This is a genomic window from Synechococcus sp. CS-1326, assembly GCF_025128115.1.
In the GTDB taxonomy this organism is placed as follows: domain Bacteria; phylum Cyanobacteriota; class Cyanobacteriia; order PCC-6307; family Cyanobiaceae; genus Regnicoccus.
Genome location: NZ_JAHLYV010000024.1, coordinates 1 through 41324, shown reverse-complemented (window position 1 = coordinate 41324; position 41324 = coordinate 1). Strand labels below are relative to the sequence as shown.

53 protein-coding genes and 2 pseudogenes are annotated in these 41324 nt (G+C 64.8%); 28 read left to right on the top strand and 27 right to left on the bottom strand.

Going from position 1 to position 41324, the window contains the following annotated elements; genetic code table 11:
* The 6 genes and pseudogenes from KQ307_RS09245 to KQ307_RS09220 all read right to left on the bottom strand — a co-directional run.
* Positions 1-396, bottom strand: a pseudogene (locus KQ307_RS09245) (SAM-dependent DNA methyltransferase); the annotation flags it as partial.
* A 22-nt stretch (positions 397-418) separates the two neighbouring features.
* On the bottom strand, positions 419-3907 hold the full coding sequence (gene brxC / locus KQ307_RS09240) for a BREX system P-loop protein BrxC (protein ID WP_259727792.1): 3489 nt from the start codon (positions 3905-3907) through the stop codon (positions 419-421).
* Positions 3904-4461, bottom strand: coding sequence for a DUF1788 domain-containing protein (locus KQ307_RS09235; RefSeq protein ID WP_259727791.1), 558 nt, complete (start codon positions 4459-4461; stop codon positions 3904-3906). The genes brxC and KQ307_RS09235 overlap by 4 nt, the downstream gene beginning before the upstream one ends.
* Entirely contained in the window at positions 4458-5336 is an 879-nt protein-coding gene (locus KQ307_RS09230) for a hypothetical protein (protein ID WP_259727790.1), read from the bottom strand. The genes KQ307_RS09235 and KQ307_RS09230 overlap by 4 nt, the downstream gene beginning before the upstream one ends.
* 143 nt (positions 5337-5479) lie before the next feature.
* Positions 5480-6613 (bottom strand): tetratricopeptide repeat protein, encoded by a 1134-nt coding sequence (locus KQ307_RS09225; protein WP_259727789.1) that lies wholly within the window; start codon positions 6611-6613, stop codon positions 5480-5482.
* Between the two features lie 6 nt (positions 6614-6619).
* The gene (locus tag KQ307_RS09220) at positions 6620-7375 is read right to left on the bottom strand and encodes a hypothetical protein (RefSeq protein ID WP_259727788.1); all 756 of its coding nucleotides are present in this window, start codon (positions 7373-7375) and stop codon (positions 6620-6622) included.
* Here KQ307_RS09220 and KQ307_RS09215 point away from each other — a divergent pair.
* On the top strand, positions 7365-7652 hold the full coding sequence (locus KQ307_RS09215; protein ID WP_259727787.1) for a hypothetical protein: 288 nt from the start codon (positions 7365-7367) through the stop codon (positions 7650-7652). The two genes, KQ307_RS09220 and KQ307_RS09215, sit on opposite strands and share 11 nt — an antisense overlap.
* On the opposite strand, the gene KQ307_RS09210 is transcribed toward KQ307_RS09215, so the two are convergent.
* From KQ307_RS09210 to KQ307_RS09200, 3 genes are all read right to left on the bottom strand, one after another.
* Positions 7645-8016, bottom strand: coding sequence for a hypothetical protein (locus tag KQ307_RS09210; protein ID WP_259727786.1), 372 nt, complete (start codon positions 8014-8016; stop codon positions 7645-7647). The two genes, KQ307_RS09215 and KQ307_RS09210, sit on opposite strands and share 8 nt — an antisense overlap.
* Positions 8017-8024: 8 nt before the next feature.
* Positions 8025-8213, bottom strand: coding sequence for a hypothetical protein (locus tag KQ307_RS09205; RefSeq protein WP_259727785.1), 189 nt, complete (start codon positions 8211-8213; stop codon positions 8025-8027).
* An 83-nt stretch (positions 8214-8296) separates the two neighbouring features.
* Positions 8297-8953, bottom strand: a complete 657-nt coding sequence (locus KQ307_RS09200) for an alpha/beta family hydrolase (RefSeq protein ID WP_259727784.1) — start codon at positions 8951-8953, stop codon at positions 8297-8299.
* 97 nt (positions 8954-9050) lie between these two features.
* Between KQ307_RS09200 and KQ307_RS09195 the strand changes: the two genes are divergently transcribed.
* A complete protein-coding gene (locus tag KQ307_RS09195; protein ID WP_399254047.1) occupies positions 9051-9920 on the top strand; it encodes a GNAT family N-acetyltransferase in 870 nt (289 codons plus the stop codon).
* A 140-nt stretch (positions 9921-10060) separates the two neighbouring features.
* Entirely contained in the window at positions 10061-10327 is a 267-nt protein-coding gene (locus KQ307_RS09190; RefSeq protein WP_259727782.1) for a hypothetical protein, read from the top strand.
* Positions 10328-10331: 4 nt separating this feature from the next.
* Here KQ307_RS09190 and KQ307_RS09185 read toward each other — a convergent pair whose 3' ends face one another.
* Positions 10332-10580 (bottom strand): hypothetical protein, encoded by a 249-nt coding sequence (locus tag KQ307_RS09185; RefSeq protein ID WP_259727781.1) that lies wholly within the window; start codon positions 10578-10580, stop codon positions 10332-10334.
* A gap of 119 nt (positions 10581-10699) precedes the next feature.
* On the opposite strand from KQ307_RS09185, the gene KQ307_RS09180 reads away from it, so the two are divergent.
* The 4 genes from KQ307_RS09180 to KQ307_RS09165 all read left to right on the top strand — a co-directional run bounded on the left by KQ307_RS09180 (position 10700) and on the right by KQ307_RS09165 (position 13406).
* Positions 10700-11245: a hypothetical protein gene (locus tag KQ307_RS09180; protein ID WP_259727780.1), complete on the top strand. Its 546-nt coding sequence runs from the start codon at positions 10700-10702 to the stop codon at positions 11243-11245.
* Complete coding sequence (locus KQ307_RS09175; protein WP_259727779.1) at positions 11242-11952, top strand: hypothetical protein; 711 nt, start codon at positions 11242-11244, stop codon at positions 11950-11952. The genes KQ307_RS09180 and KQ307_RS09175 overlap by 4 nt, the downstream gene beginning before the upstream one ends.
* Positions 11953-12786: 834 nt before the next feature.
* Complete coding sequence (locus KQ307_RS09170) at positions 12787-13017, top strand: hypothetical protein (protein WP_259727778.1); 231 nt, start codon at positions 12787-12789, stop codon at positions 13015-13017.
* An 8-nt stretch (positions 13018-13025) separates the two neighbouring features.
* Positions 13026-13406 (top strand): type II toxin-antitoxin system PemK/MazF family toxin, encoded by a 381-nt coding sequence (locus KQ307_RS09165; protein ID WP_259727777.1) that lies wholly within the window; start codon positions 13026-13028, stop codon positions 13404-13406.
* Between the two features lie 32 nt (positions 13407-13438).
* Here the strand turns inward: KQ307_RS09165 and KQ307_RS09160 are convergent, their stop codons facing one another.
* Positions 13439-13807, bottom strand: a complete 369-nt coding sequence (locus KQ307_RS09160) for an AbrB family transcriptional regulator (protein WP_259727794.1) — start codon at positions 13805-13807, stop codon at positions 13439-13441.
* A gap of 76 nt (positions 13808-13883) precedes the next feature.
* Positions 13884-14363: a MerR family transcriptional regulator gene (locus tag KQ307_RS09155; RefSeq protein ID WP_311133744.1), complete on the bottom strand. Its 480-nt coding sequence runs from the start codon at positions 14361-14363 to the stop codon at positions 13884-13886.
* 83 nt (positions 14364-14446) lie between these two features.
* Between KQ307_RS09155 and KQ307_RS09150 the strand changes: the two genes are divergently transcribed.
* From KQ307_RS09150 to KQ307_RS09125, 6 genes are all read left to right on the top strand, one after another.
* Positions 14447-15178 carry a DUF305 domain-containing protein gene (locus tag KQ307_RS09150; protein WP_259727776.1) on the top strand — a complete coding sequence of 244 codons (732 nt, stop codon included), beginning with the start codon at positions 14447-14449 and terminating at the stop codon, positions 15176-15178.
* A gap of 102 nt (positions 15179-15280) precedes the next feature.
* Positions 15281-15505 carry a DUF3721 domain-containing protein gene (locus KQ307_RS09145; RefSeq protein WP_259727775.1) on the top strand — a complete coding sequence of 75 codons (225 nt, stop codon included), beginning with the start codon at positions 15281-15283 and terminating at the stop codon, positions 15503-15505.
* Between the two features lie 145 nt (positions 15506-15650).
* Positions 15651-15815 carry a DUF3721 domain-containing protein gene (locus KQ307_RS09140; protein ID WP_259727774.1) on the top strand — a complete coding sequence of 55 codons (165 nt, stop codon included), beginning with the start codon at positions 15651-15653 and terminating at the stop codon, positions 15813-15815.
* Positions 15815-16114 (top strand): hypothetical protein, encoded by a 300-nt coding sequence (locus KQ307_RS09135; protein ID WP_259727773.1) that lies wholly within the window; start codon positions 15815-15817, stop codon positions 16112-16114. The genes KQ307_RS09140 and KQ307_RS09135 overlap by 1 nt, the downstream gene beginning before the upstream one ends.
* A gap of 107 nt (positions 16115-16221) precedes the next feature.
* Complete coding sequence (locus tag KQ307_RS09130; protein WP_259727772.1) at positions 16222-18324, top strand: copper-translocating P-type ATPase; 2103 nt, start codon at positions 16222-16224, stop codon at positions 18322-18324.
* Positions 18324-18776: a cupredoxin domain-containing protein gene (locus KQ307_RS09125; protein ID WP_259727771.1), complete on the top strand. Its 453-nt coding sequence runs from the start codon at positions 18324-18326 to the stop codon at positions 18774-18776. The genes KQ307_RS09130 and KQ307_RS09125 overlap by 1 nt, the downstream gene beginning before the upstream one ends.
* Here the strand turns inward: KQ307_RS09125 and KQ307_RS09120 are convergent.
* Both KQ307_RS09120 and KQ307_RS09115 read right to left on the bottom strand, forming a co-directional pair.
* Positions 18773-20272 carry a multicopper oxidase family protein gene (locus KQ307_RS09120; protein ID WP_259727770.1) on the bottom strand — a complete coding sequence of 500 codons (1500 nt, stop codon included), beginning with the start codon at positions 20270-20272 and terminating at the stop codon, positions 18773-18775. The two genes, KQ307_RS09125 and KQ307_RS09120, sit on opposite strands and share 4 nt — an antisense overlap.
* A gap of 8 nt (positions 20273-20280) precedes the next feature.
* Entirely contained in the window at positions 20281-20571 is a 291-nt protein-coding gene (locus tag KQ307_RS09115; protein ID WP_259727769.1) for a DUF411 domain-containing protein, read from the bottom strand.
* A 725-nt stretch (positions 20572-21296) separates the two neighbouring features.
* On the opposite strand from KQ307_RS09115, the gene KQ307_RS09110 reads away from it, so the two are divergent.
* The 5 genes from KQ307_RS09110 to KQ307_RS09090 all read left to right on the top strand — a co-directional run bounded on the left by KQ307_RS09110 (position 21297) and on the right by KQ307_RS09090 (position 25216).
* The gene (locus KQ307_RS09110; RefSeq protein WP_259727768.1) at positions 21297-21761 is read left to right on the top strand and encodes a bacterioferritin; all 465 of its coding nucleotides are present in this window, start codon (positions 21297-21299) and stop codon (positions 21759-21761) included.
* A 270-nt stretch (positions 21762-22031) separates the two neighbouring features.
* Positions 22032-22142 carry a multicopper oxidase domain-containing protein gene (locus tag KQ307_RS09105; RefSeq protein WP_311133729.1) on the top strand — a complete coding sequence of 37 codons (111 nt, stop codon included), beginning with the start codon at positions 22032-22034 and terminating at the stop codon, positions 22140-22142.
* A gap of 70 nt (positions 22143-22212) precedes the next feature.
* A complete protein-coding gene (locus KQ307_RS09100; RefSeq protein WP_259727767.1) occupies positions 22213-22623 on the top strand; it encodes a hypothetical protein in 411 nt (136 codons plus the stop codon).
* Between the two features lie 87 nt (positions 22624-22710).
* A complete protein-coding gene (locus tag KQ307_RS09095) occupies positions 22711-24945 on the top strand; it encodes a cation-translocating P-type ATPase (protein ID WP_259727766.1) in 2235 nt (744 codons plus the stop codon).
* Positions 24946-24976: 31 nt separating this feature from the next.
* Positions 24977-25216: a hypothetical protein gene (locus KQ307_RS09090; protein ID WP_259727765.1), complete on the top strand. Its 240-nt coding sequence runs from the start codon at positions 24977-24979 to the stop codon at positions 25214-25216.
* Between the two features lie 52 nt (positions 25217-25268).
* Here KQ307_RS09090 and cadR read toward each other — a convergent pair whose 3' ends face one another.
* Positions 25269-25685 carry a Cd(II)/Pb(II)-responsive transcriptional regulator gene (gene cadR, locus KQ307_RS09085; RefSeq protein ID WP_259727764.1) on the bottom strand — a complete coding sequence of 139 codons (417 nt, stop codon included), beginning with the start codon at positions 25683-25685 and terminating at the stop codon, positions 25269-25271.
* 110 nt (positions 25686-25795) lie between these two features.
* Between cadR and KQ307_RS09080 the strand changes: the two genes are divergently transcribed.
* Genes KQ307_RS09080 through KQ307_RS09065 form a run of 4 tightly spaced genes read left to right on the top strand, consistent with a single transcriptional unit; the run spans position 25796 to position 29162 of the window.
* The gene (locus KQ307_RS09080; RefSeq protein ID WP_259727763.1) at positions 25796-26716 is read left to right on the top strand and encodes a vitamin K epoxide reductase family protein; all 921 of its coding nucleotides are present in this window, start codon (positions 25796-25798) and stop codon (positions 26714-26716) included.
* A 41-nt stretch (positions 26717-26757) separates the two neighbouring features.
* Positions 26758-28128, top strand: coding sequence for an Nramp family divalent metal transporter (locus tag KQ307_RS09075; RefSeq protein WP_259727762.1), 1371 nt, complete (start codon positions 26758-26760; stop codon positions 28126-28128).
* A 29-nt stretch (positions 28129-28157) separates the two neighbouring features.
* Positions 28158-28781 carry a class I SAM-dependent methyltransferase gene (locus KQ307_RS09070; RefSeq protein ID WP_259727761.1) on the top strand — a complete coding sequence of 208 codons (624 nt, stop codon included), beginning with the start codon at positions 28158-28160 and terminating at the stop codon, positions 28779-28781.
* Between the two features lie 39 nt (positions 28782-28820).
* Positions 28821-29162 carry a hypothetical protein gene (locus KQ307_RS09065; RefSeq protein ID WP_259727760.1) on the top strand — a complete coding sequence of 114 codons (342 nt, stop codon included), beginning with the start codon at positions 28821-28823 and terminating at the stop codon, positions 29160-29162.
* A 58-nt stretch (positions 29163-29220) separates the two neighbouring features.
* On the opposite strand, the gene KQ307_RS09060 is transcribed toward KQ307_RS09065, so the two are convergent.
* From KQ307_RS09060 to KQ307_RS09050, 3 genes are read right to left on the bottom strand one after another with little or no spacing between them, the layout of a single operon-like run.
* Complete coding sequence (locus KQ307_RS09060) at positions 29221-29466, bottom strand: hypothetical protein (protein ID WP_259727759.1); 246 nt, start codon at positions 29464-29466, stop codon at positions 29221-29223.
* A 53-nt stretch (positions 29467-29519) separates the two neighbouring features.
* Positions 29520-29771, bottom strand: a complete 252-nt coding sequence (locus KQ307_RS09055; protein ID WP_259727758.1) for a DUF1651 domain-containing protein — start codon at positions 29769-29771, stop codon at positions 29520-29522.
* 6 nt (positions 29772-29777) lie between these two features.
* On the bottom strand, positions 29778-29945 hold the full coding sequence (locus tag KQ307_RS09050) for a galactose oxidase (RefSeq protein ID WP_259727757.1): 168 nt from the start codon (positions 29943-29945) through the stop codon (positions 29778-29780).
* 197 nt (positions 29946-30142) lie between these two features.
* On the opposite strand from KQ307_RS09050, the gene KQ307_RS09045 reads away from it, so the two are divergent.
* Together KQ307_RS09045 and KQ307_RS09040 are read left to right on the top strand one after the other, a co-directional pair.
* Positions 30143-30706, top strand: a complete 564-nt coding sequence (locus KQ307_RS09045) for an HPP family protein (protein WP_259727756.1) — start codon at positions 30143-30145, stop codon at positions 30704-30706.
* A 99-nt stretch (positions 30707-30805) separates the two neighbouring features.
* A complete protein-coding gene (locus KQ307_RS09040) occupies positions 30806-32344 on the top strand; it encodes a SulP family inorganic anion transporter (protein ID WP_259727755.1) in 1539 nt (512 codons plus the stop codon).
* Here KQ307_RS09040 and KQ307_RS09035 read toward each other — a convergent pair.
* From KQ307_RS09035 to KQ307_RS09025, 3 genes are all read right to left on the bottom strand, one after another.
* Positions 32341-32721 carry a cupin domain-containing protein gene (locus tag KQ307_RS09035; protein WP_311133841.1) on the bottom strand — a complete coding sequence of 127 codons (381 nt, stop codon included), beginning with the start codon at positions 32719-32721 and terminating at the stop codon, positions 32341-32343. The two genes, KQ307_RS09040 and KQ307_RS09035, sit on opposite strands and share 4 nt — an antisense overlap.
* Before the next feature lie 147 nt (positions 32722-32868).
* Positions 32869-33030: a hypothetical protein gene (locus KQ307_RS09030; RefSeq protein WP_259727754.1), complete on the bottom strand. Its 162-nt coding sequence runs from the start codon at positions 33028-33030 to the stop codon at positions 32869-32871.
* A gap of 6 nt (positions 33031-33036) precedes the next feature.
* Positions 33037-33336, bottom strand: coding sequence for a galactose oxidase (locus KQ307_RS09025; RefSeq protein WP_259727753.1), 300 nt, complete (start codon positions 33334-33336; stop codon positions 33037-33039).
* 117 nt (positions 33337-33453) lie between these two features.
* Between KQ307_RS09025 and KQ307_RS09020 the strand changes: the two genes are divergently transcribed.
* Positions 33454-33696 carry a hypothetical protein gene (locus tag KQ307_RS09020; RefSeq protein WP_259727752.1) on the top strand — a complete coding sequence of 81 codons (243 nt, stop codon included), beginning with the start codon at positions 33454-33456 and terminating at the stop codon, positions 33694-33696.
* 65 nt (positions 33697-33761) lie between these two features.
* Positions 33762-34172 (top strand): hypothetical protein, encoded by a 411-nt coding sequence (locus tag KQ307_RS09015; protein WP_259727751.1) that lies wholly within the window; start codon positions 33762-33764, stop codon positions 34170-34172.
* Positions 34173-34274: 102 nt separating this feature from the next.
* Here KQ307_RS09015 and KQ307_RS09010 read toward each other — a convergent pair whose 3' ends face one another.
* The 3 genes and pseudogenes from KQ307_RS09010 to KQ307_RS09000 form a co-directional block, all read right to left on the bottom strand.
* On the bottom strand, positions 34275-35336 hold the full coding sequence (locus tag KQ307_RS09010) for a helix-turn-helix domain-containing protein (protein WP_259727750.1): 1062 nt from the start codon (positions 35334-35336) through the stop codon (positions 34275-34277).
* Between the two features lie 126 nt (positions 35337-35462).
* Positions 35463-37868: a DUF1254 domain-containing protein gene (locus KQ307_RS09005; protein ID WP_259727749.1), complete on the bottom strand. Its 2406-nt coding sequence runs from the start codon at positions 37866-37868 to the stop codon at positions 35463-35465.
* A gap of 155 nt (positions 37869-38023) precedes the next feature.
* Positions 38024-38206: pseudogene (locus tag KQ307_RS09000) on the bottom strand (thiamine biosynthesis protein ThiC); the annotation flags it as partial.
* Positions 38207-38328: 122 nt separating this feature from the next.
* Here KQ307_RS09000 and KQ307_RS08995 point away from each other — a divergent pair.
* A complete protein-coding gene (locus KQ307_RS08995) occupies positions 38329-38739 on the top strand; it encodes a hypothetical protein (RefSeq protein ID WP_259727748.1) in 411 nt (136 codons plus the stop codon).
* A gap of 60 nt (positions 38740-38799) precedes the next feature.
* Here the strand turns inward: KQ307_RS08995 and KQ307_RS08990 are convergent, their stop codons facing one another.
* Both KQ307_RS08990 and KQ307_RS08985 read right to left on the bottom strand, forming a co-directional pair.
* Positions 38800-39876 carry a hypothetical protein gene (locus KQ307_RS08990; protein ID WP_259727747.1) on the bottom strand — a complete coding sequence of 359 codons (1077 nt, stop codon included), beginning with the start codon at positions 39874-39876 and terminating at the stop codon, positions 38800-38802.
* Between the two features lie 6 nt (positions 39877-39882).
* Complete coding sequence (locus KQ307_RS08985) at positions 39883-40329, bottom strand: hypothetical protein (protein ID WP_259727746.1); 447 nt, start codon at positions 40327-40329, stop codon at positions 39883-39885.
* A gap of 177 nt (positions 40330-40506) precedes the next feature.
* Here KQ307_RS08985 and KQ307_RS08980 point away from each other — a divergent pair, with 177 nt between their 5' ends.
* Positions 40507-40692, top strand: coding sequence for a hypothetical protein (locus KQ307_RS08980; RefSeq protein WP_259727745.1), 186 nt, complete (start codon positions 40507-40509; stop codon positions 40690-40692).
* A 383-nt stretch (positions 40693-41075) separates the two neighbouring features.
* Here KQ307_RS08980 and KQ307_RS08975 read toward each other — a convergent pair.
* On the bottom strand, positions 41076-41324 hold a 249-nt coding region (locus KQ307_RS08975; RefSeq protein ID WP_259727744.1), incomplete at its 5' end, for a helix-turn-helix domain-containing protein.

The window sequence follows — 41324 nt, the reverse complement described above, 5'->3', positions numbered from 1 at the left end:
TGCCAGCTCCCAGAGATCTGTGCTTTCCTCAGCAGCTAGTTCTTCGCATTCATCAAGGCTGATTGATACTCCGGAGCTGGGTTCGATCAGCAGCTGGTTTTCCGCCAAAAACCGAGCAAACAGCATCCGGTGCCAATGCTCATAGGCCATCTCGCGCACCAGGCGCTCGATCGCTTGGGTGCCCTTCTGGGCATCGCGTTGATCCCCCAGCTGACGGCCATGGGCACGTAGGCGATTCCGGAGCTTGCGCTCTACGTCGCTCATGGATGAAAAGGGTTCCTTGGCCTCTACCGCCAGGCCGGTGAGGGCTTCACGGGCACCGCGCTCGGCCAGGTCGCGGGCCTTCACCACGGTCTTGTCCAGCGACTGGCGCAGGGTTGAGGCGAGGGCTGGCATGGGGGCTGAGTAGCAGGGCTGGCTAGTTGATCTGGATCGGGCCTTGGGGCAGCTTCAAGAGCAGTTCGGCGCGTTTGGCGGCCCACCAAGCATCGAGGGCAGCCTCGTCTTTGAGCACCCCGCTGCTGAGCTTCACCGCCTGGGTGTTGGGCTCCAGGGCTTGGGCCGCGGCCGTGCGGGCGTTGGCAAAACGGGCCGCCAAACAGTCGGCCAGTTCGGCCCGACTGGTCAGGGAGCGCTGCTGCAGCGCATCCACAAGCTGATTGCGCTCCAACGGCTCGGCCTCAATGGTTTCCGCGGGGAGCTGGGCCGTCTGGGCAATGGTGGTGCGCTGCTCATCCGTCAGCGCCTTCCATTCGGCCGTGTCTTCCAAATCTTTCAGCTCGGCGGCAAGCACTTGAACCAGGTTCTTTTGGGCTTGATCCATCGCCGCGCTGAGGGCGTTCTCCACCTCTTGGAGCAGCGGTGCCACGTAGTCGGTGGTGGGATCCAGCAGGGAGCGCTGCTTAAGAATGGCAGCCACCTGTGGCTCTAGCTCCTGATGAACTGGAAGACCCTCGGCCTCGGATAGAAGAGTCACCAGGCGCTCCCACTGAGGTAGGCGCTTGTCCTTGCGATCCGCCAGGGTGCTGGCGTCATCCCACAGCGCCTGCAACTGGGCCTTGGCCTCAAGGATCGCCTTGAGCTGTTCGGGGCCGCTTTGCCCACGCAGTTCTGTGAGCAAAGGCGCAGCCATGGGTGCCGGCAGGGGAGCGGCACCACCGGATTGGGCAACCTTGTTCTCCATTTCATCGAGAAACTCGCTCGCCTTGGCTTCTTCCTCCCCCGGTTTGACACCCACCCCGGGGATGCCAAACACCCCGCGCACCCCCACTTTCTCGATGGCCGTCAGGCGCACTTGCTGCGGCACGAACTTGGCTTTCGCCAGGCTCTGCTGATCCAGCTGGCCCGGTGTGATCGTGTTGTTGCTGCCGTCCTTGGCACTGAGCGTGCCGTCGCGATGCAACGCCAGCAGCACCGCATCGATCGCATCCTGGGGCCAGCCATAGGGCGCGATCAGCAGCTCAGCCCGGATCGTGCTGCCTTCCTTGGCCGCTCCGATGGTGCTCAGCACCTGGCGAGCCACCGGGTGGGTTTCGGTGGCGCCCTTATGGCCCACCGCCTCCAGTGGGCTGTCGCTGCCTTGCCTCGCCCGCTTCACGGCCAGGCCCCAGCCGGCGGAGTCTGCCTTGGTGAACTCTGGGAACAGCCGCGCCAGGGAGGCCTCGGTCGCCGCGCTTTGCACCTTGGCAGCAAGCTTCGTTCCGTATTCCTCAGCCCCGCCGCCCTTGAACACCAGGGCATTGGTGATCACATCCCCAATCAACTCACCAATTCCTTCCTCCGCCCGGTTCTGGCGGCTTTGCATCGAGGAGCGGGCCTCTCGGCCCTCGTTCGTGGAGGGGGTGCCGTGATGATCAATCACCCGCTTGGCTGCGCTGGCTTCGATGATCCGGGCGTTCAGGTCGTCGGCCCCTCGACGCGGCAGAAACACATGCAGCACCGGATCATCAGCGCCGGCCTCGCGGGCTGCGTCCCGTACCTCCTTCTCACTGCAGCCCCAGCCGTCACGCACCCACACCACCACCCCTTCCTTGGAAGGAGCCGGCGGCTCACCGCTGATCCACAGCGCCAGTTTGCGCGCCATCTTGGCGTCACCTTGCGAGAGCTTCACGGCCTTGAGCTCCTCCTGGATGGCGTGGCCCAGCAGCTGCTCCCGTTTGCTACTCAGTTCGCTGGCGTCATTGCGCACCGCCTGCTTCTTTTCCTCGAACTGGCCCTGCCATTGCGCGCCTTCGGTGGTCTGCAGCCGGTATTCCTCCAGCCCGGGCTGATCGACCACCTTCATCAAGGTGCCGTCTTCCGCCATGGCCTCCAGCAACTTGGCTACGTCCTGGCGCAATTGGCCGCTGTCAGAGCGCAGATCCGCCACCATCAGATCCGCCAAGGAGCGAGCTGTTGCTCTGACCCCAAGATCGGCTCCCTGCTCCCGTGGGAGCCGACTGATCAGGAAGGCCAGCCCGCAGAGGCTCTGCTTCAGCTTGCCCTCAACGCTGTCGTCATCCAGTGCCGCGATTCGGTTGTTCAGCTCATTGAGCAACACCCCGGAGTTCACCAGATCTCCAGCCATCGCTTGGAACAACACATCACCGGTGATCACCTGGCCCACATCTGCAGCAGCGATGTCCTTCACCGCATCGAAGATGATCCGCAGCTGGGAGCGCAGTTGGCTGTTGGTGCCTTCAGCATCGACACTGCGGAAACAGGCTTCCCAAAAGCGGCGGCGGGTGGGCAACAGCGGATAGTCGGCCACCGCCACCTGGCGATCTTCCGAGCGTTCCTTGATGCCGCTGTCCTGGAGTTGTTTGGAGATCTCACCGGCATTGCCATCCAACACCTGTTCAACGGCAGCCTGAGCATCAGGCCGCTTCTGCAGGATCACCTTGCGGATCACCGTTTCCACGTCGGTGTCCGAGAGCTGCACGTTGATGCGGAAGCGGTCTTTGAGCTTCTGCAGTTGAGGTGTCTCTGATGACAACGCCGACTGGCCGGAGGCCACCAGCAACACCCGGCTGTCCAGTTCGGTTTGCAGGGCTTCGGCAAGCTCCACGAAATCGGTGGCGCGATCGTTGGAGTCGCTGATGTACTGCTGAACCTCATCGAGCACCAGCATCGTGTGGGGGAGCTCGCCACCATCGGGAGCGAGGGCCTTGCGCGCCAACTGCACAAAGTCCTTGGTAGTGATGTCGCCCTCCCGATCGGGGAACTGCCGGCCGATCAGATCAATGGCCTCCGTGATGCCAGCGGCCAAGTCTGGAATTCGCTCCAACACCGCACTGGCGATCACTGGGCTCACGTACAGGTCATCGAGTTCCTCAAACCAGCTGCAACCCTCTGCTTCCACCGCTGCACGCACCGCATCGAGATGCCCACCTTTCTGCAGCCAGAAACAGAACCGTGCCTGGGGCACCGTCTCTGGGAACCCTTGCGCCTTGAGCAGGATCGCCAGCACCGTGGCGCGCACGGCGTCTTTGGCGCCGGATGGCATGGCACCACTGGCCGCCACCAATGGCTTGCTGCTGCGCAGGGCCAGGGTGTCGAGCTCCTTGAACTGGGCTCGCACCGCATCCGGCAGCTCCAGCACCAGATCTCGGGCCCGTCTGCCGCCACCAAGATCGGTGTTGGCCCAGAGATGCCCGAGCATCTTCTGCAAGTGGGACTTGCCACAGCCGTAGAAACCTGCAATCCAGGCAGCGTTCTGGCGCGCCTGGCCCTGCTGGCTGAGGTAGCTCTGCAGGATCACTTCCATCGCCCGGCCGTACTGGCCGTCGCACACGAAGGTGTGAAGCTCAGCCTCCAGCTCCTTACGGGCGTTGTCGTCGTCGAGGGTGGTGATACGTGCCTGGCCGTTGTTGGCCAGCGGGCTGGTGCGCGGGTCGCGCTGCAGGGTCTCGAAGATCTTCTTGGTCATGCCACCGCTCCTGTGGGGTGGCGGGTGATGCCCACCGCCATGTAGTTCCAACCGTCGCGGGCGTCGAGCAGCCGGTAGTTGTTGCCGTCCTTCTGGCCGGGGAAGAACACCACCAGCCGGCCCTGGATGTCGCGCTCGATGTCCTTGATCACATCGGAGAGCCGAAGGAAGCCAAACAGGCTTCCCGCCCCCAGCACAGCCACGACGTCGTTGTCCCCGCCCTGTTCCAGCTGAGCCTTGGTCAGATCGCTCACATGCTGAAGAAAGGCCTTGTCGAGCTTCAGACGAATCTTCTCTGGACCGTTGAAATAGGAGTCCCGGTACTTCATGACGGCCATCCAGTCGGCAAAGGCAGTGGTGAGGTCAACCAGCTGCCAGCCGTGGCCGGCAGCCTTGGTGCGCTGCTCAAATTCGCCAAGCTTGCCGCGCAGCTGCCGCTCAAGCTCCTTCTCGTACACCAGCATCACCACCCGGTTGGCAGCGGGAAGGCCCTGCTGCCACGGAGCACCGATGTGGTCGCCGTAGCGGTGGGCCAGTTCATCGATCCGGCTCATGAACGTGCTCTCTCTTGGAGCGGATCGAGCCCAGTGGGGTCAATCGCCAGAACACCACCACCGTGACTCGCCTCCAGCAAGCCCAGACGTTTGGCCTGTAACGCCAGCTCGATCAATGCCGAGGGGGAGCAATCGAGCACGGACGTCCAGAGCGTATTCAGCAGCCCCTTGCCGCGTCGGCCTTCTGAATAGCCAAGCCAGAGCGAATAGGCCACAACGGTGGGGCTTGGCGTGACGGACTGGCGAACCTTACGCACCTTTCCCTGCAGATGGCCCGTCTGGGTCCAGCTACTAGCTGTGTTTTGGGCCACCGCTGTCAGCACCCTGGGGCTCAGCCGCTCCAACGTGAACGCCCGAATCGCTTCAATCAGGTCGCTGCGGCTGAGCACAGTCCCAGGGGCCATGCCCATCACCAGAGGAGCCGAGGAACGCAGTAAGGGGTCCCTGGCTAGGCCAGTGAGCAGCGCCAGCAGTGGCCGGGCCTGGGAGTCGATGTCCCAGAGGCGCCGCATCACTCGGAACATGGGCTTGGAGGGATCCAGCCCATGCAGGGCCTTCAGGCGGCTGGCAGTTTCCTTCCGGGTCGTCGCGGTCCGTTTACCCAGCACATTCTCCTCCACGATCGCGATGCGGTAGGCCTTCGTCGGTGCATCAGCCGGTACGGCCTCAAACAGGGCGACCAGCTCCTGGAGCATCAGGGTCTTGCTGGTGTGGGGCCCGCTGCTGGCGATGCGGAAGCCGAGGGCCGCTAGGTCTGGCGAGGAAGCTGCTGCTTTCGGGAGCTTGGGGCTGGAGCGGCGGGCGGGCATGCGGCGGAGGGAGCTGGCAGCCCTGGGAAGGCACTGATGGGGGCCGCACCAAGGTTGTCTGCGCATGCAGGCCGGCAGCGTTCTTGCGGCAGTCTGCCGCTTGGCAACGGCAGGTGCCGCCGAGCTTCTGGGGTCGTCACAGGCTTCGCTTCATTGATGCGTTGGGTGCATAGGTTTCGGCGCACGCTGCCCTTCATTCAGTGGCAGGCCTACACCATTGGTCTGCCCAGACTTTGATGCGCTCCTTCACCACCATGCAGCCGAAGCGCTTCCACGTATTCCGTCTCGATCCCCAGACCTGAGTCCTCATCCGGCGTCAGCCGCTTCATGCCCACATGGATCAGGCAGGCCAGCGCCAGGTCGCTCCAGCTGCCTGGCAGGGTCTTCAGGGTGCGGTTGGTGCCTGGCTCATTGATCTGCAGCCCGCTCTGACCAACGGCCGCCACCTCGCTGATCACCGCCATGAACTCGGCCTGGTCCATCGCCTGGAAGCGGCGCAGGGCATCGAGGCAGTAGGTCACCGCGTCCTGCCTCAAACCATTGCTGCTGGCCTGGCGTAGATCGCGTGCGGCCACCTGCCCCCGCAGCGCCTTGGCCTGCTCACCCAGCTCCCCAAACGGTTGCTGCTCGATCACCCGTAGCAACAGCGCATCGGCCTCGTCGCGGTGCTCGCCTGGATCCAACTCCAGCAGCGCCTGGGCCAGGCTCAGGCTGGCCACAGCATCGTTTGGTGCCACCGCCAGGGTCTGCCGGAACCGTTCTGCCCCTGCCGCCAGGGCGCCCGCCGCGGTGAGCAGGCTGCCGAGGGTGCGCAGCGCATAGGGGTTGCCAGGCTCTAGCTCAATCGCGCGCTCAAGCGACTGGCGTGCTTCTGCCTGGTCCTGGTCCCGCAGCGCTGCCACACCCAGGGCCACCTGGGCATTGGCAAACGAAGGATCCACCGCAACCGCCCGCCGCAGCAGCTCGCGGGCCTCCTTCAGCTGACCCTCATCGCTGGCCAGCATGCCCAGGTTGTAGAGCGCATCACGGTTCTCCGGTTCGGCTTCCAGCAGGGCCACAAGCAACGGCCGGGCCTCGCCGTAGCGGCGCTGCTTCAGCAGCGGGGTGATGGCCGCCATCGCCTCGGCGGTAGGAGCTGCACTCTCAGTGGCTGGGCTCCAGTTCACTTCGATGCGCCCATTGGCGAACACCACATCCACCCGCCCGTCCATAGCGCCATAGGCCTGCTGGAAGTAGTCGGTCACTGCCCGGTGGAAGGCCGCACTGCCCGGCTTGCGGCTGTCCTCAGGCAGCAGCGTCCGATCGAAGGTTGTCTCCTCGATCGTGAACGAGGTGGCCTGCATGCCCATTCAGCAAACCCCAGCGGGATAGGCAGGCTGCCAGTTGTACCAGCGCGCAATCCCGAGCTTTGCGGCCCAGGCGTCGATCATCTCCCGATCCGGGTCCGCCGTCGTGGCCTGCTCTCGGGTGCTGGCGATCAGCTCCCGCGCCAGCGCCTCAAACCCTGCCGCCTGGTACGGCACCGCCAGCGGCGGCAGGCCCACCAATTCAGCGGCCTGGAAGGCATAGGCCGCGTTCATCCCCCGGCTCGCCTTCACGACCGCGGCAGGGGCCAGGCGGTCGATGTCGGCATTGAGGCTGGGCACGTTCTGCTGCACCTGCTCCTGCAGCACCGCCGCCTGCAAGCCCCGCAGCTCCGGTGCCTCCTCAAACAACCACCGGTCAGCGCACAGCCCCGGTCCGATCGAGCGCAGCTGCACCATCAGGCCGTTGTAGAAGCCAAGCCCCAGCTCCCGCGCCCGGGCCAACGGCAGCTTGCCCTTGTGCAGCTTCTCCACCTGCGCCACCACCTGCTCGCGCGCCTCCCGCTTCTCCGTGAGGTTCACCCGCAGCTCCTGGGGTACCTCCACCAGCCGCAGCAGCAGCGCCGCCTCAAAGGCCACGTGATAACTGCAGGCCTCGTCGTCCTGCCTGAACAGGATCAGGTGCGCCTGCCGTTCCTTGTTGGCGGGCTTGAGGGTTGCAAGGGTGCTGAGTCCGGGCTCTTGAGCCACGGCCACCGGCAGTCCGCTGACCGCTTCCACCCGCTGGAGGATGCGGGTCACTGCCGGTAGGAGCGCATGCTCAACCATCGCCAAGGGGCTGCTGCGGCAGGAGTGTCCCCACGGTATCGGCCACTCCTCGCAACCCCAGCGAGGATGGGAGGCCTCCACCTGCGTGGGGCCGTTTGCCAGGGGCACCGTGACGGCGATGGCGCCGATCAGCCCTGGCAGCTCCCTTGTGCTGGCCACCGTCGCCTGGGCTGATGGCGAGAGCAGTCAGGTGAACGTGGTCAACCTGGAGCTTCAACCGGGCAACCCGCCGCTCAGCGACCTCAGCTGAAGCCCCTCGCCGGTGGCCGCCGACCAGGCGGCAGCAGCGGCACCTCGATCGTGCAGCCCTCCTCCATTGGATATCCCTCCATCTCCAGATGCAGGTCGCCGCAGAACACCGACAGGGGCGGATCCAGATCGATCGCCTCCAGCAGGGCCAGCACGATCTCCCCGGCGCTGTCGCTCGGATGCCGCTTCAGGGTCATGCGGAAGCGGATGGAAGTGAAGCGTTTGAGATCGGGCCGTGCCGAGAGCACATTGGTGCGCAGGAACCGGCCGATTCCGTACTCGGTCTGGTTGACGAACATCACATAGGGACGATCGTCACCGGGTCCTGGCAGTTCGTCCTGAGTGGTGATCGTGAGGTCGGCCATGGTGGTGCTCAGGCCTCGTTGCAGCTTGTGTTCCCGCTCTGAGCGTCGAACAGCGGCCCCAGCGGCACCACCCCCAACTGGCCCTGTTCCACCACCTGGAGTCCGGATGGATTGGGCTGATCTGGCCCAAACAGCTCCACCGGCGGAGCATCAGGACCGAGTGGCAGTGGGTTCTGCCGGTAGCGCTGGCGCGGCATGAAGGGAACTCATCGAGGCGGCCTCCAGCATTGAACATCCGATCGGTCTCGCTGGTGCAGATCTCCTTCCGGGAGATGAGAGCTCAGTGCATCAGACGCTCCCGCAGGAACTGATCGCTCAAGGCCACCGCCGTGGCCCAGTTCTCCGCCTCGCTGAGGCCGGAGCTGCGGGTGGGCTTGAAGCTGTGGTCACCGCTGGGGATCCAGCGCAGCTGCACCTGCGGCGAGAGGACGTAGGTCTCCACCTCCTCGCGGCGACCGAACGTATCCCGCTCCCCCTGCAGGATCAGGGTGGACGCCTCCAAGGCGCTCAGGTGCTCGGTGCGCAGCTGCAGCGGTTTGCCGGGCGGGTGAAAGGGATAGCCCAGACAGAGGCAGCCGCGCACCCGATCGCTGGCGGCCAACTCATCGACCAGCAGGCTTGCCACTCGGCCGCCCATCGACTTGCCGCCGATAAACAGCGGCCGGTCCGGCTCCTCCATCTGCTCGAGCCGCGCCTGCTGGCGGAACGCCTCCTGCAGCACTGGCATCCGGTCGGGTCCCTGACGCCTGCCCAGGATTCGCTGCCGGGCCATGTACGGGAATTCAAAGCGCACTACCCGCCAGCCCTGCAGCACCAGGCCGCTGGCGATCGCCGCCATGAACGGGCTGTCCATCGGTGCGCCGGCCCCATGGGCCAGCAGCACGGAGGCCGGCGCGGCGTCGGGTCCATCGATCAAGGGAAACGCCTCGGCTTCCATAATTAGGCACCAAAGCAACGGTTGCAGCCGCAACATCTGGAGCCTGCTCCAGCAACCTTCCCAAACCTCGCCCATGTCCGGTTATTCGATCCGGCCCATGCGGCCTGCAGATCTGCCCCAGGTGACCGAGTGGGCGCGGCGGGAAGGCTTCTGCCCTGGCCCATGCGATGTCGACGACTATCGCGACACCGATTCTGACGGCCTATGGGTGGGCTGCCTTAACGGCGAGCCTGTGGGGTGTATCGCCGGCGTCCGCTACGACGACCAATACGGCTTTATCGGCCTGTTCCTGGTCCGCCCTGAGCACCGCGGCCATGGTTACGGCGTGGCCCTCTGGGAGCAGGCCCTGGCCCACCTCGAGGGGGTGGCCTGCGTGGGACTGGAGGCGGCCGATGCGCGATTGGTGGACTACACCGGCTGGGGGTTCACCGCCGCAGGCGCAACCCTGCGCTGGCGGCGGGACACAGGTGGCCGGGGGGATCGCGACGCCGCTGCGCCCGAACCAGAGGGGATCACCCTGCTGCCGGCAGCCGCCGTGCCCAAGGATGTGGTGCAGGACTATGACGCCCGCCACGAGGCCACTCCCCGGCCGCTCTTCCTGGGCCGCTGGCTGGGGGAGCCGGACTCCGGCGCTGTTCTGGTGGCGCTCGACGCCGAGGACTGCTGTCGCGGCTACGGCCGCATCCGGCCCTGCCTGCTGGATGGGCTGGAGCGGGCAGGGGGCTGGCGGCTAGGGCCGCTGATTGCTGACAGCAGCCCCATTGCGCAGGCCCTGATCGATCAGCTGACCGCCCACCGCCATGGCCCGGTGTTGATCGATGCGCCGGAAGCCAACCCCCGCTCTGGACCGCTGCTGCAGTCGGCGGGCTTCTCGGTAGTGAGCCATACGGTGCGCATGTACCGCGGTGGGCCACCCCAGCTACCGCTGCAAGACCTCTACGGCTTGGCCTGCCTTGAGCTGGGCTGAAATGGTTAGGAACAGGAAGGATTTGGTGTCAGCCGAGTGGCCGGCGCGCAGCGATCCCCGCTGGCCCCGCAGAAGGCCTGCCCAACAGTCGCCGCCTCAAGCCCGGTCAGCTGGACGCGCTCAAGGCGAGCTGCCTGAATGTGCTGCACCAGCAGCTGTTCCAACCCGGCGGCACTGGAGCGCAACTCTGGGAGCTGAGCCTGGTGAGCCGTCTGTTGAACGATCCCGCCATCGGTGATCGCACCAGTGGGCTGCTGGCGGTGATCGAAACCCCGGAAGCGATGGAGGCCTACTTGCTGCGGTCCCAGGGCCAGGACGACTTGAAGCGCAGGGCCAAGCGCTGCGTCGAGGCGGTCCAGGAAGCAGGCCGGCTGGCCTGTGCCCGGGGCTGGCTGAGTCAGGAATAAACCCCTATTGCCCCTGCCGGTAGGCCGATCGTTCACGTATCAGTTTCGGAGGCCCAACGATGGATGACACCCCCCGGCTGCAGTAGCTCACCGCGTCCTGCCGTAGCTCCTGGGGCTGCTCCTGCCGCAGATCCCGGGCGGCGATCGCGCTGCGCGCCTTCTTGACTTTGGCGGCCAGCTCCCCGAAGGGTTGGGCCTCGTTCGACTGGAGCAGCTGGTGATGCTGATCGCCCAGCAGGTGGGTGTGCCCCATGAGGTGATCGAGCGGCGGCTGTTTTCCGCCCCACCCTCCCCATGAGGCAGAAGGGTGGCCAAGACAGCTTCAGCGCTCTATATTCGCTATTCGCGAATGGCGAATGAATGCCTCCGACGTTGGCCCGATCCCCCTCCAACCCTCAGCTCGTCCTGCGCCCGCAGGATCTGGTGGTGCTGCTGCGCCTGGCTCTCGATCATGGCCCGGCGCCCACCTATGCGGCCCTTGGCGCCGAGCTGGGCATGACGGCCTCTGAGGCCCATGCGGCGGTGGAGCGTGCCGTGGCTGCCAAGCTGGCGACCAAGGGTGTCGATGGCAAGCCCTCGGTGGTACGTGCCGCCCTGAGATCCTTTGTGCAGCACGGCGCCCGCTACTGCTTCCCGGCCAGCCAGGGCGGCCTGACCCGCGGAGTGCCCACCGGTTACGCCGCCTCGCCTCTCAAGGAGCAGATCCGGCCAGGCAACGATCCGCCGCCGGTTTGGCCGTGGAAGAAGGGCACGGCCCGTGGCATCGCCTTCTACCCGCTCTACCCGAGTGTCCCTGAGGCGGCGGCGCGCAATCCGGCACTGGGCGAACTGCTGGCCCTGTTCGACGCGGTCCGTGGCGGCAGCGCCCGTGAACAGGCCCTGGCCGTAGCCCTGTTGGAGGAGCGGCTGCAGCCATGAACCCCAACGATCCCAACGTCTCCCTGCTCGAACGGGCGGCTGAGCATTTGGGAGATCCCCTGCTCGATCAACTGGTGTTTGTCGGCGGAGTGGTGGCCGGTGTGCTGATCACAGATCCCGCCATGCCGGACATCCGGCCCACCCAGGACGTGGATGTGATCTGCCGAGTCATCGCCAGGTCCGACTACTACCAGCTGGGGATGCAGCTGAAGAGACGGGGCTTCCAGGAAGACACACGGCCCGGCGCACCACTCTGCCGCTGGTGCATCGAGGAGATCATCCTCGACCTGATGCCAACCCAGGGCGAGATTCTGGGCTTTTCCAATCGCTGGTATCCCCTGGCCATGGATACCGCCCAGCTTCAGGCGTTGCCGAGCGGTCGCTCGATTCGGATGGTGAGCGCACCGGTTTTCCTGGCCACCAAGCTGGAGGCCTTCCACGGGCGTGGCCAGGGAGAGTTTCTTTTCAGCCACGATCTGGAGGACCTGATGGCCGTGGTCGACGGTCGTGAGTCGCTGCTGGAGGAGTGTCGGCTGAGCCTGCCTGAGCTGCGGAACGATCTCGCGGCACAGTTCAAGGACCTCTTGGCGACGCCCGCTTTCGTCGAGGCACTTCCTGCGTTCCTCCCACCTGATCAGGCCAACCAGCAACGACTGCCGGACTTGCTTGAGACGCTTCGTGCGATCACAGCTCTGGCGGAGCCTTGACCATCTGATCCCCCCAAGCGGTTGCCACCACCTGAGCAGGAGCCTGAGGATTGACGTAATAGCTCGGCGCAGCCGGTCGCTGGATCCAGCTCCCGCCGGAACCGCCACTCCGGCAGCAGCCCCCAGCACTACGTCAGCGATGTGCAGGCGGCATCGCCCAGCCTCTCGGCGCTGACGATCCGCACCACCTCGCTGCCATGGCAAGGGTGGGGGGCTCCTACCCGCCTCCGTAATTGACGCGACCCGCCAAGACGACCTCTAGCCGAAGGCTTCTGCGCAGCAGTGGCGGCGTGCCAAGCGCTGCGTTGAGGCGGTCCCGGAAGCGGTCCGGCTGGCCCGTGCTCGGGGCTGGCTGACTCAGGCATAAACCCCTATTGCCCCCATCAGCTGGCCGGCCGATTGTGAACTCATCGACAACCGGGAGGCTCCAGACCATGGAAGACACCCCACCTGAGCATCCTTTAGGAGTGCGCTGACGATCCGGTCCCTGCTCCAACACTCTCGACGGATCACTCACTTCCCTGGCGTGTCGCGGCTGTTTGATTGGCTGCAACGCCGTCCATTGCACCGTTAACGGCCTCGCCTCAGGTGCCCCGGACCCAACGGGAGGTCCCACTTGTCAACTGGCCCCAGGTGCCAGCGTCAGCAGCTCCGCCCCCACCAACCAAACTGCTTCAGAGCCCGGTGGCCTCGTCACCGGGCTTTGTCGTGCAGGCCCCTTGACCCATGGAGAACCTGGCCTAGCCAGGTGGTGCCGTCAGCATCGGGCCGAGACCGGAATGACGTCTAACGTTGAAGCCTCAGCCCATGAGGTTGGCGAAAGCCGCTGCCGTCATGACCCCAGCCGATCAAGCCAGCCAAAACCTCGAAGCTCCCTTCTCCGTCCGCCGCCGGCAACGTGGGGGGAGAAGCGTCATGCAGGTGAGCAGTTCGGTGAGCGCCATGGAGGCTCTGCGGGCACGGATTCGGGCCCAGAGCAAAACCGTGGCCGAACACATCGCGGCTGATCCGGACGCCAACTCTTTCATCGGCGACTGGGCCACACCTGAGCTCCTCGGCCACTGAGCGCAAGCGTGGAGCTGAAGGCAGGGCAAATTGTCACGGTCGACTGGCGCAAAGATCCAGATGACCCCGATCAAGACCCTCACCCCCCGGAGCCCAACAAGCTCAGACCGGCTGTGGTCGTGCAAGATTGCGAACTGTTTGACCTTGCTTATCCCACAGTCCTGGTGGCGCCGATGACGAGCGACCCCGAACTGGCCATTCCCGACCTGACTGTGGTGCTGCAACCCAGCTCGGCCAACGGCTGCAAGAAGGTGAGCTATCTGCTCCCTCAGAATCTCACTTGTGTGGCCAAGACACGCATCACCACAGCCACTGACTCCTGCGTCACCCCCGCCGAGCTGCAGCAACTGCGCCAGCTGGTGGTGCTGGCCATCGGAGGGCTCACCTGAAGGATGAGGCGGCCATCGCCAGTTTCAGCAGATCACTCCTCGTCGTCAGCCCCGCCGGCGGGCACCAGGCGGATCTGCTTGCGTCCCAGCTTGATCTCGAACTCATCGCCGGGCTGCAGATCCAGAAATGCGGTGTAGGCCTTTCCGATCAGCAGATTGCCGTTGCCTTGCACGGTGGCCACGTAGCTCAGCTTGCGGCCGCCCTTGCCCACAGCGGCCGAGCTTGAGCCCAAGCTGACGCCTTTGGCCTCTAAAAGAGCCTCGTAAAAGGCGGTGAAGTTCAGCCGCTCGCTGCCGTCCTTCTTGGTGCTGACGTAGCCAGCGGCCCTGACCAGATCGGACTTGCTGGCATCACCTAGTTCCTTCACTTTGGCCAGTAGATCTGCACCAGTTAGTGCCATGGGTGGATTCCTTGAATTTCCCCACAACGTACCGGTTGGTCGACAGCGAACCAGTACCCAATGCAATCGCTAGTCGTTACGGCCGGGCCTGACGCTTGCTGCCACCGCAGTCTTCCCAGGATTTCAACAGGATGTTCAGCTCGCTGCGCAGGGCCTTGAGTCCCAAGATCCGCTGCTGAATCTCCTCGGCCTTGGCGGCAATGGTGGTCTTGAGCTCGTCGCAGGTGCAGACCCCCGCCCGCCGGGCATCGAGAATCTGGCGCACGTCGCTCAGTGGGATTTCCATAGCCCGCAAGGCCCGGATCAGTTCCAGGTCCTGATCGATGTTCCTGTCGAACAAGCGGTAACCACCTTGGGAGCGCCCGATCGGCCAGATCAACCCTTCATCGCTGTAGAAGCGAATGGTTTTGACGGGCAGGCCCGAACGCTCGGCCACCTCGCCAATTTTCATGGCTCCCTCCGCCTCGGCCCCGGTGCTGGGGAGCACCGCACTCTTGATCCTTGCCGCCGGGACGGCCATGCGCTTGCCGATGGTTGGATGGTTGCTCGATGGCATGTTGGTAGAAGCTGCGGAGACCACTTGACTCTCCATCTGATGGAGACTGCATCCTAGGGTTAGTCCCATGGATCGTCGAGCGAATGCGCCTCAAGCCTGCTTTGTTCCTTGCCTCACTGGCGCTGCTGCCGCTGGCCCCCCTGGCAGGAGCCCGTGCGCAGATGCCGATGAACCACGACATGCACACGATGCCCCAGGGTGGCCAGGCACCGGCCCAGCCTGATTCGATGAACCCCGCATCTGGCGCCCATGCTGGTCATGCGCACGAGGTGGGCCCAGCGGGCTCCACTTACGACCTGCGCTTCATCGACGGCATGGTGCAGCACCACACCGGTGCGCTGCGCATGAGCGAGTTCGTCTTCGACATCGGCCAACCCGGTGTCGGGGCCCTGGGCAAGACGATCTGGCGCGATCAGGCGGGCGAGATTCGCGCCATGGGCCTCTGGCGCAAGGCCTGGTACCCCCAGGCGCCGGTCTATCCCGTGGCGCTGACGACCGGCGGTGATCCCAACAGCCTCTCGGGCCTCAGCCGCATGAGCCAGGCCCAGATCGACGGCATGCGGATGATGGTCGACAGCCCCACCAAGGAGAACCGGGTGGTGTGGTTCCTTGAGGGAATGCTCGATCACCACGGCGGAGCACTGATCATGGCCCACGACGCCTTAGCCAAAAGCACCAATCCGACGATCCGTCGCTTCGCTGTGGGCGTGATCGTGGCGCAACGGGCGGAGATCATGCAGCTGCGCAAGATGTTGGCCGTGGAGGGATTACGCAAGCCGGAGTACCACAAGTACGACGCCCTTTTCACTCTCTGACCAGCCGCTGGCCTGGCCGACGACCGCTTCTTTTCATTCATGTGATTCGGCCGGATGATCCGGTCAAGACCTACGAATCCATTCACACCCGCAGAGCGAATCATGACCTTCTCTCGCTTGTTCCCGATCGCCGCCTTGGCGATGCTCTCCCAGTTGCTCATGCCAACGCTGGTTCACTCCCAGGCGAACGACATGTTCCCTACCAAGTCCGCTGCTGAAAAGCGCGCCAAGGAGCTCAAGTGCACTGGCTCGCTTGCCATGGGAAGCGAGTGGATGCCCTGCGCCAGCTTCGAGACATACCAGAAGGCCGTGTCGAAAGAAAAGTGAGCCGTTGGCTCGCCTAATGCCCCTCGATCAGAACTCTTCGGCTCACCTTGCTTTCTTTGTGACCATGAAGACTCATTCTTCTTGAACCGACCTTGGTAGTCGTGCTGCCCTGATCCTGGTGCTCACTGGCGCCTTGGCTGTCTTGATGCCGCCTGGCGCAGAGGCCCATATGCAGGGCATGTTCAAGACCAAAGCCGATGCGGAGAAACGGGCCGCTGAGCTCAAGTGCAAGGGCGCTTTCGCGATGGGTTCGGTGTGGATGCCCTGCGCCAACGAGCGGGCTCTCCATGAGGCCCTGCAGAAGAACTGATGACCGGCCCAAGCAGTACCTTGCGCAAGCGACACCTTCGGCGGCGCCTTCATCGCGCCCTGGTTCCGATCGCCGCAGTGCCGCTGATCATCACCGCCCTTTCCGGCTCGATCTACGGCCTGCTGCTGGCGAACAACGTCGAGGCCTTCTGGCTCATGAAGATCCATACCGGCAATTTCGGAATCATCAATCTTCAGCCCTACTACTCGGTGATCATCGGAATCCTTTCACTGCTCATCGCGATCTCTGGAGTCGCTCTGTTCGTTGGCGGGCGCCGTAAGAACACCTCAACGGCCTAGAAGAGCGCCACACTGATTCTGTATCGAACGGCCACGGAGGCTTGACTCTCCAGCATGCTGGAGAGATTAGTTTGCACCAGTAGGCCGTCGAAAGGGGAGACAACCCGATGACATCCACGACGACAAAGCCGTCCTGTTGCCAGGACGACGGCAGCGGCACGTCGACCCCAGATATGGAGCGGGAGCTGGCCCATGAGCTCACGCTCCTGCGCCGCAAGGTCTCCGTGGCGGCGGTGCTCACCGGCCTGGTGGTCCTCTCAAGCCTGCCTCACATGCTCGGCGGGATGCATCTCCCCTTCCTGCCGGACTGGTTCACCAGTCCCTGGATCCAGCTGATCCTCACCACGCCGGTGCTGTTCTGGTGTGGGCGGGAGTTCTTCACAGGCGCTGCCTCGGCCTTTCGCCAACACAGCGCCGACATGAACACCCTGGTGGCGGCCGGCACCGGCATCGCCTGGCTCGCATCCCTCGTCGCCACCTTCGCTCCCCAGCTGCTCACCGCGGAGGGGTTGCCAGCAGACGTCTACTACGAGACCGCTGCGGTGATCATCAGCCTGATTTTGCTGGGCCGCCTGCTGGAGGCCCGAGCCCGGGGCCAGACATCAGAAGCAATCCGTCGGCTGCTCCAGTTGCAGCCGCCCACCGCCCGTGTGCTTCGCGACGGTGTGCGGCAGGAAATCCCGGTGGCGCTGGTGGTACTTGGTGATCTGGTCCAGATGCGGCCCGGCGAGAAGCTGCCCGTGGATGGGGTGGTGGTGGAGGGCAGTTCTTGGGTGGAGGAATCGATGCTTACCGGTGAACCCACCCCTGTTGAAAAGGCTCCCGGTGACAGCGTGATCGGCGCCTCGATGAACCGCAGCGGCAGCTTCAGCTTCCGTGTCAGCCGCGTGGGAGCCGACACCGTGCTCGCCCAGATCGTGGAACTCGTGCGTCAGGCCCAGAGCTCCCGCACCCGGGTGCAGAAGCTGGCCGATCAGGTGGTGGGCTGGTTCGTGCCGGTGGTGATCGCCATCGCCATCGCGGCCTTTGTGGTCTGGTTCCTCGTCAGCGGCAATCCGGTGCTGGCGATGCTGTTCCTGGTGAGCGTGCTCGTGATTGCCTGCCCCTGTGCTCTGGGCCTGGCCACGCCGACCTCGATCATGGTGGCCTCCGGCAAAGGGGCCGAGAGCGGGCTGATCTTTCGCAGCGCCGAAGCCCTGGAAACGGCCGGCGGTCTGCGCACGATCGTGCTCGACAAGACCGGCACTCTCACCCTTGGCCACCCGGAAGTGACCGATTTCGAGCGACTGCCCGCTGGCCAGCTGCCGGTCCAGACCCTGCTGGCCGCCGTCGCAGCCCTGGAGGAGCGCTCGGAGCATCCGCTGGCTGAGGCGATCGTGGGCTACATCCGCCCCCAGCTCCAGGATCCGCAGCTGCCGGCTGTGGAGGGCTTCGAGGCGGTGGCGGGCCTCGGGGTGCAGGGCACGGTGGCCGGGCTGAGGGTGCTGGTGGGCACACCCCGCTGGTTGAGCGAACTCGGCCTCGACATCACGGGCCTCACACCCCTGGTGGCACGGATGGAAGCATCGGCCTGCAGTGTCGCGGCGGTGGTGGTGGACAACCGAATCGAGGCCTGCTTCGGCATCGCCGATCCGCTCAAGCCCAGCGCTGCCGCCGCCGTGGCCGCCCTGCGGCGCCTGGGCCTGCAGGTGGTGCTGCTCAGCGGCGACGCCCGCCGTACCGCCGAGGTGGTGGCCGCCCAGGTGGGGATTGAGCGGGTGATCGCCGAGGTGCGTCCCGCCGACAAGGCCGCGGTGATCCGCCGGTTGCAGGAGAAGGGGGAAGGCCCGGTGGCGATGGTGGGCGATGGCATCAATGACGCCCCCGCCCTGGCCCAGGCCGACGTTGGCATCGCCATGGGCACCGGCACCGATGTGGCGATCGCCGCCAGCGACATCACCTTGATCTCCGGCAACCTGGCCGGGGTGCCGGCGGCGATCGAACTCAGCCGCCACACGATGGCCAACATTCGCCAGAACCTGGTCTTCGCGTTCGCCTACAACGTTGCCGGCATCCCCGTCGCCGCCGGTCTGCTGTTTCCCTTCACCGGCTGGCTGCTGAGCCCGATGATCGCCGGCGGCGCCATGGCGTTCAGTTCGGTTTCGGTGGTGACCAATGCGTTGCGGTTGCGCCGTTTCAGGCCCACTCCACTCCCCGTTGCGGCACCTTGATGTTGCTTCCTTTTCTGATGGCGGGGAGTGCAGCCCGCGGTGCGGCTGAGCCCCTCTGGCGCTCGATCGAGCAGCCCTCGGGCCTGAATGTGCTGGTGTTCATGGTGGGTCTGGCCCTGATCGCCTGGGAGCTTTGGTGGTTCCTGGGGCGCCATGGATCGGGCGTGGCGGCCCGGGTAGGAGAGCAAGGAATCCAGGAAATCACCATCACGGTGGATGGCGGCTATGCCCCCGCCCGGATCAAGGCGATGGCCGGCCGCCCGCTGCGGCTGTCCTTTCACCGCATCGATCCCAGCGGCTGTGTGGCCCAGGTGATCTTCCCTGACTTCCACAAAACCCTCGATCTGCCCCTGAACGCCACCACCAAGTTGGAGTTGCCGGCCACTGAGCCGGGGGTTTATCCCTTCCACTGCGGCATGAACATGGTGCGCGGTGTGCTTGAGGTGAGCTAAGCAGCAATCTCCAGAGTGCCCATCATCCCCAGCTCCTCGTGATCAAAAATGTGGCAGTGGTACACGCTGCGGCCGGTGAAGTCTTCAAAGCGGGTGCGGACCCGCACAGTCTCCCCCGCTCGGACCACCACCACATCTTTCCAGGCCCGGTAAGGCTCGGGGGTGCCATTGCGACTGATCACCTGGAACCGGTTGACATGCACGTGAAAGGGGTGATCCATAATCCCGTCGTCGTTCACCAGTTCCCACTCTTCCGTGTCACCGAGTCGCACGCGGGTGTCAATCCTGCCGTGTTCATAAGCGCGGCCGTTGATCGTGAACACCATGCCCAGGCCAGGGACCATGCCGTGGTTGAGAAGAAAGCGGCGGGTGCGCACCGGCTCCGGCAGAGGGGTCACCGGCAGCAGGCGCTCGGGTAACGGCAGGGTCGCCACAGATCCCTCGTACTCCAAGGTGGCGACCGGCAGCGGCCCCTCCTGAGCAGTGCCTTGGCCTTGGTTTCGGGCCATTCCCATTCCCATCCCTCGGCCCATTCCTCTGCTTCGGCCCATGCCGCCCATCATTCCGCCAGAGCCACGGGCATAGGGAAGGTTCAGGAGCCGGTAGCGGCCGCCCTGCCGTTCGCCCCGCACCAGCACCTCGGCCCGCTCGCCTGGGGCCAGCAGCAGCTCAGGTAGCTGAACCGGAGTCTCGAGGGCACCGGCATCGGTGGCGATCAGGTGGAAGGGATGGTCCTCCAGGGACAGCCGCCAGAAGCGGGCATTGGATCCGTTCACGATCCGCAGCCGCAGCAGGCCGCCAGCGGGGATCGTGAGCGCAGGATTCACCTGGCCGTTGACGGTGAGCACCGCTCCCTCCCGCCCCAGCATCCTCCCCATGCCCATCGGGCCGAAATCCCCATCTACGGGGAGATCCTTGAGGAAGAGCACCTGCTCCTGGGCCGCTTGCACCTCGGGGATGCGATCAAGGTCACCCCGCACGATCAGCACACCGCCCAGGCCTCCGAACACCTGATCGGCCACGGTGCCGTGATGGTGAGGGTGGTAGTAGCAGGTGCCGGCAGGGTGGTCGGCGGGCAGGCTGAACTCGTAGGTCTGGCTGGCCCCCGGGGCCACGCTCAAAAAGACGTTGTCAGCGTTACCGCTGGGCGGAATGTGGAGACCGTGATAGTGGAGATTGGTGGGGCGATTCAGGCGGTTATGCAGCCGAATCCGCACGGCGTCTCCTGGTTCGACCTCCAGCAGTGGACCAGGCAGCAGCCCGTTGTAAGTGAGCGCCGTTCTCGGGCCATTGGGAATCGTCACGGCCGTCTCCTGCGCCACCAGATCCACGTCCAGCCGCCCGCCGCTGGAGCGGAAACGTGATGGGTTCGGTGCTTGGGAGACGTCGCCTGAGCGCAGGGGAGCGGAGCGTCCCATCAGGGCCGTACCCGCGACAGAGGCGGAGGCCCCTGCCGCGAGGGCGAGGAAGGAGCGGCGGCCGAAAGAGGAGGCCATCGACATCCTCAGGCGTCCACCTTGAGGAACGGTTTGATTGATCCATCACGAGCGAAAGAGAAGACCGTGTAGGACTCCTTCCGCAAAGCGGACTCCATGCCCGGCGAACCGAGGGGCATCCCCGGCACAGCAATGCCCGCCACCGCCGGTCGCTGGCGCAACAACCGGCGGATGGCCTCGGCAGGAACATGACCCTCGATCAAGTACCCCGCCACCGTGGCGGTGTGGCAAGACGCCAAATCCCTGGGGACGCCAAGGCTGACCTTGATCTCATCGAGATTTTTCACCACGTGATCCACAACGCTGAAGCCCTCAGCGCGGAGGTGTTTGAGCCACCCTTTGCAGCAGCTGCAGCCAGCGGAGCGGTAGGCCATCACTTGCAGGCTCCTTGCCTTAGAAGCGCTCGGCATGCCTCCCTCAGCCAGCGCTGGCCGAGAGCTGGACAGCCAGAGCAGGGTGCCAAGACCGGCAGCACTCAGCCCAACCAGCATCGTGGCGAGCAGTGGTCCGCGGCGCTGCACCCCAGACCAGTGGTGGTGAAGGGGGCGATTGGGATTGATTTTTCGGCTGGCCATCACACCGACAAACTCAGAACCTCAACCATAAGGGCTCCAGTAAAGGGGAGAGTCAAGCATGGGTGAGATCGACCGTCACGCTTTTGAAAGCACTGGACGTTGTGCCATTGATCGGCACAGCACGGTTCTCTGGTCATCTCCGTTCGGGCCACATCATGACCACCTGAAACTCCACTGACTGAGAGCGGCCTTCCTTCCAATTCGGGTGAGGCGGGCATCCACAACTGAATGAAAATGCCTCCAGTGTCGGGCGCCCGACTGCTGCGCAGAAACCAAGGGCTTGGGCTGGTTGCAGGGCTAGTGCTCGCGCCGCCCTGGTCGAGGCCTCTAATTCATTAACGCTGCATGGCTGTGGCGAGCTTGCGCGCTATGAAGAGCACACTGGGACGGCCCTGGGTGCCACGTAAAGTGATCGAATCATGGAATCAGACCCAGGGGAGGAACCAACCATGCAGACGATCGAAGCCACGGCGAAGGAGGCGATGATCAAAGCGCTCAATCGCATCCTGGAGCTAGAGCTGGCAGGAGTAGTTAAATACACCCATTACGCGCTGATGGTGTACGGCTACAACCGCATTCCGATCGTGAGCTGGCTCAAGAGCAACGCGGAGGAGGGCCTGGTTCATGCCCACAAGGCCGGTGAGATGGTGACGCTGCTGGGAGGGCATCCCTCGCTTCAGATCGGTTCACTGCTGGAGACCCAGAAACACGACATCGGCGACATCCTGAGAGAGAGCCTGGAGCATGAAAAAGAAGCGCTCAAGGCTTATTACGAACTTCTCTCCCTTTCAGAAGCACATTCCGTATTGATGGAGGAGTACGCAAGGGAGATGATCGTTATGGAGGAACTGCATCTCGACGAGGTGGACAAGATGTTACGCCGACCGGGCGATCTTGAGTCCTACCACGGCTGATCGCACCATCCACTTTTACTGTTCCAGGTGACGCTGCCTGTGAGGTGATTCATCGGGTGGGCACATGTGCGGGTGCTCCCACCAATGAGGAGGGCGCCCCGTGTCGGGCGCCCTTGGGCCGGTTGCAGGGAACTGGTTTGAACCGCCCTGGTCGAGGCCTCTGATTCATTAATAGATCCGTTTGGCCGTGGTGTCAGTACGGCAAACCTCACTCCTGGGCCACACCCCATCACCACTGGGGCTCGCAGGGCCTCAAAAACGGGCGAGGAGGTGCGCCTGCGCGTGAGCTTCCGGGATTTTCCGGGGCGCACTGTCTACCACTGCAACAACCTCGACCACGAGGATCTGGGGCTGATGGGGGTGCTGCAGATCGATGAGTGAATGGTCTGACTCTTCTCAAGCTGATCACGCCCATCGTCGCCAAAGACACAGGACTCGAATTGATCCGCGCATGCGCCACGTCCTGACCCTGTTCATGACCTGTTGCTGGCTGGCAGCCCCGGTGATGGCGGCTGAATTGGAGCCGTGTCAGAGACTGCTGGATCAACGCAATGCCCTGGCCGAGCAGGCCATGAAGGCCGAAATCGCCCTGGTCTGTACCACCCGTGAACGGATCTGCCCGGTGCTCAGCCAGCAGGCCGATGGGGCCAACGCCAACGACCGCAACGGGCTGACCATCGACTACCAGGCCCTGCTCGACTGCCGCCACAAGGCGGAAGAACAGTTGGTACGCAACCAGCGGGTTCTCTACGTCAACCGCCAGTGGTTCAGGTTTTACACGGCGGCTGGAGCAAAGCTGGCCCGGCAAGCCGATCGGCTGATGGAGCCGTTGCGGGATCAGGAGTGCCCCCAGCTGCGTTGATCAACAACCTGTGGCCACGCGGTGACGCCCAGACCCTTGACCCTGAAGCGACGACAGGCTGTTTGCTGGGGTCTGGATGACAACACCATGGCAGATCATTGCTGCAGCAGCGGAACCAGCGGGCAGACGGCCGGAGCCCTCCCAGCGCCGCAGCCGGCCGCCGGTACCGAAAGGTTGTTTCGGATCAGCGCCATGGATTGCGCCACCGAAGAAACCGAAATTCGCCATGCCCTCTCAGGGCTCGACGGCATCCGAGGTCTGAGGTTCCTGCTGGCCGAGCGAGTTCTGGCGATCGATGCCGAAACAGCTGCGCTCAACTCCGCGCTCGCCGCGATCCGCAGGCTGGGGTTCAACCCGGAGCCGATCAGCCCCGATCACCGGCCGTCCGCCGCCCAGACCCGCGCCGAACAGCGCCGTGAACGGCTCCGCCTGGCGGGCTCCCTGGCGCTGGCGATCACGGCGGAGCTGCTGCATTTGGTCGTTCCCGCCTACCCGGGCCATGAACTGCTGGAGATCGGGATCGCCATCGCCGCGATCGCCCTGGCGGGCTTCTCCGTGTTTCGCAAGGGCCTCGCGGCCTTGCGTCAGGGGCGGCTCAACATCAATGCGCTGATGAGCGTGGCAGTCACGGGTGCCTTCCTGATCGGCCGCTTCCCGGAAGCCGCCATGGTGATGGCGCTCTATGCCGTCGCCGAGGCGATCGAAGCGCGGGCGGTAGAGCGGGCGCGTCAGGCGATCACCAGCCTGATGGCCCTGGCCCCCGATCAGGCCGAGATCCGCCGGAGCGATGGCCGCTGGCAACGCGTGTCAGCCACTGCTGTGGCCATCGGAGCTGTGGTGCGTGTCCGCCCGGGCGAACGGCTGCCGCTCGATGGCACGGTGCTCAGCGGCGAGAGTGCGATCAACCAGGCCCCGATCACCGGCGAAAGCCTGCCGGTCGACAAAGGCCCAGGGGATGAGGTGTTTGCGGGCACGATCAACCAGGGCTGCGCCCTCGAGATCCAGGTGACGGCGCCGGCTTCCCGCAGCACGCTGGCGCAGATCATCCAGGCCGTTGAGGAAGCCCAGGCCTCCCGTGCCCCGATCCAACGCTTCGTCGATCGCTTTGCGGCCCGCTACACCCCGGCCGTGTTCGTCATGGCCCTGGCTGTTGCCCTGCTGGCGCCGCCCTTGCTGGGGTTCACCCCACTCCAGGCGATCTACAAGGCCCTGGTGCTGCTGGTGATCGCCTGCCCCTGCGCGCTGGTAATCGCCACCCCGGTCACGGTGGTGAGCGGCCTGGCCACCGCCGCCCGCGGCGGCATCATCATCAAAGGCGGCCTTTACATCGAGGAGGCCCGCAAGATCAAGGTGCTGGCCCTCGATAAGACCGGCACGATCACCCTGGGGCAGCCCAAGCTCGTGGCCTTCTCCCCTCGGCAAGAAGGGGCGGACGCTGGCGCTCTGAAACAGCTGGCCAGCAGCCTGGCGGAGCGCTCAGACCATCCCGTGTCGCGGGCGGTGGCCGCAGGCCTCGATGGCGAGCGGCTGGCCGTGGAGGCCTTCGAGGCCCTGCCGGGGCGGGGGGTGCGCGGCCTGATCGCGGGGCGGCCGCTGATGCTGGCCAACCACCGCTGGATCGAGGAGCTGGGGCTCTGCTCCAGCGACCTGGAAGCCTCGATGCAGGTTCACGAGCGCCAGGGCCATTCGCTCAGCCTGCTGGCGGATGAAAGCGGCGTGCTCGCCCTGATCGCCGTCGCCGACACCGTTCGGCCCAGCTCCGCGGCAGCCATGGAGGCCCTGCGGAGCCTGGGTGTCACTCCGGTGATGCTCACGGGCGACAACGCAGCCACCGCGACTGCGATCGCGGCCCTTTCAGGAATTGAGGAGGTGAGGAGCAACCTGCTGCCCCAAGACAAGCTCGAGGCGGTGGCCGCCCTCCAGGCCAGCTACGGATTCACGGCCATGGCCGGTGATGGGATCAACGATGCGCCGGCTTTGGCCCAGGCGGACATCGGCTTTGCAATGGGGGCAGCGGGCACCCACATCGCCATCGAAGCCGCCGACGTGGTGATCATGAACGACGAACTGATGCGCGTACCGGAAACGATCGCCCTCTCTCGCCGCACCTTCCGAATCCTGCGTCAGAACATTGCGCTGGCGCTGGGAATCAAGGCCCTTTTCCTCGTGCTCACCGTGGCGGGCAATGCCACGATGTGGATGGCGGTCTTTGCTGACATGGGCACCAGCCTGATCGTGATCGCCAATGGCCTGCGTCTGCTCCGCAGCCCCAATCTCCTGACCCAATCGCCGCTAAGCAGCCCTGGATCTCCCCAGGCTTGACTCTCCCCTTAAGTGGAGGCTATATGGTGAGTTGTCTTTTAATGACTGTGTGATGAAAATCACCCCGCTGGCTACTTTGCTGTTTGCAGGCCTTGCCATTGGCTTCATGGCTGCGCCAGCTCAGGCAAGCACTCAACACAAACCAACTGGTAATGAGCAGATTCGGGTATCCAGCGCCGATCTGGCGGCAATCCCACAACAACCGGCTGACAGCACACCTTCCCAAGGTGGATGTTGCTGCTGCAAGCAACCTATGAAGAATATGAACTGACATCGCCAGGCTTGTAAGTTCTGCCAGTCTTCTGATCATCCACTGCGAGTTTTCAGGCGACTGGCTTTTTGTTTTCAGTGCAGCGATTCAGCTCGGCGAGAATACCGCAGGTCTCCCCCCGATCCGGCTGCCGGCAGAACCCTCTGAGCTGCCGCAGCTGATCCTGGAGTTGATGCAATTCATCCACGCGGGCATCGACCTCGGCGATCTTCTCGTCCAGCAGGGCATTCACCGTCAGACAGCTTCCGGTCGGTGTGTCGAGCGCCCCGATGAGGACGCGGACCTCCTCCAGGCTCATGTCAAGGCCGCGGCAGTAGCGGATGAAACGCAACTGCTCCACATGCCGCGGCGAATAGAGGCGGTAGTTGCCATCCGTGCGCTGTGGCACCGGCAGCAAGTGCTCCCGTTCGTAATAGCGGATGGTTTCGATCTTCACCCCGGTGGAGCGTGCCAACTCGCCGATCTGCATCGATGCTCCCTCCCCGGTAGGTGGCAACCCCTTGTTGGGCACATTAGGCCCTTGACCCTGGAGCCACTTCAGGCTTTTCAATGGCGCCATCTCCAACCTTCTCTCAGCCTGTGAGCAGCGCTACGCGAACCAAACCTCTCTCCCGCCGGGCCGGCCAGGAGCCAGGCCGGCCCTGGGTGCGGCTCACCATGGCCGTGCTCGCCACGATCGGCATGATCGACACCGGCTCGATCACCGCCAAGCGCTGGGGTTGGATCGGCAGCCTGTCCTGTCCGGGCGGCAGTGATGGCTGCGACAAGGTGCTCGGCAGCGCCTGGGGCACGCTGCTGGGCCAACCGCTTTCTCTGTTTGGCTTTCTTGCCTACGCCACGGTGCTCCTGCTGGCCCTGATGCCGTTGCTGCGAGGAGGTCTGCGGGCCCCTGGATCGGAGGGCAATCGGTGGGCTCTGTTCCTCACCTGCAGCGGCATGGCCGTCTTCAGCTTGGTGCTGATGGGGCTCCTGGTGTTCGAGATCAAGGCCTTCTGCACCTTCTGTGTGGTGTCAGCCGCCCTTAGCCTCGCGCTGTTCCTGTTGAGCCTTGTTGGAGGTCTCTGGATCGACCGCAGCCAAATGATCTTTCGCGGATTGATGACGGCCTTTCTTGTCGCTCTGCTGGGGCTGGGCTGGGCGGCCTCGGCGGACCAGCCTGTCGCTCAAAGCGGACGGGTGGCTCCAGCTGTCGTCAGCGCCAGCTCGCAAGCCAAGATTGCGCTGGCGGAGCATCTGAGCAGCAGTGGTGCCCGGGTGTTCACGGCGTACTGGTGCCCCCACTGCCATGACCAGAAGGAGGCCTTCGGCAAGGAAGCCGCCGCCAAGCTCCAGGTGATCGAATGTGCCGAAGACGGCGTCAACAGCCAGGCCGCGCTCTGCAAGCAGCAGGGGGTTCAGGGCTATCCCAGCTGGCAGATCAAGGGCGTTCTGGATTCGGGCGTTAAGCCGCTGAATACTCTCGCTGATCTCAGTGGCTACACCGGTTCTCGCGACTTCTGAGCTGGCGGTGATCCCTTCTTCAGGGCGGGGTCAGGCCAGCGATGCCCCAGCAGGATCGCAGCCTCCCTCGCCTTACCCTCCAGCTCCGCTGGCATCACTTCATGCCTGATGCACCGCTCGGCACCGCCGCCCGCATCGACGCGCAGACCGTGGAGGTGCCCGCCGGCCTGGGCACCCTGCGCACCTTCCTGCGGGTGCTCGGCCCCGGGTACCTGGTGGCCGTGGGCTACATGGATCCAGGCAACTGGGCCACGGATCTGGCGGCCGGCTCCCAGTTCGGCTACCGCCTGCTGTGGGTGATCGGGCTCTCCAGCCTGATGGCGATGGTGCTCCAGTCGCTCTGCTGCCGGCTGGGCATCGCCACGCGGCTGGATCTGGCCCAGGCCTGCAGCCAGCTGCTGCCGCGGTTCTGGCGGATTCCCCTGTGGCTGCTGGCCGAGGTGGGCATCATTGCCTGCGACCTGGCCGAGCTGGTGGGCAGCGCCATTGCCCTGCAGCTGCTCTTCGGTCTCCCCTTGCTCTGGGGGGTGGGGCTCACGGCTGCCGACACCCTGTTGCTGCTGGCCTTGCAGCGCTTCGGGATCCGCCGATTGGAGGCCCTGGTGATCGCCCTGGTGGCTCTGGTGGGCGGTTGTTTCGCCGTCGAGATGCTGCTGCTCCAACCCGATTGGAGCCAGGTGGGCCTGGGCTTTCTTCCCCAGGCCGCCAGCCTCAGGGACGGCCAGCAGCTGTTTCTGGCCGCCGGCATTCTCGGGGCCACGGTGATGCCCCACAACCTCTATCTGCATTCCTCGCTGGTGCAATCCCGCCTCTGGGTCGGCGGCCAGGGAACGCAGCGCAGGGCCCTGGCTTTCAGCACCTGGGACACCCTGATCGCCCTCAGCCTGGCCTTTCTGATCAATGTCTCGATCCTGGTGCTGGCCGCCGGCAGCTTCTACGGACGGCTGCCGCTGCCGGTCACGGACCTGAGCGAGGCCTACCGGCTGCTGACGCCGATGCTGGGCACCTCGCTGGCCAGCGTGCTCTTCGGGGTGGCCCTTCTGGCGGCGGGCCAGAGCTCAACGCTCACCGCCACCATGGCTGGCCAGATCGTGATGGAGGGGTTTCTGCAGATCCGTCTTCCCGACTGGAAGCGGCGGCTGCTCACCCGCGGCCTGGCCCTGATTCCGGCGATGGCCACCGTGATCCTGTTCGGGGAACGGGCCACCACCAACCTGCTGGTGCTGAGCCAGGTGGTGCTGTCGCTGCAGTTGCCGTTCGCGGTGATCCCGCTCGTGTGGTTCTGCGGGCGGCGCGGTCTGATGGGCGAGCTCAGAGCGCCGCTCGCTCTGCAGGCCGCGGGCTGGCTGTGCGCCAGTGTGATTGTGATGATCAACGTCTCCTTGCTCAGCGCGGTGCTGCGGGGCGGCTGAACTGTTAACAGCAGCCTCTGCGTGGGCCCATGACGAGCAAAAAGCACTGGGAGACGATCTACGCCACCAAGGCCCCTGAGTCGTTGAGTTGGTATCAAGCCCATGCCGATGACTCACTCCGGCTGCTTCAGGCTGCCGGCCTACCACTGGATGCGGCAATCATTGATGTGGGTGGCGGTGCCTCCACGCTTGTGGATGACCTCCTGAACCTTGGCTATCAACGGATCACGGTTCTGGACCTTTCCGGCACGGCACTGGCCGTGACCAAAGAGCGGCTTGGCGCACGCGCCGCTGCGGTGCAGTTGCTGGAGGCCGACATCCTCACGGCCACCCTGCCCGATCAGGCCTATGACGTCTGGCATGACCGGGCGGTGTTTCATTTCCTCACCAGCCCCGCCGATCAGCAGGCCTATGTCCAGGCCGTGCTGCAGGCGCTCAAGCCTGGTGGCACTCTTCTCCTGGAAACCTTTGCAGAAGATGGCCCCACCACTTGCAGTGGCTTGCCTGTGGTGCGGTACAGCCCTGTGAGGCTTCAGGAAACCCTGGGGAATGCATTTTCGTTGCTCAGCCATGAGCGGTTCAGCCATCGCACACCAGGCGGCGCGGAGCAACACTTTCTGTCCTGTCGGTTCCAACGGACTACTTCCCCATAGTTTTGCAATGGAGCCCGTCCGGTTGCTGTGGTGATCCTGATGACCTCCCAGACGCGAGAACAGCGCCGCGGCTGGCTGTCGGGCCTGCTGGCCGCCGCGCTGTTCGGCTCCAGCGCTCCGCTGATCGGCAGCGTCAGCCACGGGCCTTCTCCCGTGCTCGTGGCGGGTCTGCTGTACGCCGGTGCAGCGTTGGTGTTGCTGCCCCTGGCCATGGCCGAGGCCCCGACGATCTCGGCGGCATGGCCCACCACCGTCACCAGGTCGCGGTGGCCACGGGCCTTGATCCTCAGCAAGCAGAAGCCGTTCTCAGCGTTGTGGAAGGTGACGCGCTCGATCGATCCCGACAGCACATCACTGGGTTGCGCGCTGGCCTGGGCCTGATCGGTCGGAGACGAGCGTGCCAGGGCGGAGGTGGCTTGTGGCCTCACCTTTGCAGGGTTCAGCCTTGCGGGTGGCGAAGGGTGCGCCAGCAGCCGCTCTCGGTGCTTACCTCCAATCCAAGGCCAACCTGCGTCGCCGTTACGCCAGCGGGTTGCTGCTGCTGCCACCAGTGGGTAGCGAAGCCCCAGGCCTCCTCAACCGAATCGAAGTGCTCATCAAGCTCAAGGTGGGGTAACCCGTGCTGATCCACCAAGCGATAACGCCGTGGCTGGTGGCTGCTGCTCATCGGCAAGGAGGTGGCCATCGGTTCTGAGCTCAGCTTGGTGGAGTTGCGATCGGTTTGGGTGGTGATGGTGATCACCACTGAGGCTCGCAGGGGCTCCAGCCCTCCTGGCGCTTGCATGCCCACAGCTTGAGGGCGTCATCCCGGCTGATCTCCCGGCGGTTCTTGAGCAGCGGCACCGGTTCGCCGGGGAGTAACTCTCCCTTGGTGATTTCCAGCCGCTGGTAGGTGCGCTCCCAGCGCGTGGGGCGAAAGCGCATCACCTGGCGGCCGTCGCTGAGCCACCCGTCTTTGGGCGTCAGGGGTGGCCCCTTGCTGATGGCCATGCCTGCTCAGGCCACCTCCGGACACCAGCCCCGCTGGCGCATCATGTCGTCGGTCCAACCCTGGCAGCGGTGCGTGAGGTGCTCCCCCTGGGCCAGCAGGCCCTGGTGCAGCTTGCAGGTGAGCAGGGGGATGCAGTTCACCCCGGCGTAGTGGCGGAACCAATGGCAAGTCATGCAGACCTTGTGGCTACCGCTGGGGAGCAGCACGGCCTGATCGAGAAACGGCCACTCCTACAAGGTCTCGGCGGCAGTTGCGCTTGTGCTGGAGCGGGCGCCACCGTTCAGCCAGCCGTTGCAGCCGTCGGGCTAAAACCAAAACCGCTCCAGGCCTCTGCTGGAATTGCAGCCGTTGCGTCGGGGAATTAACGGATTTGTTTGGGCCGATCGGGCGTTGGTGCGGCGGGCCTCTCGGCCGGCGCCTGGGGGCACGGATCGCCGCCGAACGCTTGCGGGGGCGGGCTTACCAGCCCCAATTCCGCCTGGGGCAACTGGGGGTGAGCTGGCTGGGGGCCCTGACGGCGATCGTGATGTTGAGTTCCCTCAGTGCTTGGAGCGGAAAGTTGCTGCTCGCCGCACCGCTCGGGGCCTCGTCTGTGCTGCTCTTCGGCTACCCGGCCAGCCCCCTGGCCCAGCCGCGCAACATCGTGCTCGGCAATCTGGTGGGTGCGCTGCTGAGTGTGGTGGCGGTGGCCTTGCTGGGCCGAGGGCCCTTGGTGATCGCCCTGACCGTGGGGCTGACGATCCTGCTGGGGCAGCAGCTGCGCTGTCTGCATCCGCCGGCCGGCGGCCTGGCCTTTCTGGGTGTACTGCTGGGTGCCAAGTGGCCCTTCGTTTTGTTTCCGGTTCTCAGTGGCTCGCTGCTGATGGTGCTTCTGGCAGCCAGCTTCAGCCGCTGGGTCAAGGGGGCGATGCCCTACCCGCACCACTGGCTCTGAGCGCTGATAAGGTCCCACCCATGACGATCAGTCCCCCTTAACCACTGCGTTGCTCTGCTGCGGCCCCCTGGCCTGAGTCAACCGCTGGAACTGATCTTCATGACCTTCTCTCTCAAGGAGTGGTGGGGCAAGCCCCATCGCGACATTCTCTCCGGCCTGGTGGTGGCCTTCGCGATGATCCCTGAGGCGATCGCCTTCTCAGGTATCGCCGGCGTGGACCCCAGCGTCGGATTGTTCGGCGCCTTTGTGCTCTCGGTGACGCTGGCGATCGTGGGCGGCCGCACCGCCATGATCACCTCGGCCACCGGCTCCACCGCCCTGCTGATGACGGGGCTGGTGCAGCAGGGTGATGCTCTGGCGGCAGGCCAGGGCCTGCAACTCCTGCTGGCGGCCGGCATTCTCACCGGACTCCTGCAGATTGCCTGGGGCTACCTGCGCCTGGCCCACCAGATGCGCTTCGTGCCCCAGCCGGTGATGGCCGGCTTCGTAAACGCCCTGGCGATCCTGATCCTGCTGGCCCAGCTGCCCCAGCTGGGGCTCAATTGGTTTCACCCCGAAAGGCTGAGCGTCACCGCTGCCCAACTGCCGGCGGTCTGGGGCCTGACGGTCCTCACACTGGCGATCATCTACCTGCTGCCACGGCTCACCACCGTGGTGCCCTCGGCGCTGGTGGCGATCCTGATCACCACAGGAATCGCCATCCGTCTGGGAATCGATGTGCCCACCGTTTCCAGCCTCGGCACCCTGCCGGGTGGGCTCCCCCAGTTCGGCCTGCCCCAGGTGCCCTTCACCCTCGAAACCCTGGGCCTGATCCTGCCCACCGCCCTGGCGATCTCGCTGGTGGGGCTGATGGAAACCTTCCTCACCCAGGACATCCTCGATGACCTCACCGATACCGCCAGCCATAAGAACGCCGAAGCGCGCGGGCAGGGCATCGGCAACATCGTCAGCTCCCTGTTCGGCGGCATGGCCGGCTGCGCCCTGGTGGGTCAGTCGGTGATGAACGTGGGCTACGGCGGCCGCACCCGCCTCTCCACCCTCTCCTCGGGCGTGAGCCTGCTGGCGATGATCCTGCTGGCGGGCCGCTGGGTCAATCAGATCCCGATGGCCGCCCTGGTGGGGGTGATGGTGATGATCGCCATCAACACCGCCAACTGGGCTTCGATCAGTGCCATCCGCCGCATCCCCAAGAGCGACACGTCGGTGATGCTGCTCACCGTGGGGGTCACTGTGCTCACCCACAACCTGGCCGTGGGCCTGCTCTCCGGCGTGGCGCTGGCAGGCATCTTGTTCAGCCGCAAGGTGGCCAAGGTGATCGAGGTGAGCAGTGAGCTCGTAGAGCCCGGCCACCGCGTTTACCGGGTGCGGGGCCAGCTGTTCTTCGTGAGCAGCATCTACTTCCGCCAGGGTTTTGAGCTGCACGAGCATCCGGCCCGGGTGACGATCGACATGGCCGAAGCCCACATCTGGGATCAGAGCGGTGTCACTGCGCTTGATCAGGTGATCCGCCGCCTCAAACAGGGCGGAAGCGCTGTGGAACTGGTCAACCTCAACCGCGAAAGCACCGACCTGTTCGCCCGAATCGGCGTGGCCGAGGAGGCCGGTGGGCGCGGCGGGGCGCTCGGTTCAGCTCATTAGGACCCGACGGAGGGGGGCTCTCCATCGGGCCCAAGGGAGGTTGGCAGGTGGCCGGTCTTGACCCAGATCGTGCAGCCCGCCTCGCTCCAGGGCCGGTGGACGCTGCCGGGTGGATTGCGCAGCAAGCTGCCGGCGGGATAGGTGCCTTGATCGTCCTGAAACACGCCCTCCAGCACCAGGATTTCTTCGCCGCCGCCATGGATGTGCCGATCAAAGTGGCTGCCGGGGGCATAGCGCACGATCGAGGTGGCACGGGCCACCTCCCCGCCACGGCGATCGAGCATGCGCCTGTCCACGCCCGCCATGGGTGAGGGTGTCCAGGGCAGGGAGTTGGTGTCAAGCACCACGCGCTGGTCGAGGTCGGCGTGCAGGTCCATAGCCCTGATTCTGGTCAATGACGCGCGGGAGAGGCTGGTGGCACCATGGCGGCGGGCATGGCTCCCAGCCCTGCTGCCGCTTCAGGCGCCAGAGACTGATCGCCTACTGAACTACTTTTTGCGTGACCGCTCCGCGGCAGGCTGCGGCTAAAAAAGTGGCACTAACTGGTCGGGGAGCAGCTCGCCGCTGGTGATTTCCAGCCGTTGGTAGGTGCGCTCCCAGCGGGTTGGAGGAAAGCGCAGCACCTTGCGGCCATCGCTGAGCCAACCCTCCTTTGGAGTCAGAGGTGATCCCTTGCTGATGGCCATGCCTGCTCAGGCCACCTCCGGGCACCAGCCCCGCTGGCGCGTCATGTCGTCCGTCCAACCCTGACAGCGGTGCGTGAGGTGCTCCCCCTGGGCCAGCAGGCCCTGGTGCAGCTGACAGGTGAGCAGCGGGATGCAGTTCACTCCGGCGTGGTGGCGGAACCAATGGCAGGTCATGCAGACCTTGCGGCTGCGGCTGGGGCGCAGCACGGCCTCATCGAGGTAGGGCCAGGCCTCGACGGTCGCTTCCTCCCCGCTGGGGCTCTTGTCCCGATGGGAACCTCGAGAGCGAGCAGGGGGAGCAGACACGAACCGCCAGGCGAGAGGTACACCTGTACTAGCAGGAGTTCTGCCGAGTTGGCCAGCACGGGCCGGGCGTCCTGCGCCCGTGGCGGACATGGATGGCAGCTCGGCACCGCGGCCAGGATGCCCCTCGCGGGGCGCGGCGCGGGTGTCCGTCGCTCGCCATCCATGTCCGCCATCGCCTGCATCGGCGTCGAGTTCCTCGAGCCGGCCGATCACCCTGGCGCCCAGGCCCGCATCTGGTTCCTCGATGCCACCGGCCAGGCGGTGCGCCCCTGCCGCCTGGTGCCCGCACCAATCGCCAAGCTGCGCGGCCAGCAGCTGCAGCGCTTCTTTGGCGGCGAGTGCTCGCTCTGGTTTCGCTGAACACCCGAGCTGTAAGTCCTTGGAGTGGGCCGGACGCTTGTCGTCACCCATCGCGCTCACCCCCCGTGACGGGAGCACGGCCGAACGGCGTCAGCTCGGGGCTGCTGCAGAACCTCAGAGCTGGGCGAGGGGTCCCCCACGGTGGCCTCCTGCTCGGCTCGGCAAGGGCTGCGCAAGCGGCTTGCCGCGCGGCGGCGGCGCCGCCCCTGCCTTCTCCTGTGCGGGAGGCCAGCACCGAGGGGTCCCTCGCCACACGCACCATGAAAGTTCCATCCGGCCCGAGCAGCCCAATCCGCTGCGTCGTGGTCCACTTCTATCCCGGTGGCCTCAAGGGCAGCGCCCACCCTTGTGAACTGCAGTTCTTCGGGAAGCGCGGCAAGCCCGTCAAGAAGATGCGCTTCATTCCCGCCGAGAAGGCGCACGCGATCGCCCGCAAGCTGCAGGGCACCAAGGGCTGCACCGTTTCGGTGATCTGAGGCCCGTGGGGGGCAGCCCCCAAGGGGCCTATCGGCCCCTTTCTCTCTGTCTTGCGAATCACCAGACGAGCTTTGGTGAGCGACAAGGGCGACAGCGGGGGCTCAGAGCGCGGGACCCGCTGATCTCTCTGGAAAGGAATCCAGTCGTGAAGGCGCCTGGCGAAGAAGCGCAGAAGGCTTTTCGCCATAGAGGCGGGTGAAATCGCGGCTGAAGGAGGCCGCATTGGCAAAGCCCAGACGTTGAGCTACCCCACCAACGGAATCACCGGGAGCGGAATGGAGGAGTCGCTCGCGTGCCTTCTGCAGGCGGCAGCGTTTCACCCATTGCATGGGCGTGCAGCCCATATGCCTGCGGAATGCCAGCTGAAGACTGCGGCGTGAATAGCCCGTTTGCCGCTCAAGATCAGTGAGCGCTAGGGGGTGATCTGCATGGGCATCAATCCAATCGGTGAGTGCCCTGATCCAACGGGAGCCATCCCCATCACTGGATGGACGAGACGACCTGCCGGCACCAACACGCAACTCAGGAATCAGCAACAGAATCCAGAGGCGCAGGATCTGATCCTCCATGCAGGACTGACGAAGAACCTCACTCCCTGCAGTCGACAGACAATCAAGATGTCGATAAGCCGAATAGAGAACACGGAATAGCTTGCGACTGGATGGATCCTGGGCGGGAATCAGGCGGGGGGACTGAAGAGCCCCCTTCACCATCCGATGATTGCCGTCCGGGCCCTCCATCGTCAGAGCCGTCTGCAGGAGTGCGTCGAGGTCGACAAACGTGACGATGCCGGCAGTGATCGAATTTTCAATCTGGAGCGGACCAGGTGGTACATACAGCAGTGATTCGTTCGTCCAGTTGTCAAACCACTGGCGATCAACACACCAGCGCGTCAGCCCCCGATAAGACATCACCAGATGTGCATAACCGGAACCGCTGCTGGCGAGCTGTATGGAGTTTCCAAGCGTGCTCAGAATGCGCATGCAACCAAGCGGTAGCATCGCCATGCAATTGCTGAACGGACCTTGACGCGCTGTGGGCTCACAGATGTGGCTTGGCGTGAACGCATTAAGCTGCTCAGCCCACAGTTGTGGATCGTCAAAATAGCGGCTCAAGCCAGCCTGGCCCAGCAACGGGATTCGGCCAAGACCAGCGGGCGCCATCAACGCAAATCCAACACAACCCTGCGGTGAGCCAGACAGCCCATCGGCGGAGGTTAGCAAGTACGCCCGGCGTGGGTTTCAGGTGGCTCTATCGATGGCACCAAGCCAGCTGCAATCCCTGCGGATTCAGGGTGCTGCAGTCCGTTGGGATGGGGGAGTCGGGATCGGTTTCGGCAGGCTGTAGGCACCGCTGAGCACGGAAGGGCCCGGACGGTAGATCCGCATCAACAGATTCCAGCCCGGCGCCACATCCACGCGGTTGGCAACAGCTCCGCAGACCTGCTGGGAGCCAAAGGCAACAGTGAAAGTGCCATCAGGATTGAGTTTGACATTACTGGAATTCACCACCGCATTGGTGTGTTTCATGTAGCCATCCTCTCCGTAGAGGGTGATAGACCAGAAGGCCTTGTTTTCCGGCACCGCATAGGTTGCGGTATGGCACACCCGCTGATCGAAGGAACCGCTGGTGTTGAGATAGGTGGCATCCTTTTCAGGATTAAGACCCCAGGCTGCCGCTGCCGCCAGGTGGCGCGTGCGTTCATCCACCGTGCCGCGAGGGCCCATCATTCCCTTGTAGCTGGAGTAGGCCTTGGCCTCCTGCTCATAGCGCTGGGTGAGCGCCTTGAGCGAGGCCTGATCCCAGCGCGAGGGTGGAAGTGGATCGGCACTGGCTGCCCTCACCACAACCGAGTCCTGAAGTCTGTTCACCTCTGCGATCTCAGCGGCATCCTTGGGGTTGAACAGCTGGGTGCGCACCACCACCGCCAGATATTTGGTGTCGCGCGGTAAGGCGTAGGTGCCGGGCTCATAGAACACCGCCGGAGCGTAGTGGTCATTGTCGACCAACAGCACCGACATGAACCGCCCCTTCGGCAGCGGCGGAATCGTGACCGTGGCGCCCTTTGAGGTATCCACGATCGAAGCGGAATAGAGGGTGTCAAGATTCATCCGCACTACCGTCTGCTGATTGAGCGGCGTGGGGTTTCGGATCACAAACCAGCGATTCACCCCACCAGCCTGCCGGACGATGTTCTGGAAAGTGCGATCGGTCTCCGCACGGATGTAGGTCTGGGGCGTGACCGCTTCGCTGGAAGCGGCAGGCGGGCCGGCGGTAACGCCGGCGCCGAGCGGCTCAGCCAGCAGGGCCGGTGGCTTCCAGCTGCCGGAGAGGGCCTCCGGCTTGGGCCAGTACAGACGCAGAAACAGCGAGAAGGGCCCGTCAGGTGCCGGCAACCAGTTCGACTCCGACTTCTGGCCAGGTGATGGGTTCTGGACCAGCAGGGTGAGGCCACCATCGGGATCGCGCTGGAGGCCGGGCAGCATCGCCGAATTGATCAGATAGCGGTTCAGCGGATTGCCATAGAGCAGGCTCTCGGGCATGCGGTAGAGCGTCAGCGACCAGAAGGAATTCACCGGTGGCAGCTGATTGGGACCGAATCGCAGCCGGTAATTGCTGCGGCTGCCATCAAGCTTCTGACCAGCAGCATCAACGAAATACACCGGGTAGAGGGCCTCCTCGCGGCTGTTGCCGTAGATGCCAAGCACGGCGGCCGTCATCCGGGAGAGGTAGTTGTTGTTCAGAAAGTCGCGCGTGCCGAACAGCTCGCCGGAGGTCACCTCGCCTCTGTCAATGCGGGCCTTGAGCGCAGCGAAATCAGCCCACCCATCGGCCATGCCTGCCTCCAGGGCCGCTCGGTTCCGGGTCGACAGCTTCGAGACGTCAAAGGGCTGATCCGGGGCGATCCCAATCCGGGCAAATGATGCGCGCAGCTTCTGCTCGGTGGGATGAACGGGGGCATAGGGCAACAGGGCATTCATCACCTCGAAGAAGCGCAGCGAGGTTTTCTGCTCTGCCGAGCTGAGCGGCTTGATGAACCGGATCGGGGCCACGGCGGCTGGGGCCGGACCGCCGAGAAACGCCGAGAGCGGTTGCACCTTGTACTGGGCCTGGAGCGCCTGCACCGAGGCCAGATCGGCGGGATTGAACAGCTGGGTGCGGTAGAGGGCCAGGGCCAGATCCGTCTCCGAGCGGATCACCTTGGTGATGCCAGGAGGTGTGCTGCCCGTCCAGTTGGGACCGGCAATCAGGAACGTTCCGCCGCCATTGCCGGTGCTGCGGCTGCCGAGATAGGCAAAGTTGTGGGTGAAGAGATCGATCAGCTGGATGCTCCAGTAGCGCCGCTGCTCGATCGGCGGCACGCTGAGAACCAACGGCTCGCGGCGAAGATCCAGGCCCAACCAGGAGTAGGGCGTATCGGAATTGGGCGTCTGCACAGCCGTATCAGCCGGGGTGAAGACGCGCGGAACATTGAGCAGCTGGTTGTAGGGAGCCTTGTAATCGGGGTTGCTCGGATCGGCGAAGTAGGCGTATTGGATGCGGTAGCTGTCCACCATCGGGAAGCCATACACATAGGCCTCCCTGCCGATTTGCCGGATTTCAGCCGGCGATGGCGCCACCTGCGCCGCCACCTGCAACGGAGCCAGCAGGAAGCTGGAGCCAACCAGCAGGGCGGGAAGGGAGGCGCGCAACATCGGCAGTCATCAGGAGCAGATCAACCGATTGTGGTCTTGGAGGGGCAATCAATGCCTCGGACCATGCCAGATGCGCAAGATCGCAGCCCACGTTTGCGCTCCAGGCACAAAATCAGCCTGATCCGAACAGCCCTGATCATGGTGCTGCCTGCGGTTCAGACCACCGCAGCCTCCCTGGCCTCCTCCTGCACCTTCAGCACTTCCTCCAGGCCGGCCAGGTCCTCATCGGTGATCTTGGTCTGCATCGGGCAGTGCTTCGGCCCGCACATCGAGCAGAACTCGGCCTGCTTGTAGATGTCGGCCGGCAGGGGTTCGTCGTGGTAATCGCGGGCATGCTTGTGATGCGGACGGTAGCGGCGGCCTGCTTCAGCGTGCGCGGCGGCGCAAGGGCTGCGCAAGGCGCCGAGGCGCCCCTTGCCCTCCCCGCGCAGTGCTTCGAGGTCCTTTGCCTGGTTCGGCCATGGCACCCATCACGATCTATGCGTCCACGATGAGCGGCATCACCTGGAGGGCCGTCACCGGCAAGGCGGTGAGCAAGCACCTTCTGATGATCGAGATCAGCAAGGCCGGCAAGCACGGGCTGCTGCTGGAAGAGGCCCGGCCCTGGGATGTCACCTGCAAGGTGTGGCGCTGTCCTCGGCCCTCCGGCATCCCGAAGTATCTGTGGGCGCTGCTCGAGCAGAAGCTGCGTCAGATCGAGCCGCTCCCGATGCCTGTCCCTGTGGCGGTTCCTGCGCGCCCCCGGCGTGGGCTGTCCTCCCAGGAGGTCACGCTCTCTGGCCTGGTCCCCTTCCCAGCCTTCCTCGCCATGGAGCTGATCGAAGCCCACCACCCTGATCTCTATCGCCGGGAGTTCGGCTTCCGCGCCTGATCTCGTCCCGGTCGGGCGGCTGGCGTCAGCTGGCTGCCAGTTCCCACTGCTGGCCTGGGGTCATGCGCTCCCGAACGCCACCTGGCAGGCGGCGTTGAGCAGCTGGGCCTGGGCGGCGGTGGCCGGTTGCTGGCCGTTGAGCAGGCCGCTGCGGCAGTCGGCCTGCATCGTCAAGCGGGTCTGGCCGTTGCCCACCACGAAGCTGAGCTGCTGGTCGTCGCTGGGCTGCACGCTGTTGTAGAGGAGGGTGTAGTCGGTCTCGGGCACCATGATCGTGGTGCGGCTGGCGGCGATGGCGTCGTTCACGGCACCGTTGATCACTGAGGCGGTGGCCAGCGTGCCGAGCCCCCAGGCCACCGGGCGGGCGTTCCACCAACTCCAGGGCGGACTGTTCCAGCCGCCGTACCAGCCGTGGTTCCAGGGCCTGGCCGTACCCCAGCCGGGCCTTACCCAGCCGGGCCAGTGGTTGTCCCAGTCGTCGATCCGATCGATTGCCCGGTCCACCCGGCGCTCGACACGATCCCAGCTGTCATCCACACGGTCTCGGGTCTGGTCCCAACGATCATCCACACGGTCGCGGGTCCGGTCCCAACTATCGTCAACGCGTTCGCGGGCGCTGTCCCAGCGGTCATCCACCCGGTCGCGGGTGCGGTTCCAGTCGTTCTGATCGATGCTGCCCAGCCGGTCGCGCACCTGATCCCGGTCGACGGCACTGAAGCTGCGGCGCACTCGGTCGCCATCGATCCGGCCGGCGCGATCCCGCAGGGTCGTCTGGGCCCGGTTCCAGTCGCCCCGGTCCACCCGGCCGATGCGCGAGCGATCCAGGCTGGAGCTGTCGAAGGAGGCACGGGCCCGATTCCCTTCGCCCACCCGCTGGCTCCAGCCGCCGCTCGGCTTCCGGTCGCCCCGCCGCAGGCTGGAGGACTGGCGCCCAAGCCCGGTGCGGGCTTGGTTTCCCCCACGCGCACTGCGCCCGCCGCCGGTGCGACGGCCGCCGCCCCGCTCACGGGCCAGTAACTGGGAGGAGCTGTTCTCCATCAGCCCATGGCCTTGAGCGGCCACTTCGGCTTCCCGCGCCAACGCTGCGGGAGCAGGCAAAAGGAGCAGGGCCGTGAGCAGGAAGGAAAGTCTGTTCATCATTCCTCACGCCCCCTTGCCCGGCTTGCCCTGATCGAGGCAGCCTTCGTCGTAGCAGGAGGCATTGACGCGCCCGTCGCTGCCGAAGGTCACCTCCAGCACGTCGCGCCCTTTCACCGCCCGGCCCATATCTTCCCGCACGCTGTTGAGGTAATTGGGATTGACCACGCAGAACTCAGTGCCGTTGAGGCAGACCGCATTGAGTGAGAAGATGGCGGAGGCGGAGCGGGCGCTTTGCCAGCGCTTGCCGGCCGGATCCCAGAGCTCGACGCGTGTGTAGGGCTCGTCGCTGATGCGGAAGGTGATCTCCTTGGCCCCGATGCGGTGGCGGTACTCGGTGGTGTCACCAGAGTTGACGGCGGCGACGCTGCAGCGCACCGCATCAGTGCCATTCAAGCTGCAGAAGGTATCAAGGGTGTAAAGGGTGTCGGCGCGGCTTGGCAGGGCGCCCACCAAGGTGCTGCCCAGCAGGAGACAGCCTAGAAGAATCCGGCGCAGAGAAGACCTGCCTGGAGACCTTCCGAACACGCATGGGGACGAGTCGCTTTTCATCCGAAAAGGTGATTAGCTTGATTTTTAAACTTACACGCCGTCGTCTGCAGGAGCTGAGGCACGAAGCTGATCATCTCATTGCCCACGACTGGCTCGGGCCGCAAGGGCGGCCGCGCCGGCGGCGTCACCGAACCGTTCCGCTGCCTGGGCTTTGCCATCTACGAAAGCCACGAAGGCGAACGTCCAATGGCGATCCGCTTGCGGTTTGAGGGGGGGGGGCAGGAAGCGACGGCAGTCGGATCGCGCCAGACGGGGCTGATGTGATTGCGGCAGAGAGCCCATGGCCGATGTGAAATTCCTCGATCAGGCCGTTGAGGCCGTCGAGCCTTCGTCGCCGGCCGGAAATCCAGGTTCTCGCCGATAAGAATTTCACCCTACTCAAGGCCGATCCCTCCCATCCGTCTCTGCAGTTCAAACATTTGGCAGGTCGCAGACTCCACAGCGTGAGAGTCGGTCTGCACGAAATGGCCTTGGCCGCTGAGCCTTCGCTGGTGCTGCGGGGTTCACGACGAACAGCTGTCGTGGGACACGACTCCGGCGTTGAAGAATTCCCTTGGCTTCAGTCGCTCGTACCTCGTCGCCACCTCCGTGGATGGCTCGTCGCAGGGATGGCTGGCTGTGCTCGGCGCCTGCGCCACTCAGGCCTTCTACGCAAGAACGGGCCGCCCCCATACCCGGATCTGCATCTCCGAGGGCGAGCATCCAAAGATCTGTCGGTAATACTGCGGGAAACGGCCCAGATGCCAAAGGCCGGACTGCGTTGCGATCTCGCTCAGCGTCAGCTGATCGCCAGCTGCCAGCAGCATCGCGTGCGCCCGCTGGATCCGCGCGCTGAGCACGAAGGTGCGCGCATTCGTGTCGAACTGCTCGCGAAATGCGAGCTGCAGCGAACGCTG

Bases quoted from the DNA above. Each gene is read 5' to 3' on its own strand.
- brxC (WP_259727792.1), bottom strand. From the start codon at position 3,907: ATGACCAAGAAGATCTTCGAGACCCTGCAGCGCGACCCGCGCACCAGC.
- KQ307_RS09235 (WP_259727791.1), bottom strand. From the start codon at position 4,461: ATGAGCCGGATCGATGAACTGGCCCACCGCTACGGCGACCACATCGGT.
- KQ307_RS09230 (WP_259727790.1), bottom strand. From the start codon at position 5,336: ATGCGCAGACAACCTTGGTGCGGCCCCCATCAGTGCCTTCCCAGGGCT.
- KQ307_RS09225 (WP_259727789.1), bottom strand. From the start codon at position 6,613: ATGCAGGCCACCTCGTTCACGATCGAGGAGACAACCTTCGATCGGACG.
- KQ307_RS09215 (WP_259727787.1), top strand. From the start codon at position 7,365: ATGCGGGTCACTGCCGGTAGGAGCGCATGCTCAACCATCGCCAAGGGG.
- KQ307_RS09210 (WP_259727786.1), bottom strand. From the start codon at position 8,016: ATGGCCGACCTCACGATCACCACTCAGGACGAACTGCCAGGACCCGGT.
- KQ307_RS09205 (WP_259727785.1), bottom strand. From the start codon at position 8,213: ATGCCGCGCCAGCGCTACCGGCAGAACCCACTGCCACTCGGTCCTGAT.
- KQ307_RS09200 (WP_259727784.1), bottom strand. From the start codon at position 8,953: ATGGAAGCCGAGGCGTTTCCCTTGATCGATGGACCCGACGCCGCGCCG.
- KQ307_RS09195 (WP_399254047.1), top strand. From the start codon at position 9,051: ATGCGGCCTGCAGATCTGCCCCAGGTGACCGAGTGGGCGCGGCGGGAA.
- KQ307_RS09185 (WP_259727781.1), bottom strand. From the start codon at position 10,580: ATGGGGCACACCCACCTGCTGGGCGATCAGCATCACCAGCTGCTCCAG.
- KQ307_RS09175 (WP_259727779.1), top strand. From the start codon at position 11,242: ATGAACCCCAACGATCCCAACGTCTCCCTGCTCGAACGGGCGGCTGAG.
- KQ307_RS09170 (WP_259727778.1), top strand. From the start codon at position 12,787: ATGACCCCAGCCGATCAAGCCAGCCAAAACCTCGAAGCTCCCTTCTCC.
- KQ307_RS09160 (WP_259727794.1), bottom strand. From the start codon at position 13,807: ATGGCACTAACTGGTGCAGATCTACTGGCCAAAGTGAAGGAACTAGGT.
- KQ307_RS09155 (WP_311133744.1), bottom strand. From the start codon at position 14,363: ATGCCATCGAGCAACCATCCAACCATCGGCAAGCGCATGGCCGTCCCG.
- KQ307_RS09150 (WP_259727776.1), top strand. From the start codon at position 14,447: ATGCGCCTCAAGCCTGCTTTGTTCCTTGCCTCACTGGCGCTGCTGCCG.
- KQ307_RS09145 (WP_259727775.1), top strand. From the start codon at position 15,281: ATGACCTTCTCTCGCTTGTTCCCGATCGCCGCCTTGGCGATGCTCTCC.
- KQ307_RS09140 (WP_259727774.1), top strand. From the start codon at position 15,651: ATGCCGCCTGGCGCAGAGGCCCATATGCAGGGCATGTTCAAGACCAAA.
- KQ307_RS09135 (WP_259727773.1), top strand. From the start codon at position 15,815: ATGACCGGCCCAAGCAGTACCTTGCGCAAGCGACACCTTCGGCGGCGC.
- KQ307_RS09130 (WP_259727772.1), top strand. From the start codon at position 16,222: ATGACATCCACGACGACAAAGCCGTCCTGTTGCCAGGACGACGGCAGC.
- KQ307_RS09125 (WP_259727771.1), top strand. From the start codon at position 18,324: ATGTTGCTTCCTTTTCTGATGGCGGGGAGTGCAGCCCGCGGTGCGGCT.
- KQ307_RS09120 (WP_259727770.1), bottom strand. From the start codon at position 20,272: ATGGCCTCCTCTTTCGGCCGCCGCTCCTTCCTCGCCCTCGCGGCAGGG.
- KQ307_RS09110 (WP_259727768.1), top strand. From the start codon at position 21,297: ATGCAGACGATCGAAGCCACGGCGAAGGAGGCGATGATCAAAGCGCTC.
- KQ307_RS09100 (WP_259727767.1), top strand. From the start codon at position 22,213: ATGCGCCACGTCCTGACCCTGTTCATGACCTGTTGCTGGCTGGCAGCC.
- KQ307_RS09095 (WP_259727766.1), top strand. From the start codon at position 22,711: ATGGCAGATCATTGCTGCAGCAGCGGAACCAGCGGGCAGACGGCCGGA.
- cadR (WP_259727764.1), bottom strand. From the start codon at position 25,685: ATGCAGATCGGCGAGTTGGCACGCTCCACCGGGGTGAAGATCGAAACC.
- KQ307_RS09075 (WP_259727762.1), top strand. From the start codon at position 26,758: ATGCCCCAGCAGGATCGCAGCCTCCCTCGCCTTACCCTCCAGCTCCGC.
- KQ307_RS09070 (WP_259727761.1), top strand. From the start codon at position 28,158: ATGACGAGCAAAAAGCACTGGGAGACGATCTACGCCACCAAGGCCCCT.
- KQ307_RS09065 (WP_259727760.1), top strand. From the start codon at position 28,821: ATGACCTCCCAGACGCGAGAACAGCGCCGCGGCTGGCTGTCGGGCCTG.
- KQ307_RS09060 (WP_259727759.1), bottom strand. From the start codon at position 29,466: ATGGCCACCTCCTTGCCGATGAGCAGCAGCCACCAGCCACGGCGTTAT.
- KQ307_RS09055 (WP_259727758.1), bottom strand. From the start codon at position 29,771: ATGGCCATCAGCAAGGGGCCACCCCTGACGCCCAAAGACGGGTGGCTC.
- KQ307_RS09050 (WP_259727757.1), bottom strand. From the start codon at position 29,945: ATGACTTGCCATTGGTTCCGCCACTACGCCGGGGTGAACTGCATCCCC.
- KQ307_RS09040 (WP_259727755.1), top strand. From the start codon at position 30,806: ATGACCTTCTCTCTCAAGGAGTGGTGGGGCAAGCCCCATCGCGACATT.
- KQ307_RS09035 (WP_311133841.1), bottom strand. From the start codon at position 32,721: ATGGACCTGCACGCCGACCTCGACCAGCGCGTGGTGCTTGACACCAAC.
- KQ307_RS09030 (WP_259727754.1), bottom strand. From the start codon at position 33,030: ATGGCCATCAGCAAGGGATCACCTCTGACTCCAAAGGAGGGTTGGCTC.
- KQ307_RS09020 (WP_259727752.1), top strand. From the start codon at position 33,454: ATGCCCCTCGCGGGGCGCGGCGCGGGTGTCCGTCGCTCGCCATCCATG.
- KQ307_RS09010 (WP_259727750.1), bottom strand. From the start codon at position 35,336: ATGGCGCCCGCTGGTCTTGGCCGAATCCCGTTGCTGGGCCAGGCTGGC.
- KQ307_RS09005 (WP_259727749.1), bottom strand. From the start codon at position 37,868: ATGTTGCGCGCCTCCCTTCCCGCCCTGCTGGTTGGCTCCAGCTTCCTG.
- KQ307_RS08995 (WP_259727748.1), top strand. From the start codon at position 38,329: ATGGCACCCATCACGATCTATGCGTCCACGATGAGCGGCATCACCTGG.
- KQ307_RS08990 (WP_259727747.1), bottom strand. From the start codon at position 39,876: ATGAACAGACTTTCCTTCCTGCTCACGGCCCTGCTCCTTTTGCCTGCT.